Source organism: Brevundimonas intermedia (assembly GCF_027922165.1).
In the GTDB taxonomy this organism is placed as follows: Bacteria; Pseudomonadota; Alphaproteobacteria; order Caulobacterales; family Caulobacteraceae; genus Brevundimonas; species Brevundimonas intermedia.
On sequence record NZ_BSFD01000004.1, the window covers coordinates 1 to 56,322 of the forward strand.

A 56,322-nucleotide genomic window follows, 5' to 3' on the forward strand; every position below is an offset into this window, starting at 1 on the left:
CATCGTCCGCACCGCCTGGCGTTGGCATGCGGCCGAGCGGGACCGTCTTCCGACCTAAGTGCGTCTGCGCCTCACGCCGCATGGACGACGCCCTGGTCGGTCTGGGCTAGGTGGCAGATGGAGACGCCGAGCTTGGCGAGCTGGGGGCCGACGCGTTGGCGGAGCATGTCTGCGGCGAACCGCAGGCGGCAGACCACGGTGCGGTCCGAGGAGCGCCAGCCGCTGGGGTCGAGGTAGCTGTCTTCTCCTGCGTGACATTGCCGTCCAGATCATAGATCCACTGGGTCTGGACGTTGGTCCCGCTCGGACCGATCTCGGCCGTCTTGCGGCGCAGGGCGTCATAGCTGGTCGTCGTCGTGTGACCGCGCGGGTCGGTGACGCTGGTCACGTCCCCCGCCGCGTTGCAGCCGAAGTTGGTCGTCAGAGCCAGCCCGCCGAACTGCGACGATCCGATCGACTGTCTCAGGCAATAGGCCGGCAGCCCGCCCCCGCCCCAGACCTGGGTGGCGGCGACGCCCGTCGGGTCCTCGACCTTGGTCACGCGGCCATAGGCGTCGTACCAGGTCTTGGTCACCGCATGGGCGTAGGCGCCGGTCCTGGCGTTGTACACCAGGGGAGACGACTGCTCCGACACCAGGCCCTGGCTGTTGTAGCTCAAGGTCCAGGCCTGCGACGGCTGCCCCTCCACCGTCGCCGGCAGAGTAAGACTCGTCGGCCGGTTCCAGTAGGCGTCGTACGCAGCCGTCACCACGATGGTCTGACACCACCAGCCATCGGTTCCGCAGCCGTCTTTCGACGCGCGAGTGACCTTCGTCAGATTGCCGCGACTGTCGTATTCGAAAGCCTTGCGATCGCCCCAAGACGACTGCACCCCCTGGGACCGCCCCGAACCGTACCAGTATTGGTAAGATCGGCGCGACATGGGGTCGAGCGCAGCGATCAGACGGCCATCGCCGTCATAGGTCTGGCGAATGCGGGCGCCGGCCGGATCTTCAGCCCCCGACGATGTGCTGTTGGTCGAGAAGTAGGTCGTCTTTCGATTATAGACGTCATAGCTCTCGATCACGCGAGGCGCATATTCTCCCGCCAGCGCCGCCCAGACATACCGCGCGCGCGGCGTAGCGACGCCGGCGTCGGTGATGGTCTGCAGCAGGTTTTGATAGCCAAACAGGTAGGGCGCGGCCGCGGCCCCCGGAGCATCGTACGCATATTCACGATTGCGCCGACCGGTCTGGGTCGAGGCGGTCAGATAATAGGCGCAATAGCTGGTGTTGAGATGGCAGTCATCCAGATAGCCGAAGCCCACTGAGTTGGGGCCATTGGACACGCCGATCAGGCGACCGCCGGACTGGGCGGCCAAAGAACAGGCCTTCTTGTCGTCGGCCGATTGGATCGATCCAGCAGCCAGGGCAAGGCACTGGCTCGTCGCCTCCTGGGTCGGATTTGCGGTGTAGGTGAAGCTGAGATTGGCGCCGAGGTTGTTAGAAACCGTCTGCAGGTAGGGCGCGTTGGTCGGCGTCGCCGATGTATAGCTGACGGTGATCTGAACCCCGGTCGGGAAGGTCCAGGACGTCATGCCGACGCGCCCATGGGAGCGCGCGGTGATGTCATTGTAATAGGGCGATGAAGGCGTCGTAGAGAAACGCTCGAAATGAATCACCGACTTGTCGGCCAGGGTCCAGTCGAAAATCTGCGGATAGGCGAGCCCGGCCGACCCGCCACTGAAGACGATCTCCTCGGTTGGCGACGAGGCGTTGCGCCAACCGCCGTTGGCGAGACGCACGAAGCGGGCAGAGCGACCGCCGCCATTCAACTGCACGACATTGCTGACGCCTTCGTCCTGCCACCAGTTGAGGGCGACGCCACTGATGAGGGACGCTTCGATGGTGTCGGCGCGACCGGCCTGAATGGCGATCATGGCGGCCAACAAGGTCGGCGCGACGGAGACGACATCGGCGCCGTTGATCAGGGCGGTGACGTCGGAGCGTCGATAGGCGGATGATTCCCAATTATGGGTCCATCCGGCGCCCAGTTCTCCAAAGCTCGAGGCGGGGCCGGACGAGGCGTAACGGCGATTGAAGCTGAGACTATGGGGAAACTCGCCCTGCCCTATCGTGATCTCGTCGCCTTCGGAGAAGGATAGGGATCCCGAGCGGAGATCGACCGAGCCGATCTGGGTTCCAGCGACGTTGGCGGAGATGTTGGACTGCTCGGCAGACCCCAGAAAGTCCAGCGGCCGAGGCGCGTCAGTGGCGCCTTTGCGGAAATCGTTGCGCGGATCGACGTTATTGACAGAGGGCGTCTCCTTGGTCCCGTTGCCGATGATCCAGGCCAGCTCCGATCCTTCGGTTCGACGCGCAAAGAAGCCGCCGCTCGCCTGTTCCGGCACGATCACCGAAAAGCCTTGAGCGAGATAGAGATCGACCTGGGTGCGAACGGCGACCCCGACGCCGCTCGGCAGGGAGGACGAGGTTTGGCCGGGGTTGAGCCGCGTCAGCCCGGCTCCCGAAGCCATGACCCGGCCGCCATTCACGGCGCCGGCCGGCGTGCCGTCCTCGTCGGATCTGATCTGGGCTAGAGCGCCGGCTTCGGAAGCCGAGGCCAGAGCGGCCAGGGCCGAAAGGATATGATGCGGCTGGTCCGATCCCGTCGGCGCGACGCCTACGGCGGTGTCGACGTCCAGGACGGTCGAGCCGTAGCTGGGGTTCAGCGAGACGCCGATCGAATGCTGGTGAAAGACCCGGGCGCCGGAAAGGTCTTCGGTGATGCCGGTCGTGGCGTCAAACAACTCGGCCCAGAGGTTCACCACATTGTCCTTGTGGCTTTTCATCTCTGCGGCGACGACCATTCCGTTGATGAATTTGTCGTTGTTCTGAGTCCAGTAGTTCCAGTCCTCCGCACCAGTGTCGGTGGCGCATACGTCGCCTTCCCGCATCGGCTGACCGGGTCCCGGGCCGCCATACATCTTGCACTCATAGGGGCTGCCCTCGGCGACCACCCTCAGATCCATCAGTGGATCGATTGCCGCCGCGTGCAGGCCGCGGCGCACGCCGGTCCCACCAGCCGTGCGAATGACGATGTCGGCGAGCTTGCCGACCTCAATATATTTGAGGACCTCCTCGTCTGCGTAGGCCCCGCCGCCGGCCGCATAGGGGTGGTCGATCTTGATGTAGAGCTTGCGATCCCAGGCGGCGAAATTGGCGTCATCGACCGCGCCTACGATGGTATTCGCCGTCTCACAGGCCGTAGGGGTCGCGATCCGACCGCCGAAATAGGCCGTCGGCGCCGCGTTCAGGTGATCGCATTTGCGCACGGCCAGTATGAACTGGCGGCCCTTCTGCAAGCCCTGAATTCGATAGGCGTAGATCGACGGCAGATCGAGCGTGTTGAGGAAACCCCCGGTGTGAAACTGCACCTTCGCACGATAGGGCGCCGGGATATCGCCTTCCCAGGTCAGGACGGCCGATGCATTCGGCAGGCTGGTGTTGCGCGGCGTCGAAAAATCCCGGTTGATCGTCCAACCGCCGGTCAGTTCATGGATCGACTTGTTGCTGTGGCTGGCGATCAGGCTTGTCTGCAAATTGGCGGCGTAGGTCGCCATCTTGCCGGCGATCGCCGAGCCGCTCAGACCTGTCACATTCGCCTGCCCCACCGAGACGCCGGCGGACACATTGCTCCACGCAGAGGCCGGCGTCGTCCCAGCGGCGGCCCACAGGTCGATGCCGTTGACGCGGGCGCTGGTCTTGAGCGCAGGATCGAAGGCGTACCAGCTTCCCCCGATGTTGATCTCGGGCCAGATGTGCAGCATCTGCACCGACGACACCGCGCCCGACAGCGTCGCACAGGACGTGGACCCGTTCACCAGCGCGGGCGTGCCGCCGGCCGCCAGAAGCAGACAGGCCTGACGCGCCTCGCCGACCTTCAGGATTGAAGCCGCTTCGGCGCCTAGGCTGACCGTGCCCAGGCGATAGCGCGCGGAATAACCGGACGCCCGGACCAGTTGGACCATCAGCTGGGCTTGGTCGAAAGCGCCGCCTGAGCCGTCCAGAAAGGCCCCGTCGCCTCCCTTGTGAAGTCCGAACTGGGGCTCAAAGGCGATGGTGTTGCGGACGAACTGATAGATGCGGTCCGGATCATGCTCCAACCCCCGCGCCAAGGCCTCAATCCGCGGGCTCGCGGTGATATGAACGGGGGTGGTCGGCGCACCATAGAAGGCCAGCGCGTCAGACGGTGAAACGGTCGAGGCGGGCTGAACAAGGTGGAAGGAAGGAAGAGCCGAACGGGCCGAATAGGACGGCGTCGACTGGGCCCGCACCGACCCCTGACCCACAACCCCTGCAAGAGTCACGAGGACCGTCGCAGCGGTCAGTGCGACGCCGGCGCCGAGCCGGACGTTCCGACTCAAATGAGGATGCACAGCCGAAAATCCCCGAAATACGGCCTGAAACATCGCACCCCCCAGCACTCGCATGTGGGAGCAGCGAAGCACAGCCGTCTCCTATTGTGAAGCTGAAACTAAACCTGGCGTTGCATCTTGCGGACTCGCGGCGGCTCCGCTTAAGATTGTTTTGAGGGATCAGCCTGGGGGAGGCGTTGTGATCAACGGAATCGGCCTGCAGGACAGAATCGGCGCGCTCGGCGGCGGCGTCGTGGAGACCTTGTCCCACGCCGGACGATGGATCGTCTCTCAGACCGCCTCAACCATCGACCGGCCCCGCTGGCGCGCGGCCACGTCTATGCAGGAGCGCGCCAAGGCCGTGTCCTGGCCTCGGGCCGCCGCCCTTGTCGGGCTGTTTCTCGCCGCCGTAATGGCGATCTTGTTCGCGAGCGGCGTGTTCCGCCATCAGCCGGGGCCCGCCCCCCTGCCCACCGAGCGTGAACTCCGCATCCGGTCAGAAGCCTTGGCGAACTTCACCCCCTCTCCGCCGCGCGGTCTCGTCGAAGCCAACACCTCGGCTTCGACGCCGTCCTCCGCGGGTCGTGCGCGATGAGCCGAAGGGGCCGATTTCTTGTCCTTGCCGGCATGTTGGCGTCGGTCGCCGTTCCCGCTGAGGCGGGGACGCAATTTACCTACGACAGCTCTGGGCGGATCATCCAGGCCGCCTACTCCAACGGCGTGACCATCCACTATATTTACGACAGCGCCGGCAATCGGCGTCAGATCACCACCACCCGCGTCGCCAACCGCGCGCCTCTCGCCGTCGCCGACGGCGCCGGCGTCACAGCCTCGGCCTCTGTCGATATCCAGGTCCGCAGCAACGACAGCGACCCCGACGGAGACGCCCTCGCCGTGACGGCCGTCTCGCCCGTCACGGGCGGCGGGAGCGCCGCCGTTCTCGGCGGCGGGGCCTATGTGCGCTATACAGCGCCCGCGTCCGGCGGCGTCAAAACCTTCACCTACACCGTCAATGACGGGCGCGGCGGCGGGGCCTCCGCCGGCGTCACGGTCACGGTGACCGCAGTCAATCATGACCCCGTCGCCGCTGACGACACGGCCTCCACGACCGTCGGCGCCTCGACGCCGATCCCTGTCACCGCCAACGACAGCGATCCCGACGGCGACAGCCTCGCCGTCGTCGCCGTCAGCCCCGCCACCGGGGGCTCCGCCTCCGTCGGCCCCGGCGGCGCCTATGTCATTTACACCGCCCCCGACGGCGTCGGGCGGTACAGTTTCACCTACACCGTCTCCGACGGCCACGGAGGCTCGGCCTCCTCGAGCGTCACCATCGACGTCTCGAGCCTCGAACAGCCCCCCTGCGGTGGGACAACGGGGATCCTTTGCGGGGCTGATTGACGTCGCTGACGCGGGATCACCCCCTCCTCCCGCCGCCCGGTCTCAGCCCAGAAGAGCCGCGACGCCCAGCCAGGCGAGGACGGACAGCAGCAGGACGACGGGTATGGCGACCGCCGCGCGGCGGGTGCCGGGATGTCTGTGGCGAATGTTGGAGCCGGTGTGGATCATGATCGGTTCTCGCTTGGGTTCCCCCCCAAACGCTCAAGCCGCCGCGATGATCCCGTCCAGCCGCGCCTTCAGCTCAACCTCGTCCAGACCCTCCACCGCGATCATCTTCAGCCGCGACTGCCCGCCGCGCGCCAGATCGACCGACGATCTCGACACCCCCAGGGCCTTGGCGAGGAACCTGACCAGAGCGGCGTTGGCCTCGCCGTCCACCGGCCGGGCGCGCAGCCGCACCTTCAGCACGGGCCGGCCCTCGGCGTCGACGTCCCAGCCGTCGATCCGGTCGCTGGAGGCGCCGGGCTGTAGCTTGACGGGCAGTCGGGCCATTCGGTCCTGCGCAAACGCAGAAGGGCGCGACGTCCGGCGTCGCGCCCTTCCCTTATCGGATAACGACGCCGAGCCTCAGCCCAGGGCGGCCATCAGTTCCGGCACGACGGTCTTGTAGTCGCCGACCAGGCCATAGTCCGCGACCTGGAAGATCGGGGCGTCCGGGTCCTTGTTGATGGCGACGATGGTCTTGGAGTCCTTCATCCCCGCCAGGTGCTGGATGGCGCCCGAGATGCCGATGGCGATGTACAGGGCCGGGGCGACCACCTTGCCGGTCTGGCCGACCTGATAGTCGTTCGGCGCATAGCCGGCGTCGACCGCCGCGCGCGAGGCGCCGATGGCGGCGCCCAGCTTGTCGGCCAGGGGCTCCATCACGGCGTGGAACTCGTCCGCCGAGCCCAGGGCGCGACCGCCCGAGACGATGATCTTGGCGGCGCCCAGTTCGGGGCGGTCCGACTTGACCATTTCTTCGGAGACAAAGGCCGTCTTGGGCGCCTCGGCGCCGGCGACGCTCTCGACCGGGGCGGACCCGCCCTCAGCCGCGGCGGCGAAGGCCGTCGGACGCACGGTGATGACCTTCTTGGCGTCGGCCGACTGGACCGTCTCCAGGGCGTTGCCGGCGTAGATCGGCCGCACGAAGGTATCGGCCGACACCACCTCGATGATGTCCGAGATCGGGGCGACGTCCAGCTTGGCGGCGATCCGGGGCGCGAAATTCTTCCCGTCCGTCGAGGCGGGCGTCAGGATGGCGTCGTAGCCGGCGGCCAGGGGAACGACGGTGTCGGTGACCGCCTCGGCCAGGCCGTGGCCCAGGCCGCCACTCTCGGCCAGCAGCACCTTGCGGACGCCTGCGATTTTCGAAGCCGCATCAGCAGCGGCCTGCGCCCCCTGCCCGACGACCAGAACGTCCACGTCGGACGACAGGCCCAGGGCGGCGGTCACGGTCTTGTGGGTGGTGTCGCGAACGGTCGAACCGTCGTGATCGGCGATGACGAGGACAGCCATATTACAGCGCTCCCACGGACTTGAGCTTGGAAACCAGTTCGGCCGCATCGGCCACCTTGACGCCGGCCGACCGCTTGGGCGGCTCGGTGACCTTCAGGACCTTCAGACGGTCGGCGACATCGACGCCGTAGTCGGCGACCGCCTTGACGGCGATCTCCTTCTTCTTGGCCTTCATGATATTGGGCAGGGAGGCGTAGCGCGGCGTGTTCAGCCGCAGGTCCACCGTCACCACCGCCGGCAGTTCGGCGGCGATGGTCTGCAGGCCGCCGTCGACCTCGCGCGTCACCGTGGCCTTGCCGCCTTCGATCACCAGCTTGCCGGCGAAGGTCGCCTGGGGCCAGTCCAGCAGGGCGGCCAGCATCTGGCCCACGGCATTATTGTCGCCGTCGATCGACTGTTTGCCCATCAGCACCAGGTCGGGCTTTTCTTCCTCGACCACCGCCTTCAGCAGCTTGGCGACCGCCAGCGGCTCCAGGTCCGCATCCGACTGGATCAGGATGCCCCGATCCGCGCCCATGGCCAGGGCGGTGCGGAGGGTTTCCTGGGCCTGGGTCACGCCGATGGAGACCACGACGATCTCGGTCGCGGTGCCGGCGGCGTGGTGTTCCTTGCCTTCCTTCAGACGAACCGCCTCTTCGACGGCGATTTCGTCGAAGGGATTCATGCTCATCTTGACGTTGGCCAGGTCCACGCCGGACTGGTCAGCCTTGACGCGGGCCTTGACGTTATAGTCGATCACCCGTTTGACGGGGACGAGAACCTTCATGGGTCTATCCGTGAATTCGCCTGAATGTAGGGGCAGGACATGGAGCGGTCGCGAAGGCCTGTCAACGTAACGCGGGGTCAAGCTCCCGTGCAAAACCCGCCTAACGGATCCTGAGATGAAGCGTTTTCTGACCTTTCCCCGCCTGGCCATGATCTTCTTCGCCCTGTTCGGCGTCGCCGTGGCGGGGGTTTTCGCGGTCCAGGCCTATTGGGTCGCCCCGGGCGAACGCTGCGAGGCGGCGGGCAAATGGTACGACATGGAAAACCGCATCTGCGCCCAGCCCATCTCCATCGCCCAGATCACCGGCCGCCCCAACGGCGTCTCGCGCGCCCAGGCCTCCGACGAAAAGAACCGCGAACTGATCCGCATCGAGGACCAGCTCGCCGCCCAGGACCGCGCCCGCGCCGCCGAAATCACCCGCCAGAAGGCGGCGCTGGCGGCGGCCAGACCGGCGACTTAAGCGCCCCCCCTTTCCTTTCGTCATTCCGGGCGCAGCGAAGCGGAGACCCGGAACCAAGCGGCGCCGTCAGGCGAAATGGGTCCGCCGCACGATGTGGGAATAGCGAGTCCGCGACAGGTTCGCGCTCTCGCGCGCCGCTGGGTTCCGGGTCTACGGGCCAAGAGGCCCTTCGCCCGGAATGACGAAAGATGGAGGGCTGCGGGCCGCCTCTTTCGCAAGAAGAAACGAACCTGTTTCCTCTTCCTTTCGTCATTCCGGGCGCAGCGAAGCGGAGACCCGGAACCCAGCGGCGCCGTCAGGCGAAATGGGTCTGCCGCACGATGTGGGAATAGCGAGTCCCCGACAGGTTCGCGCTCTCGCGCGCCGCTGGGTTCCGGGTCTACGGGCCAAGCGGCCCTTCGCCCGGAATGACGAAAGAGGGGGGCGTCAATCCTCCTCCGGCGGCGTCCAGTTCGGATCGGTTGTTTCGTACCAGCTCGCCGCGAGATCCCGCCAATCGGGGTTCATCTCCTCGATCAGCTTCAGTTTCCAATCCCGTTTCCAGCCCTTGATCCGCTTCTCGCGCGTGATGGCGTCCACAACCCAAACATGTCGCTCGAACCAGACCAGGCGCCAGCCGTTCTCCTTGGCAAAGCCTTCGAACGTCCCGTTCCGATGCTTCCAGGCCCGCGCCACAAGGTTCGACGTCATCCCGACATACAGCGTCCGGTTCCGTCCGCTCGCCATGATGTAGGTGGCGACAAAGGTGCGATGGGTCGCCATGCGCACAACCTAGACAACATATCCCCTTTCGTCATCACCCTTCCCTTTCGTCATTCCGGGCGCAGCGCAGCGGAGACCCGGAAGCCAGCGGCGCCGTCAGGCGAAATGGGTCCGCCGCACGATGTGGAAATAGCGAGTCCGCGACAGGTTCGCGCTCACGCGCGCCGCTGGGTTCCGGGTCTGCGGGCCAAGCGGCCCTTCGCCCGGAATGACGAAAGATGGAGGGCTGCGGGCCGCCTCTTTCGCAAGAAGAAACGAACCTGTTTCCTCTTCCTTTCGTCATTCCGGGCGCAGCGCAGCGGAGACCCGGAACCCAGCGGCGCCGTCAGGCGAAATGGGTCCGCCGCACGATGTGGGAATAGCGAGTCCGCGACAGGTTCGCGCTCTCGCGCGCCGCTGGGTTCCGGGTCTGCGGGCCAAGCGGCCCTTCGCCCGGAATGACGAAAGGGAAGGACGAATGACGAAAGGGAAGGACGAATGACGAAAGGAGATTACGCCCCTACCGCGTCGCCCCCGGCTTCCACTTCACGTCATTGGCCCCGTTCGCATTCGCCCGGCGCCCCGCCACAAACAGATGGTCCGACAGCCGGTTCAGATACCGCACCGCCGCGCCATTGACCGCCTCGCCCGCCTCGACCAGCCGCACCGCCTCGCGCTCGGCCCGGCGACACACCGTCCGGGCCACGTGCAGATGGGTCGACAGGGGCGAACCGCCGGGCAGGATGAAACTGTCCAGCGGCTTCAGGCTCTCGTTCATCCAGTCGATCTCCTGCTCCAGCCGCTCGACCTGGCTGTCCAGGATCCGCAGCGCCTCCCAGGCCGGGGGCGGGTCCAGCGGCGTCGCCAGGTCGGCGCCCAGGTCGAACAGCTCGTTCTGGATCCGGGCCAGCATGGCGTCGATCCGGTCGTTCTGGCCGCTGTTCAGCCGGGCCACGCCCAGGACGGCGTTCAGTTCGTCCACCGCCCCGTAAGCCTCGACCCGGGGATTGGTCTTGGACACGGGCGCGCCCGAGGCCAGCCGCGTCTGCCCGTCGTCGCCGGTGCGGGTGTAGATCTTGTTCAGCGTCACCATGCTCAGCCCCCTTGCGTCGCCTTCCACACCATGCCGCCGACCAGGATCAGCACGGCCACGGCCTGAAGCCCGACCCGCCACCGCATCAGCTTGTTGGAATGGCTCAGGGCGTAGTCCCCGCCCCGGAACAGCGAATAGAGGCCCAGACCCAGCGTCACCGTGACGGCGGCGATGGCGGCGATGACCAGGATGTCGAACATCTGCATGACCCTGTTCTAGCCCCGGTCCGCGTCAGGCGCCAGCAACCTGGCCCGCAACCCTGACCGGCGCCTCGCCCCTTGCGACCCATGCGCACACCCCCCTTGGCCCTGACTGAGAATGATGTTGAGAGGCGCTCGCAAGATTAACCGGGGCAGGACCTGTGATGAGACTTTCGACCCGAAACCGCTTTCTGGCCGGCGCGGCCTGCGTGTTCAGCCTGACCTCAGGAACCGCCCTGGCCCAGGCTTCGGGGCAAAAGGCCGATCCCGCCGCGACCCTGGACGACATCGTCGTCACCGCCGCCGGCTTCGAACAGCGGATCGAACAGGCCCCGGCCTCCATCAGCGTCCTGTCTCGCTCCGACCTGGAGCGCGAACGCTATCAGAGCCTGGCCGAGGCCCTGGCCAATGTCGAAGGCGTGGATGTGGGCGCCACGGCGGGCAAGACCGGCGGTCTGAACATCTCCATTCGCGGCATGCCCTCGGACTATACCCTGGTCCTGATCGACGGCCGTCGCCAGAACGCCGCCGGCTCCATCACCCCCAACGGCTTCGGCGAGACCTCCACCAGCTTCATCCCGCCCATGTCGTCCATCGAGCGGATCGAGGTGGTGCGCGGCCCGGTCTCCACCCTCTATGGCTCCGACGCCATGGGCGGGGTGGTCAATATCATCACCCGCAAGGTCGGGACGGTCTGGACCGGTTCGGTCACCGCCGACGCCACGGTTCAGGGCGACGACCCGTTCGGCAACCTGTACGGCGCCAACCTCTATGCCTCGGGCCCGCTGATCCCCGGCCTGCTGGGCGCTGCGCTACGCGGCCGCTACCAGACCCGCGAAGCCTCCGAACTGACCTATGAGACCGACGCCGGCGGAAACGCCGTGGTCAGCACGCGCGGCCCCAGCCCGGTCGAGAACGAGATCTGGTCGCTGGGCGGCCGTCTGGCCCTGACGCCCCACCCCGACCACGACCTGATGCTGGACGTGGACGTGACCCGCCAGTGGTACGACAACTCGGCCGGCCAGCTGGGGACCCTGGGCATTCAGGGCTACGCCGCCGATATGGAGTTCAACCAGGAGGAATATGTCCTGGCCCACAACTGGCGCCTGCCCTTCGGCGAGCTGCAGTCCACCCTGTCGCGCGGCGAGCGCGAGACGGTCGGCCGCATCGTCCCGGCCGGGGTGCCCGGCGCCGGCGGTCCGCGCGAACTGACGGCGACCAACACGATTTTCGACACCAAGCTGTTCTCGTCCTGGCGCAACCACAGCTTCACCGTCGGCGGCCAGTACTGGGACGCCGAAATGATCGATGGGGTCGCCGTCGCCCCCTACGAACACCAGCAATGGGCCCTGTTCGCCGAGGACGAATGGCGGTTCACCGACACCCTGGCCCTGACCCTGGGCGCCCGTCATGACGACCACAGCCAGTTCGGCTCCCATTTCAGCCCGCGCGCCTATCTGGTGTGGAACGCCACGGCGAACTGGACCCTGAAGGGCGGCGTCAGCCAGGGCTTCAAGACCCCGCGCCTGGACCAGATCGTCGACGGCATCACCGGCTTCACCGGCCAGGGCACCCGTCCGACGGTTGGCACCCCGAGCCTTAAGCCCGAAACCAGCACCAGTTCGGAACTGGCTGTCTTCTACGACAACCGCTCGAACTTCCGCGCCAATCTGACCGTCTTCAACAATGAGTTCGAGGACAAGATCGCCACCGGCGTGCCGCTGAACAACTGTTCGTTCGGCCTGACCCAGACCCAGTACGCCGCCGGCGAACAGGCCCTGCCCGACTGCGCCGACTACGGCTTCTGGCCCCTGGTCGAGACCTTCAGCCAGACCGTCAATATTGACGAGGCGGTGACGCGCGGGGTCGAGGCCGCCTTCCGCTGGGGCTTCGCCCCCGACTGGTCGCTGACGGGAAACTACACCTACACCGACTCCGAGCAGAAGAGCGGCGCCGAGGCCGGTCGGCCGCTCAGCGACACGCCCGAGCATATGCTGAATGCGGCGGTCCGCTGGACCGTCACCGACAGGCTGAACCTGTGGCTGCGCGGCGAATATCGCAGCGACCGCTATCGCTCCGAGGATTCATCGACCAGCCGGGCCAAGGCGACCTGGGGCGACTATCGCGCCTACGAGGTCTTCCATCTGGGCGGCTCCTACGCCGTCAACGACCGCGTCACGATCAACGGCGCCGTCTACAATCTGCTGGACAAGGACTTCGTCAGCTACGGGTCCTACGTCAGCAATGTGAACACCGGCGCCGTCGCCTACACCAACCTCTACGCCAATAATCAGGAGCCCCGGCGCCTGTGGCTGTCGGTCACGGCCGCCTTCTGATCCTGGGAAGTCCAGGGGGCGGTTCGCCGACCCCCGGTCTTTTTACGGCGAAGCTAAGCCATTGGTCACCATTGTGGGGGCAAGGTGGCGCCATGACTGATCGTGTCGTCCGCAACCTCGAGCATCTCAGAAGCTCGGCCTCCACCGCCCGGGTGCTGAACCTGCTGCGCGTGTGGGAAGAGCATGGCGAGAGCCGTACCGACGGCGCGGTGCGCAATCCCGACTGGGCCGCCCGCCCGATATTCCGCACCTCCGCCCTGAACCGCAGCCTGATCATCAAGCACCGGCTGCGGCGCAACGAGATCGATCTCTTCCCCGGCCGCCGCCAGGTCGCCACCAAGATGGTCATCCCGATCGACGACGAGGATCTGAAGACCGGCGGCCGCTATGTCTTCGTCAACCAGATCGGCTTCGAGCGGATGATGGCCGAGGCCTTCGGCCTCTCCGCCGGCCACCCGGACCTGGAGACCCTGCGCCTGATCGACCGGCTGCCGTCGCTGGATCCCTTCCTGCTGCGCGAGCAGCTGCGGCGCGGCGGCCTGGACCCGGCGCCCTGCTATTTCTCCATCAGCGAAGGCGACCTGGCGCGGATGCAGAGCTTCGTCCACGCCGAGATCGAGCCCCTGGTCACCCTCAGCCTGGGTGAGGACACCATCGCCGTGGCCTCGGACTCGGCGGCGCGGATGGCGGCCAAGATCCTGTCCAACAGCCCCGGCGACCAGCTGGAGGCCCTGCGCCTGACCCTGCGCCTGGCCCCGGAGCAGTATCAGGAGGGGGTCTTCTGCTGGAAGGGCTTCCTCTACTACAAATGGACCCTGTCCACCCTGCTGGGCGAGGTCGCGGCCGTGGCCGAGGCCGTGCGCACCTTCAAGCCGACCGGCAAGATCGACCGCGTCGCCCGCGAGCATCTGGACCGCAGCCGCGCCGTCCTGCGCGGCCGCATCATCCGCACCTGCGACGAGGTCAGCCGCACCCTGCGCATCTATGACGACGCCTACGCCCGCCTGACCCAGGAGGGCCGCCCCACCGCCTTCCGCGACTTCCTGCTGGACGCCCCGTCCATGTTCGCCAAGCTGGGCGACCAACTGGGCGCCGTGCAGCATATCGTCAGCTACTGGCGCTTCCGCTTCCGCCCCGCCGCCCATCCCCCCGGCGTCGAGGAGCTGATGGACATCTTCATGGACTTCGAGACCGGCCTCCTGGGCCGCGGCGAGCTGCCCGACGACATCGCGGTGATGGCGGCCTAGAGCCCCCGCACCCGCGGCCCCTCGCCCCGGCCGTCCAGCATCAGGTCGGTGACCGCCCAGACCAGGGCGTCGGCCCGGTCCCAATGCCCCGCCTCCGCACCCCCGCTCTCGGCCTCCTCGCCGCCCAGTTCCATCAGCTCCTCCTCCAGCGCTGCGAACGCGCCCGCATGCCGCACCCGCCCCTGTTCATACAGGGCCGCCACCGGCTCGGCCCGCGCCGCCTTGCCGCGCGAGGCCCGCACCGCCGTAAAGCCGATGTTCTCCCCATCCGCCCCGCACCCGGCCGCCTTCAGCACCGCCTCGACCATGTCCCCGCCCTGATTGACCTCGCCGACGATGCGGACCGCCCCGAACAGCCGCGCCGTCTCCATCGCCCGCTCGGCCCATTTCTGCGGCGACAACCCCCGCATCGAGCGGTCGGCCAGCACCCAGGCCGTCTCCCCGCGCCGCCCCACCGCCACGATGCCGCAGGCGTCCCCGCCGCGCGAACAGGTCGGGTCCAGCCCCACCACCACCCGCTCATAGACCGGCCGCCCCTCAACCGAGACCGGCGCCTCCCCCCGCGCCGCCGCCATCATCTCGGCGGTGAACAGCCCGCCCTCGGGCTCGACCACCAGGCCATCCAGCTCCTGCGCCGCCCGCCGCGTCCCGCCGTACAGCCGCTCCAGCCCCTCCAGAAACCCCGGCGCCAGATGCGCCCCATTGTCCCGCGTCGTCGCATGGGTGAGCGAACATGACGCCTCGGCGCGGAGCGCCTTGAGCGCCCTGGTCGGGCGCGGCGTCGTCGTAACCACCAGCCGGGGGCTACCGCTCGCGACGCGGTCGCTCGCTCCTTGAGCCCCCACTCCCCCGTCCGACGCCGCGTGTGCATCGACGGCTGGGGAGTCCGGGGCTGGCAACCTCAACCTCAGCCCCATCCGCAGCAGGGCCAGCGTCTCCCCGCCGTTTCGCCAGGCGCAGAATTCGTCGGCCCAGGCGGCGGCGAACTGGGGGCCGCGCAGGCTGTCGGGGTCTTCGGCCGAGAAGACGAAGGCCTCGGCCCCGTTCGGAAACACCAGCCGCCGCCGCGACGGCTGATACTCCGGCCCCCGCCACTCGACCTCGCCATCCCCACCGATCTCCGTCCAGCGCGGCAGGCTCATCACCCCCGACGGCCCGGCGATCATCACCTCGCGCACATCGTGCAAAGTCGGCCCGATCAGCGCCAGCCGCCCGCCCGGCCCCAGCCGCTCGGCCATGTCCGCGATCCACGACGCCCCCGCCAGAGTCTTGCCCGCCCCCCGCCCGCCCAGAAACAACCAGGTCGACCAATCCCCCTCCGGCGGTTTCTGCGCGTCGCGCAGAACCAACCCCCCAGCGCCCTGGCCGCCCTCAGGCAAACCGGGGGTCTGGGGGCTCATGTAGCCCGCAGGGCGGTAGCCCCCAGGCATAATGGGGGTCTGGGGGCTCAAGTAGCCCGAAGGGCGATAGCCCCCACGAGAAGTAGCGTTTCTCTTCCAGAGCGCCCGCAGGTCCGCCGCGCTGACCCCCGCCATGATCCGCGTCCGTTGGGACCAGCGCCACAGCCGCGACGCCTCCGGCTCGTCCCCGTCGCCCAGCCGTTTCAGCACATCGGCGTGCAGTTCCCGCACCGTCCCCACCGGATCGCTCCAGTCGATCTCGATGGACAGGGCCGGCTCCCCCCGGCCATAGTTATAGGCCCCCGCCGCCGGTCCGCGCGGCTGATACACCGCCCCCGGCGTGTCCATCTTGCGCAGCCCATAGCGTTTCGCCGCCCAGCCGATGGCCCCTGTCGTCACCCCGTACTCGGCCTCCAGGACCGCGCTGGTCTCGCCCGCATTCCGCCGCGCCAACAGCTCGCGCCAGCGCGCGGGCGTCATGCCCGACCGGCTCTGAGGAAAGACATGATCCGCCGGCCAGCCCTCCGCCGGCCGCCGGCGATGATCCACCGCATCCGGCGCCTGCCCCTTCATCCGCCCGCGCTTCTTCGCCTGCCAGCAGAGGGTCGAGATCGACACCCCATGCTCCCGCGCCAGATCCGACCGCCGCTCGCCCCGCGCATCGCGGTCGAACAAGGCCTCCCATTCCTCATCACTCAGTTTGCTCGGCTTTCCCATGCGGAGAAGCCTAACCCCACCCGCTCCTCAGGCGCGCAAATCGCGGGTCGGCGGGGTTAGAGGGTTGTTCGGGAGGGGATTTGTTCGCAGAAATAGGCGCGCACGTTGCGTCTAGCGCCCCTAATCGCGGGGTACGGCACGTCTGCTAAGCGCCAGAAGGCGACATTGGAACGCGGCCCAAAAGTGGACGTCCTATTTTGCTTTAGACCTCATCCGACCAGAGACCCGTTGGGCGATTGCTCGCTCCTAAGGGGGCGGCATCAGGCCCCAAGAGACGCCTCACCGGGGTATACCTAAATAGGTCAGACCGTCACGCGCGCTGGCACTCGAGGCTGAACGGCAAGGCGGGATCGGACGGCGTCGTAAACCTCGATTTCGCCATCAGACTCAATTGTAACAGCAAGCCCGAAAGGAACAGCATCCGGCAGATCATCGGCATTGTCAGGGCGACGGGAAACAACGATCGGGACGGCGGCATTTTCCACCAGCGCTCGCGCAGTCGCGCCCTCCCAACACCGATGGAAGGTCGTCCCACGCGCTGCGGCAACTTTTGCGGTCTGACCAGACTGAGGGGTCACGCCGATTAGAGGGTTGAGGTCGGGCTCTTCGATCTGCAGCCGCACGGCCTTGTATGTTCTTCGACCGATGTCGATTGGTGTGAACCAAGCCAGAGTCGCCGTAACTCGCCTAACTGTCCGATTTCCGAATAGGGCAGCCGGGATAGGAAGCACGAAGGAACGTCCCTCATCGACGCCGAGCGTGCCATGCCCCCATAGCGTTGCACGCGAGGCCAAACACGCCGTCGCTTCTGACCAATCAGGGAAACCATAACCGAATAGCCTGCGGACGTTCGCGCTTCGTCTTTGATGTAGGCGGGCATCTGCGGGGCCGAAGACCTGATGGATCAACTCGCGCGACTCCGGCGGAACTGTCGCGCGATGGACCAAGAGCGCCTTAAGTATCAGCGCCTGCCGAGCGCGATGCAGGTTCGTGAAGACCTCTCCGTATGCATCGACGAGGGCATCGTAGATCTGGTGGGAGGCTCGAGCCGTCAGAGCCGTCGCGCCACTCGTGAAGCCTGACCATGCCGACATCTCTGGCTCTGAACCCGCGACCTTCAAGCCGCCTAATGAGTTTGCGTTCGAGTATCGCAAGACGGTTGGACTATCGATTGGGCTCGACCTTCCTCGTAACCGCCCACCAGGCGCCAGCAGATCTGGCTTCACGGCGTTCCGAAATCCTGGGCCGTGCCGACTTGCCGGCGAAGGAAATCGCCCGCTAGGCAAAGCGTCGTGACTGTTCGCAACTGTCTCGGCGATTTCGAGAGCATCATGGTGCGCCGCGCCCACCGTGAGGGCGTTCGTGGCTTCAGCTGGAGAAATAATGCGACGATGCGGCAAGGCGTCCCGCATCGCGGCCAGACTGGTGCTTGTGCGAGCATCGCCGACGAGCGCTCGGAAATGGTCTTCGCTCTCAACGTCCGGAAAATGGAGGTCACGGACGTTTCCAGCGCTAACCAAGAACAAGACCCCATACTCAAAAGATAGCCAATCAATGGCTCGTGCCCAAGGCGACATTCGTCCGGCGAAGGGGCGGGTCGCATCCCCCATTGATATGCTGACCACGAGAACACTTGGCGCAGCGGCGACCTCTGGCGGTCTAGCCACAAACATCTCCCGCACCGCGCGGACGACATCGTCCACGACCAATCGGTCATCAGGGAAGCGCTCATCGTCATGTTCAACGGAGGCATACATGACTGGCCTGAAGAAGATCGGGCGTTCGAGCGGCGGCTCGCCTGCTTGGAGATCTCCCCAAATCACCAGCGACGACATTGCCGTCCCGTGCTCCCGACGCCCCACAGACATGGCGGACAGATCGTCAGGATCGAAGACAGTCAGGCGCCCTCGCAACAATGGGTGGTTTGAGAGTGGGACTGCATCGAGAATGGCGACGATGGGCTCCCCGCGCGGATCGGGCGCAACTCTCGCATCCGGATCGGCATCGGACACATGAAGGTTATCGGCGAAACTCTGTGGCCTGATGGCAAACACGTCAGGCTGTTCAGCCAAGCTGCCCGCTTCCCTCAGAGCCACGGAACGGACAGCTGGCGCGGGTAACCGAGCTAGTATCGCCTCATATCCGATCTCGGGAATTGACGCGGTCCTGACGACCTGGCCTCCCAATCCCTGCACAATCGCACCGACCGTTTGCGCCGTCGTGTTGCGCGCAGCAGCAGATCCCCGACTTACGAGCTCGATTTCGATGCGTATATCCTCTCCGTCGATCAGATCGAGGAGAAGAGCCGCAGCTTCGTCCGTCACACGGTCCCTTGGTCCCCACCGGCGCAGGTCATGGAGACATCTAAAAACGGACGCCCAAGAGGCATGGTTCGGTCCAAGAGGGCGATCTGCCTTGTGCAGGTCCCACAGACGTAGGATTTCGTGCAGCGCCTGCGCGTCTGGGACCGTTAGGTATAGAGCACCGTTCGCTTCGTCTTCATCCGGATCATCGAACTCACCTTCCTCCTCGCTCAGAAGCTGGAGGCCCGGAACCTGCCGGAGTGCTCTCGAGAAATCAGCAGTCGTGCCTGTCAGCTCGAAAACGATGATTGTTTCAGGTGCCAAAGCAGCAGGGTCGTCTCGCAAAGACAGGCCGTTTTGCTCTCTCGCGAGCACGTTCCGCAGGCGGTCGAACTTAGGGCCGACTCGAGCGTCCTGATTTGCTGGCTGAGCCGGTTGAGGAGGAGGAACGAACGCTGGTGCCCCCCTTCTTCTTTCCGCCATCTGTGGCGGGTCGAACGTCAGTAGTGGCTTCGACGGATCGCTCGCCATCACCAGGAACCCTCATGCGGGAAGCCCACACTCGGGACCGCTCTCGGATTGCATCGTTCAACGAAATCCCGCCGTCGGCAAGGATTAAGCGTCGCCTTATTTCGCGAACAAAGTCACCGGCTTCTGCAAAGCTGGACAACGCTAGTTTTGCAACCGCTGCGACAGCGTCACGAGACAGCACTCCCTCTGTAGCGAGGGCGTTCTTCACGTAGTCCAGCACCATTGGCTGTGAGGGCCTCGCCATGGAGAGACGCATCTCGAACCGTCGCCACGCGGCCCGGTCTAACAGTTCCTCATGGTTGGTAGCCGCTATGAGGACCACGTATGTCGGCAAAGCGTCGATTTGCAGCAGCAGGCTAGAAACTACTCTCTTGATCTCCCCGGTCTCATGAACGTCCCCGCGTTCCTTTCCGAGAGCATCGAACTCATCGAACAAGATTACGCAGGGCGTCGTGCGGACGTAGTCGAACAGTCTTTTGAGACGCTGATTTGTCTCGCCGAGGTAGCTGCCTATGAGAGCATCATAACGGACCACAAAGAACGGGACCGAAAGAGCCTCAGCGATAGCTTCCGCCAGCGAGGTCTTCCCGTTGCCTGGTGGCCCAGCCAACAAGATCCGGTGGCGGGGCTGCACCCCGTATGATCTCAGCAAATCGCCTCGGTGGTGTTCAGTGACCAGCTCCTCGACTTGCTGGCGGACTGACGCATCGAGCACTAAGTCATTTAGGGTGCGTCGCGGCTGGCTCTCGAGAATGAAGTCTCGGCCAGAGGCTATCGAAGGAGACGGCGACGCAAACGAAGCAGCTGAAGCTGGGGCGGCTAGGCTAGCTGACAACGCCTTTGACAACCTATCGGCGTATACGTCGTGGCGCTTCGACCTTTCCTCCGCAATCATGGCCTCAACAGTGCTCTTCATTAGAGCCTTGTCGCTACCAGCTGCTGCTCGAACGAGGGATATGATCAGGTCAGCTCGTGCCATCGCTTCGGAAACAGCCGAACCTTTCTGGAGTATGATGCTTCATCCTATCCAGCTATCGGCACGACGCAAAGATGACGATGTCATTTTTGGCCCAACTAACCGCATGCCGAGATTGGCCCGACCTCGCTCCAGGTCGTCCAAGCAGTTTACAGAACGTTGGGTGCTACTTGGCGCAGCTGCCCCGGCTTGAAATCAGTTTACAGTTAAGCGGTTGAAATCCAGTCGCTCGAACCAGCTTGGGAAGCTGGTTATCTTCGTGTTCCAGTGACGAGGTCATCGGCCAAAAGCAGACCTTCCCAACAGCCGCATAGAGTCACTTCCCGCCTTTCAAGACGCACCACCCCAACCGCCGAGCCTCGGGTCAAATCCCCGCGGCGGGTTCGCCGCTAGTGCGCGGCGTCCCAGTTGGGGGCGGCGCGGGCGTCGACGACCAGGGGGACGGTCAGGGCGACGGCGGGGTCTGAGGCGGTTTCCATGACGCGTTTGATGACGGTGATGGCGCGGTCGGCCTCGGCCTCGGGGGTTTCGAAGACCAGTTCATCGTGGACCTGCAGCAGCATGCGGGTTTTCAGCCCGGCCTCGGCCAGGGCTGTGGGCATGCGGATCATGGCGCGGCGGATGATGTCGGCGGCGGCGCCCTGGATCGGGGCGTTGATGGCGGCGCGCTCGCCGAACTGGCGTTCGGCGCCTGATTTCGAGTGGATGGCGGGGATGTGGATGCGGCGGCCGAAGACGGTGGAGACGAAGCCGGCCTGGCGGACCTCGGCCTTGGTCTTGTCCATATAGGTTCGGATGCCGGGGAAGCGGTCGAAATAGGTCTTGATATAGGCGCCGGCCTCGCCCTGATCGATGCCCAGCTGGGCGGCTAAACCAAAGGCGCTGATGCCGTAGACGATGCCGAAATTGATGGCCTTGGCGCGGCGGCGGGTCTCGGACGGCATGCCCTCGACGGGGACGCCGAACATTTCGCTGGCGGTGGCGGCGTGGATGTCGAGCCCGGCCTTGAAGGCGCGTTTCAGCTCGGGGATGTCGCCGATATGGGCCAGGAGGCGCAGTTCGATCTGGCTGTAGTCGGCGCTGATCAGCAGATGGCCGGGGGCGGCGATGAAGGCCTGGCGGATTTCGCGGCCGGTCTCGGTGCGGATCGGGATGTTCTGGAGGTTGGGGTCCGAGCTGGCCAGGCGGCCGGTCGAGGCGGCGGCCAGTTGGTAGCTGGTGTGGACGCGGTCGGTGGCGGGGTCGGCGGCGGCGGTCAGGGCGTCGGTATAGGTGCCCTTCAGTTTGGACAGCTGGCGCCAGTCCAGCAGGACGCGGGGCAGGGCGTGGGTGTGGGCCAGGTCTTCCAGCACGCTGGCGTCGGTGCCCCATTGGCCGGACGCGGTCTTCTTGCCGCCGGGCAGGTTCAGCTCGCCGAACAGGATTTCGCCGATCTGGCGGGGGGAGCCGATGTTGAAGGGGCGGCCGGCGATCTCGTGGGCCTGGGCCTCCAGCTCGGCCATGCGCAGGCCGAACTCGCTGGACAGGCGTTTGAGGCGGTCGGGGTCGATGCGGACGCCGGCGGTCTCCATCTCGGCCAGGACGGCGGGCAGGGGGCGTTCCAGGGTCTCATAGACGGTGGACAGGCCCTCGCGCGCCAGCCGGGGCTTGAGGAGGCGCCACAGACGCAGGGTGACGTCGGCGTCTTCGGCGGCGTACTGGGTGGCGGGTTTCAGGGCGACGTGTTTGAACGACTTCTGGCTCTTGCCCGTTCCGGCCACGCTCTTGAACGGGACGGGGTCGTGCCCCAGATGAAGGCGCGCCAGCTCGTCCATCCCGTGCCCGTGGAGCCCGCCCTCCAGCACATAGGAGATCAGCATGGTGTCGTCATAGGGGGCCACGCGGATCCCCCGCCGCGCCATGACCGCCAGATCGTATTTCGCGTTCTGCAAAACCTTCAGAACCGACGGGTTTTCTAATAAAAATTTGAGCTTCGCCAAGGCCTTGGCCTTGTCCAGCTGCTGGATCGGCTCGCGCGCCTCCCCCGGCTCCCCGAACAGCCCCCCCTCGCCCGCCTGCGGCTCATGCTCATGCGTCAGCGGGACGTAACAGGCCTCATTCGGCCCCACCGCGAGCGACACCCCGCACAGCCCCGCATGCGTCGCCGACAGCGACGAGGTTTCTGTATCGAAGCCGACAGTCCCCGCCTCGATCGCCCTAGCGATCCAGCGATCCAGCGCCTCTTCGGTCTGGACGCACTCGTAGGCCTCGAGGTCGAAGCTCTGGGCCTCGGCCGGGCCTTCCACCACCTGGCCGTAGCGAGGCGTGGCGACGGGGGCGTTCAGGTTCGGCGCGCGCTTGGGGGCGAAGGCCGAGATCTCGCTGGGGCCCGCCTTGCCGTCGCCGACGCGGCGCTGCAGCGACCGGAACTCCATCTTGTCGAGGAAGGCCGACAAGGTCTCGGGATCGGGATCACGCACGGCGAAATCGTCGATCAACTCGGCCGCCGGGGCGTCGCAGGTCAGGCGGACGAGCTCGCGCGAAAGGCGGATCTGGTCCGCGAAATTGATCAGGGTCTCGCGGCGTTTGGGCTGTTTGATCTCGCCGGCCCGGGCAAGCAGGGTGTCGAGATCGCCGTATTCGTCCAGCAACTGCGCCGCCGTCTTGGGACCAATGCCGGGGGCGCCCGGCACATTGTCGACGCTGTCGCCGATCAGGGCTTGAAGATCGACCATCTTCTCCGGGCCAACGCCGAACTTCTCGAACACCTCGGGCTCAGCCAGACGCCGGTCCTTCATGGGGTCCCACATGACCACGCCGCCGCCGATCAGCTGCATTAGGTCCTTGTCGGAACTGACGATCACCGCTTCGCCGCCGGCGTCGCGCGCCTTGCAGGCATAGGTGGCGATCAGGTCGTCGGCCTCATAGCCGGACAGTTCGACGCAATGGACGCCGAAGGCGGCGGTCGCCTCGCGCACCAGAGGGAATTGCGGAACCAGGTCTTCCGGCGCCGGCGGACGATGCGCCTTGTACTGGTCGTACAGGGTGTTGCGGAAGGTCTTGTCCGAATGGTCGAAGATGGCGACCAGATGGGTCGGACCGTCGGCGCCCTTCATGTCCTTCAGCAGCTTCCACAACATGTTGCAGTAGCCCTGGACCGCGCCGACCGGCAGGCCGTCGGACTTTCGCGTTAGCGGCGGCAGGGCGTGATAGGCGCGGAAGATGTAGGCCGAAGCGTCGATCATCCACAGCCGAATGGCTGAGCCGTCCTGGGTAAGGGGACGATCCTGTTCTGGGGCGGTCTCGGAAGCGGCGGCGTCGGTCATGGCCGGAACATAGGCGGCCGAGCCCGCCGCGTCAGCCGTTAGAATTCGGTCCAGCTGGATCCCGGATTGCGCTGGCCGGGTTGCGCCTGCTGCTGCCCCCAAGTGACGATCATCATAAGCTTGTGGCTACGTATCCGATATTGTCCGATCATCGGCAGAACGGCGCCCAGGGGCGCGCCGGTCTTGGTCTCGTAAAGAAAGCCGGAAAATTCGGCGACGCCGACGCGGTCGCGGTTGCTGTAGATCGACAGTTCCGGCACCGAGACGACATTGAAGGTCTCGTTGATCGGAATGCGCATTTCCGGAATGCCGAAGACGCGACGCATCTGCTCAAGCGACAAGGCGCCCGTGCGGATTTCGAACACCGCGTCAGCGTCGTCCCGATTGCGGGTGAGTCGATAGCCGGCGTCGGACAAGGCGCCCCGGATCGCGCTGATGGCGTAGCGCGAATTATCGCTCTGGAAATAGGTCTCATCGACGAAGATGGAAGCCGCCGTCGGCAAGGGAAGAGACAGGCCTTCGACCGCCCTGTCCGCCGCACGTGCAAGCAACAGCTGTTCGGTCGCCGTACGGCCGATATTTGATTCTGTCGTGGAGGCGCAGCCGCAGACCGACAACGCTGCGGCGATAAGGCCAAGGAGGCAGCTCAGACGAATAGAACCCGGCAGCGCCATATCACCAGCTTCCCGTATTGGGCATGGAGGCCCAGGGCTCAGCCGGCGCCAGGGGCGCGCCTTCCTGCAGCAGCTCGATCGAAATCCCGTCCGGCGACCGGACAAAGGCCATATTGCCGTCGCGCGGGGGCCGATTGATCACCACGCCGCCATCCATCAGCGTCTGGCAGGCGGCGTAGATGTCGTCGACCTTGTAGGCCAGGTGGCCGAAGTTGCGGCCACCCTGATAGGCTTCAGGATCCCAGTTGAAGGTCAGTTCGACCTCGGGGCAACGCTCCGCCGCCGACTGTTCCAGGTTCTTGGGCGCGGCCAGGAAGACCAGCGTGAACCGCCCGGCCTCGTTGTCCACACGGCGCACCTCCTGCAGACCCAGCAGGTCGCAATAGAAGTGGAGAGAGGCGTCGAGATCCTGAACCCGGACCATGGTGTGCAGATAGCGCAAGAGTGTCTGTCTCCGTCCGGGGAGTGGCGGGTCAGCGCCTTCTATAGCCGCCTGACGTCCAAACCGCGACTCGGCTTGGCCGCAGATTCAGTGGGCCTCAGGCGCGCGGGCTGCGGGGCTCAGATATTCGCTCTCGTCATGCGGATGGGCCGACAGGACGAAACGACGGTCGCAATAGCCGCATTCGATGAAGTCGTCCTCGCCCATATCCATATAGACCAGCGGATGGCCCAGGGCGCCGCCGCCGCCGTCGCAGGCGACGCGTTTGGTCGAGACAATGACCTCTTCGGGCGGAGGAATGATCGCGTCGGGATGGCGGGGCGGCATTGTTCAACTCGTGGACTTGGCGAGGAGGCGTCGGGCGCATACCTATGCGGCCCGTCCGGCGGCGTCAAACCGCCGCTCGACCCGATGTCTCGACCAAAGCGCCCCAAATGACCGATGCGACGATCCTGCCTGACAACGCCATCGAGGTGCGCGGGCTGAAGAAGACCTATGCCGGGTCCAAGAAGGCTGCGCCCAAGACGGCCCTGCGCGGGGTCGATCTGGTCATTCCGCGCGGTTCGGTGTTCGGGCTCCTGGGCCCCAACGGCGCCGGAAAATCGACCCTGATCAACATCCTGGCCGGCGTGGTCAAGAAGTCGGAAGGCACGGTGACCATCTGGGGCCGCGACATCGACAAGGAGCCGCGCGACGCCGCCGCCGCCTTGGGCGTCGTGCCGCAAGAGATCGTCGCCGACGTCTTCTTCACCCCGCGCGAGTCGCTGGAGGTCCAGGCCGGCTTTTATGGCGTGCCGAAGAACGAGCGTCGCTCGGACGAACTGCTGGCGGCCCTGGGCCTGTCGGACAAGGCCAACGCCTATGTCCGCGCCCTTTCCGGCGGCATGAAGCGCCGCCTGATGGTGGCCAAGGCCCTGGTCCATAATCCGCCCATCCTGATCCTCGACGAGCCGACGGCGGGGGTGGACGTCGAACTGCGTCGCCAGCTGTGGGCCTATGTCCGCCAGATCAATGCGGAGGGCGTGACCATCGTCCTGACCACCCACTATCTGGAAGAGGCGCAGGAGCTCTGCGACACCATCGCCATCGTCAACCGGGGCCAGGTGGTGGCCTGCGAGCCGACGCCGCAACTGCTGCGCCGCCTGGACAGCCGCAATGTGGTCGTCACGCCCGACGTCCCGCTGGACACCGCGCCCGCCCTGCCCGGCTTCGTCGTCACCGCCCGTCCGAACGGCGCCTTCGCCGTGGCCTACAAGAAGGGGCAGTCGTCGGTCGAACAGGTCATTGCCGCCGTCCGCAAGGCCGGGATCACCATCGCAGACATCACCACCGAGGACCCGGACCTGGAGGACGTCTTCCTGGCCTTGACCTATGGGGACGCGAACCAGATCGATCCGACCAAGGATTAATCGAGGTCCGCCAGGAATTCGAAGATCGCAGCCTTGGCCTCGGGCTCGTCCAGCATGGGGGCGTGACCGACGCCTGGCACCTCGACATAGGCCATGGCCGGCGCGGCCTTACGCATCTTTTCGGCGATGGCGGCGCTCAACAGATCAGACACCCCTCCCCGCACCAGCAGGGTCGGCTTGGTTTTCGCCAGCCGCCGGAACATAGGCCACAGATTGGGAACCAGGGCCTTGGCCCCCGCCGCCCGGATCGGCACAGAAATGTCCGGATCATAGTCCAGCCCGATCTCGCCATCCGGCTGCTGGCGGAAGATGCGGCGGGCGAAGGCGTCCCAGTCGGCGTCTGAATAGTCGGGAAAGGCGACGGCGTTGATCCGTTTGGCATAGGCCGCCGCGTCGGCCCAGGAGCCGATCTCGACCGGCTGACCGCTGTAGGCGGCGATGCGCGCCAGACCTTCCGGCGCCACCTCGGGCCCGATGTCGTTCAGGATGGCGGCCACAACGGCCTTAGGCCGCAGCGCCGTCAGGGCCATGGTGATCAGGCCTCCCATCGAGGTGCCGACGAAGACGGCCCGGTCAATGGCCGCCTGCTCCATCAGCGCCAGAACGTCGGCGGCATAGACGTCAGGGCGATAGGTCATCGGATCAGGCGCGTGATCCGACAGGCCGCGGCCGCGCACATCGACCGCCAGCACGCGCCGCCCGCTCTGGGACAGAAGCGGCGCAAGGGCCCCGAAGTCGGCGCTGTTACGGGTCAATCCATGAATGGCGATGACCGGGGGACGGGCGACGCCGGAGCCCGGCGCATAGTCGCGCGCGAACAGGTCCAGCCCGTCCGATGACTTCCAGCGACGTTCGGCATAGGCGGCGACAGGGTTCACGGAGACGCTCCTTCAACCAGGAAGGACCAGACTAATTCACCGCGCAAGGAATTGCGATGGCGTCAGACGCCGATCAGCTCGCGCACGAAGACATCCAGATTGCCGCCCTGGAACAGAAAACCTGACACCCCGGCGCGTTGCGCCGCCTCGATATCGCGCGGCTGGTCGCCGATCATGAAAGATCTGGCCGGGTCGATCTCGTGATCCGCGATGGCCCGTAAAAGCATGCCCGGATTGGGCTTTCGGTCCGGATGGTCGGGATGGCGATAACGCTCATCCTGCGCCTCTGGATGGAAGGGGCAGGCGTAGACCGCATTGATGACCGCCCCCTCCTGCGCCAGCCGTTTGACCAGCAGACCGTTGAAGGCGTGCATCTGATCCTCGCCGAACATGCCGCGCGCCACGCCAGACTGGTTGGTGACGATCACTGTCAGATAACCCAGCAGGTTCAATCGCCGCACCGCCGCGCCCACACCGGCAAGCAGCTTCAGATGCTCGGGCAGGTGGGGATAGCCGGAATCCTCGATCAAGACCCCGTCACGGTCCAGGAAGACAGCGGGCAGGCCGGTCATGCGTCGCGTCTCAGCAACTCGGTGAAGGCGGTCATCAGGTGATAGAGGCTCGAGGCGGGCACCGCCTTGTCGGGCGAAACCCCGTCGGCGTCATAGGAATCGACCCACAGGCCGGGAACAGCGGTGGCCAGATGGGTGTCGAAGGTCGCCGCGATCAGATCGACGGCCTGAGCGTCGCCGAACACCAGGGCCGAACGGATCGCTTCGGTTTGACACCACAGGCGGCGACCGGCGTCGATCGGCGCGCCCTGCGCATCGACTTCTCGAATCATGAAACCGCCCTTCAGTCCCTCGGCGGCGCCGCGACGGTGCAGGGCTTCGGCGGCCTCGGCGGCATCCAACCCAGCGGCCTTGGCCTGACGCAGCAGCCACGACCACTCCTCCAGATGGCCCGGCTCGACGATGTGGCCGGTCTGCGGATCGGGGGCCCAGTCCTCGGTGAAATACTCACGAATGGCGCCGTCGATCAGGAAACGGGTCCGGCACAGGTCCAGCGAGACCCGCGCCGCCGCCTCGAACGCCGGATCGGGCGCCGTCGCCTGCCAGGCCAGCATGGCCTCGAGCAGGTGCATATGCGGGTTCTGGCGTCGCGGAAGACGCGGCGGCAGGGCCTCGTGCCAGCCGCCGTGCGGCGCTGTCATTCGCGCATTAATCTGGGCCAGGGTCTCCAGCGCCAGCGGCCGGGCGCGATCGTCGCCCAGCACCCGGTGCGCCGCCGCCAGGGAGAACGTGACGAAGGCCAGGTCATACAGATCCGGCGTCTCGTCCAGCACGCCGCCGGCGTCATCGGTGGCCGCAACCCACAGACCGTCTTCGCGGCGGCAGGTGGCGATCATGCCGTCCAGGCCGGCCCGCGCGATCGCCCGCCCGGCGTCCCAGCCCAGGTCGGCGGCTTCACAGAAGACATAGATCTGGCGCGCCTGAACCCGCGTGCGGCGACGCGCGCCCGCCACAGGCCGTCCTTCGAAATCCAGCAATTCGAAGAAGCGCCCGTCGGCGTCCACCCCGCGTGCGGCCCACAAGGGAAGGGCATGATCGAACAGCCAGGTCGAGACCCGGTTCTTTGCATCTGAAAGCGTCATCATAGCGCTGGCTTAAGGCGCATCCCGCGCGGCGCCAAGCGGCGACGGTTGCAAAGGGCAACGCGAAGTGACGCCGACCCCGTTTGGCCCTCGCGCCCGATCTTGCTAGGAGGGCGGCCACCCTTGCGGTCCGACCCAGCGGTCCGCCGCCCCGATCTCTGCGTGGAGAGCGCCCCTCATGATCCCCTTCATCGACCTTCAGGCCCAGCGCCTGCGTCTCGCCGGCAAGATCGAGGCGGCTGTTCAGGACGCCGTCGTCGGCGGCGCCTGGGTCATGGGGCCCCAGGTCCGCCAGTTCGAATCCGACCTCGCCGCCTTCGGCCAAGCCCAGCACGCTTTGGGCTGCGCCAACGGCACCGACGCCCTGATCCTGCCGCTGATCGCCTGGGGCATCCGCACCGGAGACGCCGTCTTCTGCCCCAGCTTCACCTTCACCGCGACGGCCGAGGTCGTGCCCTGGCTGGGCGCCTCGCCGGTCTTCGTGGACGTGGACGCGCGCACCTACAACATGGACCCCGTCCGCCTGGAGGCCGCCATCGAGGCGGTCAAGGCCGAGGGGCGCCTGACGCCCAAGGTGGTCATCGCCGTCGATCTGTTCGGACAGCCGGCCGACTATCCCGCCATCCGGGCCATCTGCGACCGCCATGGACTGAAACTGATCTCGGATTCGGCGCAGGGCTTCGGCTGCACCCTGGACGGCCATCATCCGCTGAAGTGGGCCGATGTCACGACGACCAGCTTCTTCCCGGCCAAGCCGCTGGGCTGCTACGGCGACGGCGGTGCGGTGCTGACGAACGACGAGGATCTGGCCCAGGAGATGGACTCCCTGCGCGTCCATGGGAAGGTGGTGGCCAAGGATCTCAAGGCCGGCGCGACCGCCTTCACCCATGATCCGAAATACCTGGCCATGCGCATCGGTATGAACAGCCGGCTGGACACCATCCAGGCCGCCATCCTGATCGAGAAGCTGAAGGTGTTCGGCCAGGAGATCGAATGGCGCAACCGGATCGCCGCCCGCTACAATGAACATCTGGCGCCCCATGTGGGGGCCGTGCCCCACGTCATCGACGGCGGCGTTTCCATCTGGGCCCAGTACACGATCGAGCACGCGGACCGCGACGGCCTGATCACCCACCTCAAGGACCAGGGCGTGCCCACCGCCGTCTATTATCCCGTGCCCATGCACCTGCAGCCGGCCTATGGACGCTTCCCGCACGGCGCCGGAGGCCTGCCTATCACCGAGCGGCTGAAGGACGTGGTCCTCAGCCTGCCGATGCACGCCGACCTGGACGAGGCGACCCAGGACAAGGTCATCGCCGCCGTCGCCAGCTACAAGGGATAAGCCTGATGCCGAACACCCCCGTCCTCAAGTTCGGCGTCGCCGGCGTCGGCGTCATGGGCCGCAACCATGCGCGCGTCGCCTCTGAAATGCGCGAGTTCGACCTGACCACCGTCTTCGACCCCGATAGCGTCGTCGCCGAAGGCGTCGCCTCCGCCTACGAGGCGACCCCGGTCACCACGGCCCAGGCCTTTATCGACGCCGGCCTGAACGCCGCCGTCGTCGCCACGCCGAACCGGTTCCACGCCGAGATCGGCGTCGCACTGCTGGAAAAGGGCGTCCACGTCCTGGTCGAAAAGCCGATCGCCGCCACCGTCGCCGACGCCCAGCGCATGATCGACGCCGCCAAGGCCAACGACCGCGTCCTGATGGTCGGCCAGGTCGAACGGTTCAATCCGGCGGTCGAGACGGTCAAGCGCGCCGTCGCCGACGACGAGATCATCTCCATCCAGGTCACCCGCGTCGGCCCCTTCCCGCCCCGCATGGGCGACGTCGGCGTCGTGATCGACCTGGCGGTCCATGACATCGACATCATCCGCCACCTGACCGGTTCCGAAATCGTCGAAGTCCAGCCGCAACTGGCCCGCACCCGCGCCGAGCGCGAGGACACGGCCCTGCTTCAGTTCCGGCTCGACAATGGGGTGATCGCCCACATCACCACCAACTGGGTCACCCCCTACAAGACCCGGACCCTGCAGGTCGCCACCAAGACCAAGTTCATCGTCGCCGACCTGATCACCCGTCAGGTCACCGAATATTTCGGGCAGCAGCCCGACGGCTCCTATTCGACCCGGATGCTGAACAGCTGGCCGGCCGAACCGCTGAGGAAAGAGCTGGAAGCCTTCGCCCGCGCCATCCAAACCGGCGAAACCCCGGCGGTGACGGGAGAAGACGGGCTGCGCAACCTCGAGGTCGCCCTGCGCTGCCTGGGGGAACACTGATCGGGGCGAGGCCTAAAGTCGCCGCAATGGCCGGGAAAGGAAGAGACATGCGCTCGTCCCTCGCCCCCGTTCTCATTGCCTTGCTGACCGTGTCGGCGGCTGCGCCCGCGCACGCCGACACCCGCTATTTTTCGTACAACGCCACGGACCGGATCACCCAGGCCCTGACCAAGGGGATCACGCTTCAGGTTCGACGCGGCCTGTTCGGGACGATCAGCGTCGAGCGGCTGTTCTCGACCACGGCGCGCGGCTCGGCCGATTTCACGCGCGGGGGACCGGACGCCGCGCGGCGAGTTCTGCCCGAGGGCGCGCGCGAGACGGACCTTTACGGCATCGAACAGGTCGGCGATGGGCGGGGTCTGGCCCGCGCCCTGTGCCCCGGTGCGGATGAGGTCTGGCTGGTGATGAGCCGTATCCGCGCGCCCCGGCCGCTGACGATGCAGGCTGTCGGCCGCTGGAGCGACGGCGCCTACCGCCACTGCGTGACCCTGAGCTACGAGTGGCGCGGCGAATGGCAGACCGCGCCCGTTTCGCCGTTCGAGGACGCCGGGTCCTAGCGCCCGTCAAGCTTGGTCGTTTATCCTCTCGGCTGGAGAGGCGTTCGGAGAGACGGCGATGCGTTGGGCCCTGCCCTTGGCGGCTCTGATCGGGGCGGTTCTGATCGGCGTCGTCGCCGCCCTGTTGACCTGGACCCGGCCGGGCGCGCTCGCCCCGCCGGCCGTCGGCGCGCCGGTTGCGGTCTATCTGCTGGACAACGGCTTCCACACAGATCTGGCCGTACCCCGAGCCGCCCTGGAGCGACGCGGCGGGCCGTTTGGACAGGCCGTCGCGACCCTGGCGCCGGGCGAGTGGATCCTGATCGGCTGGGGTGACGCGACCTTCTACGTCGATCAAAGCCCGATCTCAGACCGGCTGCCCGACGGCGCCCGCGCCTTCTTCAGGCCCGGCAATCCGTCCGTCCTGATGCTGGACCCGGAGGCCCAGGATCCCCGCGACCGCTACACCGCAAACCGCCGCGCGACCCTGAGCCTGACACCCGCCGCCTTCGACCGGATGGCGGGGCGGATCGAGGCCTCGCTGGACCTGTCTCACGGCGCGCCGCGTGTGGCCGCCGCCCGTCCCGGCGACGACGCCCGCTTCTTCGCCGGTCGAGACACCTTCTCGATTCTGCACCTGTGCAACCACTGGACGGCCGGGGTGCTGAACGCCGGCGGGGTGACGGTCCGCCCGGCCCGCTCGATTTTTTCGGCCGAGGTGATGCGGTCCGCCCGAGCGGCGGAACTGGACAGGACGGCTCCACGCGCCTAGACCGCCCGACTTTCGCTTATCCGGCCGGGTCCGAGCCCCGGCGGGCGAACAAGAAGGAGCGGCCGATGGCCCACAAACAGCATACCCGCAATTCCTCCGGCCCGGCCGGCCCGAGCCAGCGCCAGCTGCGCGCCGGCGAACTGATCCGCCACGCCCTGGTCGACATCCTGCGCGAGGAGGACATCCACGACGAAGCTCTGGCCGGGGTCTCCGTCACCGTGACCGAGGTGCGTCTGTCGCCGGATCTGAAACACGCCACCTGTTTCGTCGAACCCCTGGGCGCCGGCGTCGAGGCCGCCCCGACCACGGGCCACGAGAGCGAGATCATCAAGGCGCTGAACGTCCACTCGAAATTCCTGCGCGGCCAGCTGGGTCGCCGGCTGGACATGAAGTTCACCCCCGACCTGCGCTTCCGCCACGACGAAAGCTTCGACGCCGCCAGCCATATTGACCGTCTGTTCGACGATCCCCGCGTCCGCGCCGACCTGGAACGCCGCAACGACGAGAGCGAGGACGACGCCTAATGACCCGGCCTCAAGTAGCGCGAGGCGCGGTAGGCCAAGCATCGTGGCCTCAAGCAGCGCGAAGCGCGATAGGCCAAGCATAATGGCCCGCAAGAAGAAGGGCGACGTCGTCGACGGGTGGGTCTGCCTAGACAAGCCGTTTGAGATGGGATCGACCGAGGCGGTCAGCCGCATCCGCCGCCTGTTCAACGCCCAGAAGGCCGGTCACGCCGGGACGCTGGATCCGTTGGCCAGCGGCATCCTGCCCATTGCGCTCGGCGAGGCGACCAAGACGGTGCCGATGATGATGGAGGCGCAGAAGGTCTATCGCTTCACCATCAACTGGGGCGTCTCGACAGACAGCGTGGACCGCGAGGGCGAGATCATCGGCCGCTCGGACGTGCGGCCTTCGGTGGATCAGGTGAGGGCCGCCCTTCCCGCCTTCGTCGGAGAGATCGACCAGACCCCGCCCCGATTCTCGGCCATCAAGGTGGACGGCGCCCGCGCCTATGACCTAGCCCGCGACGGAGTCGAGTTCGAGCTTCAGGCCCGCCGCGTCACCATCCATTCGGCCGAGGTCACGGACGTCCCGGACGCCGATCACCTCGAACTGACCATCCGCACCGGCAAGGGCGTCTATGTCCGCTCGCTGGCGCGCGACCTGGCGGCCCTCCTGGGCGCCGAGGGGCATGTTTCGGCCCTGCGGCGCGAGCGGGTGGGACCGTTTCATACCGAAAACGCCGTGACGCTGGATTTTCTCGAGGATTTGGTGCATAGGGGCGCCGCCTCGGAAGGCTTGCTTCCCGTTGCGACCGCCCTGGACGACATCCCGGAGCTGGCCGTGACGGACCAGGACGCCTTCTCGCTTCGGCAGGGACGCCCGATCGTTCTGCTCCCCCGTCAGGTGGAAACCCTCAAGGATCGCCTTTCCGGCGGTTCGCGAACGGTTTCAGCCTTTCAGGGCCAGACCCTCGTCGCCCTCTGTCAGTTGCGGGCCGGCCGGTTAGAACCCGACCGCGTTTTCAACCTCTAGGCCCGCGCCATCCGGCAAGGGCCGAGACCCCACGGCCTCAAGTAGCGCGAAGCGCGATAGGCCAAGAAAGGACTCTTACGATGTCGGTTACTGCTGAACGCAAGCACGAGATCATCGCCGATAACGCCCGCACCGCAGGCGACACCGGCTCGGCCGAGGTTCAGGTCGCGATCCTGTCGGAACGCATCGCCAACCTGACCGAACACTTCAAGACCCACAAGAAGGACAACCACTCGCGCCGTGGCCTTCTGAAGATGGTGTCGCAACGTCGCCGCCTGCTCGACCACCTCAACAAGGTCGACGCCGGTCGCTACCAGGCGCTCATCTCCAAGCTGGGCCTGCGCCGCTAAGGCGTCGGATCAGTGTAAGACTGTATTTCGAGGCGCGGGCGGTCACGTCCGCGCCTCGTTGTGCGATTAGAACGGACCTGCGCGCCGCAGGAATTGACGGCGCAGACGCGAGGGCCATGCCGGTCCTCAACCCGGGTCTTTCGCGATGGCGCGGCGACCCCTGGATCGAAGGACTGAACGCCCGACGCATCCGCCCCCAATGATGGGACCCCGCACGGAATACGCCGTCCGGGATACGAAAGACGAAATATGTTCGATATCAAACGCAAGACGATCGAGTGGGCCGGACGCCCGCTGACCCTGGAAACGGGCCGCATCGCCCGCCAAGCCGACGGCGCCGTGCTGGCGACCTATGGCGAGACCGTGGTTCTGGCCACCGTCGTCTACGGCCGTTCGCCCAAGCCGGGCCTGGATTTCTTCCCCCTGACCGTCAACTACCAGGAAAAGACCTTCGCCGCTGGCAAGATCCCTGGCGGCTACTTCAAGCGTGAAGGCCGTCCCAGCGAGAAGGAAACCCTGGTTTCCCGCCTGATCGACCGTCCGATCCGCCCCCTGTTCGTCAAGGGCTTCAAGAACGAGACTCAGGTCGTCATCACCGTGCTGCAGCACGACATGGAAAACGATCCGGACGTCCTGGGCATGGTCGCCGCCTCGGCCGCCCTGACCATCTCAGGCGTGCCCTTCATGGGCCCGATCGGCGCCGCGCGCGTCGGCCTGATCGACGGCGAACTGGTTCTGAACCCGACCGTCGACCAGATCCCGGGCTCTGACCTGGACCTGGTGGTCGCTGGCACGCAAGACGCCCTGATGATGGTCGAATCCGAAGCCAAGGAGCTGTCGGAAGAGAAGATGCTCGAGGCGCTGATGTTCGCCCACGCCGGCATGCAGCCGGTGATCGACGCCATCATCGATCTGGCCGAACACGCCGCCAAGGAGCCGTTCGACTTCCAGGCCGAAGACCACTCCGACGTCGTCGCCTCGATCAAGAAGCTGGTCGGCGAAGATATCAAGTCCGCCTACACCCACCCCGGCAAGTACGAGCGTCGCTCGGGCGTCGATGCGGCCAAGAAGACCGCCGCCGCCGCCCTGGTGAAGACCGACGAGAACCCCGAGGGCGTCGACAGCTCCAAGTTCTCGGCCGCCTTCAAGGAATGCGAAGCCGACGTCCTGCGTCGCGACATCATCGAGAACGCCCACCGCGTCGACGGCCGCGCCCTGGACAAGGTCCGCGCCATCGTGTCGGAAGTCGGCGTCCTGCCGCGCACCCACGGTTCGGCCCTGTTCACGCGTGGGGAAACCCAGGCCCTGGTCGTCGCCACCCTGGGCACCGGCGAAGACGAGCAGTACATCGACAGCCTGCAGGGCACCTACAAGGAAAGCTTCCTGCTGCACTACAACTTCCCCCCCTATTCGGTGGGTGAAGCAGGCCGCATGGGCTCGCCCGGCCGTCGCGAAATCGGTCACGGCAAGCTGGCCTGGCGCGCGATCCGTCCGATGCTACCGTCGAAGGAAGACTTCCCCTACACCATCCGCCTGGTCTCCGAGATCACCGAGTCGAACGGCTCGTCCTCGATGGCCACGGTCTGCGGTTCGTCGCTGGCCCTGATGGACGCCGGCGTGCCGCTGATCCGTCCGGTCTCGGGCATCGCCATGGGCCTGATCCTGGAGCCGTCCGGCGAGTTCGCCATCCTGTCGGACATCCTGGGTGACGAAGACCATCTGGGCGACATGGACTTCAAGGTCGCCGGCACGTCGGAAGGCATCACCAGCCTTCAGATGGACATCAAGGTCGCCGGCATCACCAAGGAGATCATGAAACAGGCTCTGACCCAGGCCTCGGCCGGCCGCCTCCACATCCTGGACGAGATGTCCAAGGCCATGGATGCGCCGCGCGCCGAACTGGGCGAGCATGCGCCGAAGATCGAAACCATCAAGATCGCGGTCGACAAGATCCGTGAAGTGATCGGTTCGGGCGGCAAGGTCATCCGCGAGATCGTCGAAAAGACCGGCGCCAAGATCGACATCGGCGACGACGGCACCATCAAGGTCGCCGCCAACGACCAGGAAAAGATCGACGCCGCCAAGGCCTGGATCCAGTCCATCGCCTCGGAGCCGGAAGTCGGAACCATCTACTCCGGCAAGGTCGTGAAGGTCGTCGACTTCGGCGCCTTCGTGAACTTCTTCGGCGCCAAGGACGGCCTGGTCCACGTGTCCCAGATCGCCCTGGAACGCGTCGCCAACCCGGCCGACGTCCTGTCGGAAGGCCAAGAAGTGAAGGTCAAGTTCCTGGGCTTCGACGATCGCGGCAAGACCAAGCTGTCGATGAAGGTCGTCGATCAGTCGACGGGTGAAGACCTGACCGACAAGATCAACGCCGAGCGCGCTGAGCGCGGCGAAGAGCCCCTGTCGGAAGACACCGGCGGTCGTCCCAAGCGCGAAGGCGGCGGTGATCGCGGTGGCGACCGCGGCCGTCGTCGTCGCGACTAAGCCTTAGGCTGGTCTGACAACAAGAAGGCCCCGCCGGCGACGGCGGGGCCTTTTTCGTTCCAGAGCGGCTCGGAAAGTCTTTCAGAGCGCCATGACGGTCCCGAGCAGCACCCGGGCGCCGGGTCGGCCCAGGGTGGCGTTGGTTGCGGTTTGCAGTTCGGCGACCAGCTGATCGATATTGGGCACGGCGCCGGGGCGCAGGCCGTTGGCGAACCTCTGGGCGGCGATATTATAGGCGGCGCGAAGCCGCGGCGCAGACTGCTGGGCGCGAGTGCGCAGCGCGGCGTCGGGGACGTCCACCCCGGCTTCGACTGAAAACACGCCCCGCCGGCCGTCCGCACGAAGAATTGAGGCCGTGATCACCGGCAGTCGGAAATAGGTATCCGCCGACGGGGCGGCGGCTCCACCCGAAGAGGCGCGGGCGGGGGTCGAGGCGGCGGCCGTCGCGACAAGGGCGAGACCGAGAAGGGCGCGGCGTTCCATGTCTTCGTCCTAACCGAACGGGCTTAAGAAACTGCTGAGCCCGCCATCAGGCATAGCGCATATAAGGATATCCTTATGTGTTTATTGCTCCTTCATCGTCTGCGGGCTAGAAGGGCTGAAAATCCCCTGCGGCCAGGAGCCCTCCCATGACCGACTACATCATCCGCGACATCTCTCTGGCCGACTGGGGCAAGAAGGAAATCGACATCGCCGAGACGGAAATGCCGGGCCTGATGGCTCTGCGCGCCGAGTTCGGCGCGGCCCAGCCGCTAAAGGGCGCCCGGATCGCCGGCAGCCTGCACATGACCATCCAGACGGCGGTTCTGATCCAGACGCTGGAAGCCCTGGGCGCCGAAGTGCGCTGGGCGTCGTGCAACATCTTCTCGACTCAGGATCACGCCGCGGCCGCCATCGCCGCCTCGGGCACCCCGGTCTTCGCCGTCAAGGGCGAAACCCTGGAAGAATACTGGGACTACGCGCACAAGATCTTCGAATGGGCCGACGGCGGCTATCCGAACCTGATCCTAGACGACGGCGGCGACGCCACCCTGCTATGCGTGCTCGGCCCCAAGGCCGAGAAGGACATCTCGGTTCTGGCCAATCCCCAGAACGAGGAAGAAGAAGCCCTGTTCAAGGTGATGAAGCGCTACATCGCCGAAAAGCCCGGCTTCTATTCGGCCATCCGCGACGCCATCGGCGGCGTGTCTGAAGAAACCACCACGGGCGTGCACCGCCTGTATCAGATGTCGGAACGCGGCGAGCTGCCCTTCCCCGCCATCAACGTCAACGACAGCGTCACCAAGTCGAAGTTCGACAATCTGTATGGCTGCCGTGAGTCCCTGGTCGACGCCATCCGTCGCGGCACTGACGTCATGCTGTCGGGCAAGGTCGCCGTGGTCTGCGGCTACGGCGACGTGGGCAAGGGCTCGGCCGCCTCGTTGCGCCAGGGCGGCGCCCGCGTGATCGTGACCGAAATCGACCCGATCTGCGCCCTGCAGGCCGCCATGGAAGGCTATGACGTCCAGACCCTGGACGACGTCGCCGACAAGGCCGACATTTTCGTCACCGCCACCGGCAACAAGGATGTGATCACCGTCGATCACATGCGCCGGATGCGTCACAACGCCATCGTCTGCAACATCGGCCACTTCGACTCCGAGATTCAGGTCGCGGGCCTGAAGAACTTCAAGTGGGACGAGATCAAGCCCCAGGTCCACCACATCGAATTCCCCGGCGGCAACAAGATCATCCTGCTGTCGGAAGGCCGTCTGGTGAACCTGGGCAACGCCACGGGCCACCCGTCATTCGTGATGAGCGCCTCCTTCACCAACCAGACCCTGGCGCAGCTGGAGCTCTGGACCAACAAGTCGGCCTATGAGACCAAGGTCTACACCCTGCCCAAGCATCTGGACGAGAAGGTCGCCGCGCTGCACCTCGGCAAGCTGGGCGCCAAGCTGACCGTGCTGAACAAGGAACAGGCCGATTATATCTCCGTGCCGCAAGAAGGCCCGTTCAAGCCCGAGCACTATCGCTACTAAGACCCAAGTCCCGGAGCCGGTCTCGTGAGCCGGGCGTCCTTCGACGTCCTGGTGGTCGGGGCCGGCGCCGCCGGCATGATGTGCGCCGCCGAGGCCGGGCGGCGCGGCCGTCGGGTGCTGGTCGTCGATCACGCGGCCAACCCCGGCGAGAAGATCCGCATCTCCGGCGGCGGCCGGTGCAATTTCACCAATCTGGGCTGCGGGCCGGTGAACTTCCTGGGCGAGAATCCCCGGTTCGCCACCTCGGCCCTGCGCCGTTTCACCCAGCACGACTTCATCAAGCGCTTGGACCGGGCCGGGATCGCTTGGCACGAGAAGACCCTTGGCCAGCTGTTCTGCGACGACAGCGCCAAACAGATCGTCCGCATGCTGACCGACGACATGGCGGCGGCCGGTGTGACTCTGAAGATGAAGACGGGCGTCGAGCGCCTTTCCAAATCCGGCGAAGGCTGGATCATTAACCTGTCGGACGGAACCCAGGTCACGGCGGCGGCCCTGGTCGTAGCGACCGGCGGCAAGTCGATCCCCAAGATGGGCGCGACCGGCTGGGCCTATGAGGTTGCACGCCAGTTCGACATTCGCGTCACCGACACCCGCCCCGCCCTGGTCCCCCTGACCTTCGAGGCCGGCCTGCTGGAAACCCTGACGCCGCTGGCAGGCGTGGCCGTGGACGCCCGCGTCGCCTCAGCGCCAGACACAAAGGCGCGCAAGGCGGCCTTTGACGAGGCCATGCTGTTCACCCACCGCGGCCTCAGCGGCCCGGCCATATTGCAGATCAGCTCCTACTGGCGCGAGGGCGAGGCCATCGTCGCGGCCATGGCGCCGGGCCGCGACGTCTTCGCCGAGCTGAAGGCGGCCAAGACCGCCAACGGCCGACAGGCGGTGCACACCGCCCTCGGCCATGTGGTGCCGCGACGGCTGGCGGAAAGCCTGTGCGCGCGCGAGGGCGCAGCGGGCAATCTGGCCGATCTGTCCGACGCGACGCTGCGGCGGCTGGATCAGGCGGTCAACGCCTGGAGCGTGAAACCGGTCGGGTCCGAAGGCTATCGTACCGCCGAAGTGACCCTGGGCGGGATCGACACCGCCGCCCTGGACCAGCAGACCCTGGCCGCCAAAGCGGTTCCCGGTTTGTATTTCATCGGCGAGGCGGTCGATGTCACCGGCTGGCTGGGCGGCTATAATTTTCAATGGGCCTGGTCGTCCGGATGGGCCGCCGGCCAGGTCTGCTAGGTTCCAGGGCGTGGCTTATCAGCGGACTTCGCCCCGGTCGGGAACGGCTGCCCCGCGCGCCCGTTATCCCGCCTCTGTCTTCCTAAGCTTCAGTATTGCGATGAACAGGGCTTCATCGGAGCGCCGGAATATGGTCAGGCTCGCGTCATTCCGACGCCAAGCCGGCCGGGCAAGACAGCAGGACCGCTGACCATTCCCGACTGGGAGACTGACTTCATGATCGAACGCACCCACTTCAAGACCCAGGCCGCCGTCGCCGCAGCTGCGGACCTTGACCGGCGCCGGCTGCTGCTGGGCGCGGGCCTCTTGACCGGGATTGCGGCCCTCGGCCTGTTTGACGCGGCTGAGGCGCAATCCACCCTTTCGGCAGAAGATCGCGCTGTGGTGCAACAGGCCCAGGCCTATCTGCAGGCCCTGACGTCTGCCCAGGGCAATTTCATCGAGACAGGGCCGGGCGGCCAGCGTCGCGAAGGGCGATTCTATCTGCAGCGCCCCGGCAAGATGCGGTTCGAATACACCAATCCGGCCGGGCTGCTGGTCGTGTCGGACGGCTACAACGTCAAACGCTATGATCCGCGCCTCAACAATTTCCAGCAGGTCCCGCTGGGGCGGACGCCGCTGTCGACATTCCTGGCGCGCAATGTCCGTCTGGACCAGGGCGTGCGGATCGATCGCGTCACCCGCATGAATGCGGGCGCCTTTACGATCACCGCGCGGGATTCGGGGCGGCCCAATGACGGGTCTGTGGTCCTGGCCTTCGCCGGCAGCCCGATCCGCCTGACCGAGTGGACCATCACCGACGCCCAGGGGGCCCGCACCCGGACGCAGCTGACCAACTTGAGGCCGGCGTCCGGCCTGGCGGCTAGCCTGTTCCAGCTGCGCGATCCGACGCGACGTCCCGGCCGCAACTGACGCGTTTTTTCGCCGATCAAGGGTATCTATCCGTTGCCGGATGATCACGGCCAAACGTCAAATATGACAATTTGACCTTTTCTGTCGGGCGTGACATCAAGAGCACAGAGCGGCGGCGGCCGTTCTACCGCCTCGGATGCATCCCCCTCCCGGCGGCGAGAGAGACGATCACCTTCATGAGCCCGGCCCGTAGCGGCCGGGCCTTTTTTATCCAGCGAGGCCTGCTACAGCGGGGCATGACTCTTCGCCTCGCCACTTGGAACATCAACTCCGTCCGCCTGCGCATCGATCAGGTCGCCCGGTTCGTCGCTGAACGCGCGCCCGACGTCCTGGTGTTGCAGGAGATCAAATGCACGACGGACCAGTTTCCGCGCGGCGCCTTCGAGGAGATGGGCCTGCCGCACCTGCGGGTGGCGGGCCAGAAGGGCTGGCACGGCGTGGCCATCGCCTCGCGCCTGCCGCTTGAGGACAGCGACACCTTCCAGGTCTGCAAACTAGGCCACGCCCGGTGCGTCTCCGCGCGTGTCGCAGGGATCGACGTCCAGAACTTCTACATCCCCGCCGGCGGCGACGTGCCGGATCGGGCACTGAACCCGAAGTTCGATCACAAGATGGACTTCTACGAGCAGCTGACCGCCATCGTCGCCAAGCAGGACAAGGCGCGCCCCCTGGTCATGGCCGGCGATTTCAACATCGCCCCGGGCGAGGGCGACGTCTTCAACCATCGCTACATGTCCAAGATCGTCAGCCACACGCCGATCGAGGTCGAGACCCTGAACCGGCTCCAGGCTACGGGCGGTTTCGCCGACGTGCTGCGCGACCGCTTCCCCGAACCGCAGAAGCTGGCCAGTTGGTGGAGCTATCGCGCGGCGGACTTCCGCAAGTCCAACCGAGGCCTGCGCCTGGACCATATCTGGACGTCGCCGGGTCTGACGTCGGCCGTGGTCAAGGACACAGCCCGGATTCACGACGACGTCCGCGAATGGGACCGCCCTTCTGACCATGCGCCCGTGACGGTCGATCTGGACGTCTGATTTAATAGACGGCGACCGACTTGCTCGCGCCGAGCGCTTTCGATTTGCGGCTGCCGAGCGTCTTCACCGCTTTCGCCAACCGGTCTAAAGCCTCGTCCAGTTCGCTCTCGGGAAGAGTGTAGGGCAGGCGCAGCCGGCGTTCGAAGGCGCCGTCCACGCCGAAGCGCGGGCCGGCCGCTAGGATCAGGCCCTGCGCCGCCGCCTGGACCGTCAGGCTCGAACTGATCGCCCCCGGCAGCTTCACCCAAAGCGATAGGCCCCCGGCCGGCCGGGGGCAGGACCAGTCGGGCAGTCGGTCGCCCAGGCGGGCGCGAAGATGATCACGTCGCGCCCGCAGTAGGGGCCGGCGCGCCGCGAGGGCCGCGCCGCCGTCATTCAACAGTTCCACGGCCGCCAGTTGCTCCAGAATCGGCACGCCCAGATCGAAGCTGGCGCGGCTCTGGGCCAGACGCTGGATCACCGCACGATCGGCGCGAATCCAGCCGATGCGGAGACCGCCCCAGACGCTCTTGGACATGGAGCCCAGCCGCACCACACGCGGGGCGTCCACAGCCGAGGCGGTGAGCGCCGGCGGGCCGCTGAGCGTCAGCTCGACCAGGGTCTCGTCCAGCACCAGCAGGGTCTCCGAGCCCTTCAACCCGGCCAGAAGTCGGGCGCGATCCGGGGCGCGCATCATCCGTCCCGTCGGATTGTTGTGGTCCAGCACCAGATAGGCCATGGGCGCGCTGCTGCTGCGACACGTCGATATCAGGCCGTCCACGTCCCAGCCATCCTCGCCTGCGTCGTCAGGCAAGGGGACCGGCGTCGGCCGGCCGCCTGCCGCGAGGATGGCGTCGATCGCCTGGGGGTAGGTGGGGTGATCGAACACCACCGGGACGCCGGGCCGAACGGTCAGACGCAACAGGTGGACCAGACCATTGTGGGCGCCGTGGGTGATCAGAATCTGGCCGGGCGAGGTCGGTAGGCCGCGTCGTCGATAGCCCTGAGCCACGGCTTCACGCAGTTCCTCCAGGCCCGCCGGCTCATAGCCGTGGCCGGGCAGGTTCGCCGGGAGTCGCTCCAGCGCCCGCACATAGGCGGCGTGGACATTGGGGTCGGCCGGGAGAACGGCGGCTGTCAGATCGATCAGTCCATCCGCCGCAGATGGCGTCGCCGCCGCCTCACGGGGAGTAGGACCGGCAGGCAGACGGGTCCGCGCGCCTTCTCCCTGACCGCCGACCAAGAACCCGTCATCCCTCAGTCGTCCATAGGCTGCCGAGACGGTCGTACGGCTCAAACCCAAGGCCTGCGCCACTTCGCGCTCGCCCGGCAGTCGAACCGCCAGCGGCAGGCGTCCGTCGAGGATCAGAAGTCGTACCGCCGCAGCTAGCTGGCGATAGGTCGCGCCGGCGCCGGGAGTGCGCCAGGAGCCCAGGTGGCGGACAAGCGAGGAGAGACCTATTGAGCGGGGCGGCATGGGGCCAGAATGGCAGAACTGGCTATTTTTTATAAGTCCAGTATTGCGCAAATCATTCGAAATGACCCGTCGCCTTTCCCAGCTTTTTGCTGGCCTTGTCCTTTATGGCCTGTCCATTGCCCTGATCGTCCGCGCCGATTTGGGGCTGGATCCGTGGGACGTACTGAACCAAGGGCTGTTCGAGCGTTTCGGGGGGCCGGCCGGGATCAGCTTCGGCTTGGTGGTCAATCTGATCGGTATGGCCGTCCTGCTGCTGTGGATTCCCCTGCGCCAGCGGCCAGGGATCGGTACTGTCGCCAATGTTCTGGTGATCGGCACGGTGGCGAATTTCGGTCTAGACTGGATCCCGTCCGACCTGGACCTACCGGTGCGGGCCGGCCTGTTGGGCGCGGGCGTGGTGCTGAACGGCGTGGCCAGCGGGGCTTATATCGGCGCAGGCCTCGGCCCCGGTCCTCGCGACGGTCTGATGACCGGCATCGTCGCCCGCACGGGCTGGCCGGTGAAATGGGTTCGCACCGCCATCGAGCTGAGCGTCATCGCTCTGGGCTGGCTGTTGGGCGGCTCCGTCGGCGTGGGCACGGTGATCTACGCCTTGGTCATCGGCCCGCTGGTCCATCTGTTCCTACCGATGTTCACGATCCGCCGGATCTCGACGGCCTGACTGTCAGGACGTCCGCTCGCAGGCCGGGGCATCGAAGATAAACATCTGTCCCGGCTTGGTGAAAACTGGCGTGTGGCTTCGCCACCAGTCTGCGGCTTCGGGTCTTGTCTCGCCCAGAATCCGGATCGCCTCACTCGACTCGACCAAATAGCCGGTGACGACCTCGTACTGGCGAGTGACGCAACGCCACCAAGTCATAACCCGCCCCTTCGGTAGGGTCCGGACGCCAAATCCGGCCGTCGTGACCGCGTCATCTCGCGCCAGGGGAAGGACCAGACCGATCCAGGCGTCTCGCACCCATTCCGGCGCCTCCCCATCAGGGCGACGCACGATCCTAACAGTCTGCCGACGCGCGTCCCAGGGCCCCAAGACGATCCTCGCTGTTCAGGGCTGCAGTCGATACCCGCCGGCGTCGGTCAGCAGCAGGCGGGCTTGGCCGGGTTCGGGCTCGATCTTCTGGCGCAGGCGATAGATGTGGGTTTCCAGCGTGTGGGTGGTGACGCCGGCGTTGTAGCCCCAGACCTCGGTCAGCAGTTCCTCGCGCGACACAGGCTTGGCCCCGGCGCGGTAGAGGTATTTCAGGATATTGGTTTCCTTCTCGGTCAGCCGCACCTTCTTGCCCTTGGCGTCCATCAGGACCTTGGCGGCTGGACGGAACTCATAGGGACCGATGGAGAAGACGGCGTCTTCCGACTGTTCGTGGCTGCGCAGATGGGCGCGGATGCGGGCCAGCAGGACGGCGAAGCGGAAGGGCTTGGTGACATAGTCGTTGGCGCCTGCGTCCAGGCCCAGGATGGCGTCGGCGTCGGCGGACTGGGCCGTCAGCATGATGACCGGGGTAGAGACTCCGTCCTTGCGCAACAGGCGACAGGCCTCGCGACCGTCCATATCGGGGAGATCGACGTCCAGCAGGATCAGGTCCGCGCGGATTTCGCGCCCCATGCGGACGCCATCCGTGGCGGTGGACGCCTGTTGCGTCTTGAACTCCTCGTGGAGATTCAACTGCTCGGCCAAGGCCTCGCGCAGGTCGTCGTCGTCGTCGATGATCAGAATGGTCTTGGGCGTGGGCATGTGCAGACAATGGCGAGGCTTGGGCCCCGCGCCAAGGCTTGGGGGTGCGAATTCACGTCAGGTTACGGCCTAGAGGCGGTTTAAAGACGATTTCGTTCCCCGAACAACGCCGTTCCCACCCGAACATGGGTGGCGCCGCAGCGGATGGCGGTCTCGTAGTCGCCGCTCATGCCCATCGAGAGCACCGAAAGTTCATTTCTGTCAGCAATCTGTTTCAACAGGACGAAATGGGGCGTCGCGTCCTCGTCCGCCGGCGGGATACACATCAGGCCATCGACCTTCAGGCCGTATGTGTCGCGCGCGACCTGGATCAAGGCGTCGGCTTCGTCGGCCAGGACGCCCGCCTTCTGGGGCTCCGCGCCGGTGTTGACCTGGATCAGGACGCGGGGCGTGCGGTCGAGCTTCTGTCCCGCCTCGGCCAGGGCTCGCGCCAGCTTTTCGCGGTCCAGGGTCTCGATCACGTCGAACAAGGCCACCGCGTCCTCGGCCTTATTGGTCTGCAAGGGGCCGATCAAGCGCAGCTCCAGGTCGCTCAAGCCAGGGAGCCGCTTGGTCCAGCGGCCCTGGGCCTCCTGCACCCGGTTTTCGCCGAACACCCGCTGGCCCGCAGCCAGTATGGCGTCGATGGCCTCGGGCAGTTGGGTCTTGGACACGGCGGTCAGGGTGACGGCGACCGGATTTCGTCCGGCGGCGCGGCTGGCGGCGTCGATTCGCGCCCGAACCTCGACCAGGTTTTCGGCGATGGACGCGGGCGAGGAAGCAGGGGAAGTAGGGGTCATGATCCTGTCGGCCGATTACAGCGATGAGGCGCGCGCGCTCTGGGATGCGGCGACCGCTCTAAACCGCGCCGCGGCGGCTGTCAGCCCGAAGGCCGCCGGTTTGCCGCCGCTGTTGTTCTTCACCGACCCGGAACGCACGCTTCGCCCTTGGGAGACGGCGGCCCGGCTGCCGGCAGGATCGGCGGTGGTCTATCGCGCCTTCGGGGCGAGCGATGCGCTTGAGACGGGTTGGAGACTGCGCCGGGCCACGCGGGATGCGGGTGTGAAACTGCTGGTGGGGCTGGACCAGGACTTGGCCGAGGCTGTCGAGGCCGACGGTGTGCACCTGCCGGAACGCGAGGCTGGGCGCGGGGAAGCGATTCGCCGGGCCTATCCCGGCTGGTTGCTGACGGCTGCCTGGCACGGCGGAGACCCTCGCAGCGTCGGCCTGGACGCCCTGGTGCTGTCGCCGATCTTTCCCGCAGGCGGAGCTTCGGCGGTCAAGACGCCACTAGGCGTAGACGGGTTTCGCCGATGCGCGAACGCAGCGGGCCTGCCTGTCTATGCGCTGGGGGGCGTCCATGCGGGGACGACTTCAGACCTGATCGGCTCAGGGGCGTGCGGCCTGGCGGGCGTCGGCGCGATCCAGTCCGCGTTTCGATAAGGCATCTTGCTTGGATCTGATCCGAGCGAGCGAGGTCAGAACTTGAAAATGGTCTCGAGCCGGACGCGAGGCTGGGTGCGGCCGGTCGTCTGGGGCGCGCGGGCCGGGTCGGCCTCGGGGGAGGCCACAGCGGCGGCGGCGCCGACGCGCAGGCGGTCGTTAAGGCGATAGTAGGCGCCCGCCTCGACGTCGCCCCAGTCGGTTTCACGACCCACCGGCTGGTTCAGATTGAAGTCGAGGCCCCAGCGGCCGTTGTCGTTCAGACGCAGACCGCGGCGTTGTTGAGCCGGGGCGTTGCGCTGTGCGGCCTGAGCTTCGGCCAGAGAAACCGTGGACGCGCGCGAAGGCGCGGTCTGGGCAAGCGCGGGGGCGCCGACGGCGAACGCCATCGCTGCAACCACCACCACGGAAAAATCGCCGAGACGCATCCTGAACCCTTTAGACGCCGTCGATTGAAGACGTCTTAACCTTGGACCGACCTTATGTGGTCGTGAACGGCGCGATTAGACACCGGGGGTCCTTCCGGTCAACGCAACGTGGTCCAGATCGCCCGGTTCCTCGCATTGTTGCGGTGCGATGTGGCTCAAGCGTCACGGGAATTGGCAAAAAACGACCCTCGCTGTCAGCAGTCTGTCACAGAACGCGGAAAGCCGTATCGCCTTCGTCAGCCGGTTCGCCTTGTCATCGCCCCTTTTGCCCGTGTTATAGAGCCACGCAGCGTCGCCCCCCGAAGGCGAAATGTCGTTCGCGCGTGTGGGCGAGGGCCCCCACGTCCCTGAGTTTACGGAGACTTCCTTGATGAGCCTCAACAAGGCCCTGGTTCGCGGCGTCGCTGTCGCCCTGGTCTCGGGCGTGGCCCTGAGCGCCTGCTCGAGCATTCCCTTCGTCGGCGGCGGCGACAAAACGCCCAAGACCGACGTGCAGCAGGGCATCGGCGTCAACGGCTATCTGTGGCGCGCCTCGCTGGACACCCTCAGCTTCATGCCCCTGCTGACCGCCGACCCGTGGGGCGGGGTCATCAACTATGACTGGTACACCAACCCGCAAACGCCGAACGAGCGCTTCAAGGCGACCGTCTTCATCCTGGACACCCGTCTGCGCGCCGACGCGCTGAACGTCACGGTGACCAAGGAAGTGAAGGGCGCCGATGGTCAGTGGACCGCCGCCCCGGTCGCCGCCCAGACTGAGGCCGATCTGGAAAACGCCATCCTGACCAAGGCGCGCCAGCTGAACCTGTCTAATGCGGGCTGAAGGCCCGCATTAGTTCCTTTTTAGGCGCTACCGCCCTTCGGGCTGCTTGAGCGCGACGCGCTCAGGAGTTTGTGGGACGCATTATTTCTTGGGCGCTGTCGTCCTTCGGGCTAGTGAGCCGGGAGGGCGGCAGCGCCCTTTTGACTTCAGGACGACCGTGGCCCGTTACGAACCCAAGACCGCCGAACCCCGCCAGCAGGCTCGCTGGGCGGACGCCTCCGCCTTCGTGACGAAGGACACCGGCAGGCCGAAATACTATGTGCTTGAAATGTTTCCCTATCCGTCAGGGAACATCCACATGGGCCACGCCCGCAACTATGTGATGGGCGACGTGGTGGCGCGGTCCAAGCGCGCGCAAGGGTTTGACGTCCTGCACCCGATGGGCTGGGACGCCTTCGGCATGCCGGCCGAGAATGCGGCCATGGAGCGCGGCATCCATCCCAAGGGCTGGACCTACGACAATATCGCCCAGATGCGCGACCAGCTGAAACTGCTGGGCCTGTCGCTGGACTGGTCGCGCGAGTTCGCGACCTGCGACCCGGAATATTACGGCAAGCAGCAGGCCTGGTTCCTGGCCCTGTATCGGCGCGGTCTGGTCTATCGCAAGGACGGGGTGGTCAACTGGGATCCGGTCGACAATACCGTCCTGGCCAATGAGCAAGTGATCGACGGGCGCGGCTGGCGTTCGGGCGCCGTGGTCGAGAAGCGCAAGCTGAACCAGTGGTTCCTGCGCATCACCGACTATGCCGACGACCTGATCGACGGTCTGAAGACCCTGGACCGCTGGCCCGAGAAGGTCCGGCTGATGCAGGAAAACTGGATCGGCCGGTCCAAGGGTCTGCAGATGACCTGGGCCTTCGCCGGCCAGGCGCCTGCGGGCTATGAATCCGGCGTCGAAATCTACACCACCCGGCCCGACACCCTGTTCGGGGCCAGCTTCCTGGGTCTGGCGCCGGATCACCCGATCTCGAAACAGCTGGCCGAGGCCGATCCGGCGGTGGCCGACTTCGTCGCCAAATGCCGTGCGGGCGGCACGTCCCAGGCCGACATCGACCAGGCCGAGAAGATCGGCTGGAACACGGGCCTGAAGGCCATTCATCCCTTCACCGGCGCCGAGGTTCCGGTCTGGATCGCCAACTTCATCCTGTCGGAATACGGCACGGGCGCTATCTTCGCCTGCCCGGCCCATGACCAGCGCGACCTGGACTTCGCCCGTAAGTACGGCCTGCCGGTGATCCCGGTGGTGCGCCCCGAGGGCGCGGGCGACGACTTCGCTGTGGGCGACGAGGCCTATACCGGCCCCGGCTCCATCTTCCATTCCGACTTCCTGGACGGCCTGGACATTGAGACGGCCAAGGCCGAGGCCGTGCGTCGCGTCGAGGCGGCCGGCACGGGCCAGGGCGCCACCATCTATCGGCTGCGCGATTGGGGCGTTTCGCGCCAGCGCTACTGGGGTTGCCCGATCCCCATCATCCACTGCCCGTCCTGCGGGCCGGTGGAGGTTTCGGCCGACCAGCTGCCGGTCGTCCTGCCTGACGACGTGACGTTTGACGTGCCCGGCAATCCGCTGGATCGCCATCCGACCTGGAAACACGTCAAATGCCCGTCCTGCGGCCAGGACGCGACGCGCGAGACCGACACGCTGGACACCTTCGTCGACTCCAGCTGGTATTTCGCCCGTTTCACCGACCCGACGGCGGCCGAGCCGATCAATAGCGAGGCGGCGAACCGATGGCTGGCGGTGGATCAGTATATCGGCGGGGTCGAGCACGCAGTGCTGCACCTGCTGTACGCCCGCTTCATTACCCGCGCCCTGTCTGACGCCGGCATGCTGTCGGTGAAGGAGCCGTTCGCCGGCCTGTTCACGCAAGGCATGGTGGTTCACGAGACCTATCGCCGTGAGAACGGCCAGTGGGTCGAGCCCACCGACGTGGATCTGACCAATGCTGACGGCGTGCGGTCCGCCCGCCAGCTGTCGACCGGCGAGACCCTGATCATCGGCGACATCGAGAAGATGTCCAAGTCCAAGAAGAACGTCGTCGCGCCCCAGGAAATCCTGGAAAGCCACGGCGTGGACGCCGGCCGTCTGTTCGTCCTGTCCGACAGTCCGCCCGAACGGGACGTGCAGTGGACCCCCGGCGGGGTCGAGGGCGCCAGCCGGTTCGTGCAACGCGCCTGGACCCTGTTCGACGCCTATGACCCGGACTTCGCCGGCGAGGACAAGGCCAACGCCGAACTGCTGCGCGAGACGCACAAGGCGATCAAAGCCGTGTCCGAAGGGGTCGAGGGTTTCCGCTTCAACTCGGCCATCGCCAAACTGTACGCCTTTGTCGCCACCGTCCGGGACAGCGCTCAGGCCGGCGGCGACGCCAAGCGTCAGGCCCTGTCGGCTCTGGCGCGACTGATCGCTCCCTTCACTCCGCACCTGGCCGAGGAATGCTGGACGCAGCTGGGCGAAGACGGGATGGTTCTGGACGCGCCGTGGCCGGTGTGGGACGCTGCGCTCGCGGCCGACGACGAGGTGGTCCTGCCCATCCAGATCAACGGCAAGCGTCGCGCGGAAATCCGCGTGCCGCGCGGCATGGAGCCCGCCGAGGTCGAGGCCCTGGTTCTGGCCGACGAGACCGTGCAGGCGCGTCTGGAGGGTCTGAGCGTGAAGAAGATCGTCGTGGTCAAGGACCGGATCGTCAATCTGGTGGCCGGCTGATGCGCGGTGCAGCGGTTTTCGCGGTGCTGGGCGCGCTGGCGGTCTCCGCCTGCGGCTTCACCCCCATGTACGCCGAGCCGGGCGTGGGCTCGCCTCTGCGTCGGATCGCCGTCTCGGCCCAGGACGACCGACTGGGCTATCGGTTGCGCGAGCAGCTGGAGGACGCCTTGGGCTGGGACCGGTCCGCTGCGCCCCTGTATCGCCTGACCACCCAGGTGGAACAGGAACGGCGCTCGCTGGGCCGCCGGATCGACGATACCGCCACGCGTTACGAATTGACGGTCAAGGCGACCTGGACCCTGACCCCCGTGGCCGGCGGAGCGCCCGTCACGGGCGCGGAGACGGTGACCACCACCTACGCCTCGGCCGACCAGCCCTATGCCGCCATCGCCGCCCAGCAGGACGGCGAGGAACGCGCCGCGTCCGAACTGGCGCGCCGGATCCGGCTGGACCTGATGCAGGCGCTGTCGAACCGGTGATCCTCGCCAAACGCCCAGAGATCGATCGCTTTCTGAAGGCGCCCGATCCGGCCATCCGGGCGGCGGTGATCCACGGCAAGGACCGATCGGGCGTCGCCGAACGGGCAGAGGTTCTTTGCCGTACCGTCACCCCGGACCTGAACGACCCGTTCAATGTCACCGTCCTGACCGACAGCGACATCGACAGCGATGAATCCAAGCTGGAGGAGGCCCTGACGGCCATGTCCCTGATGGGCGGGCGTCGTCTGGTGCGGATCCGACTGTCGGCGCTGAAGCCCGGCGTGGACAAGGCCGTCGCCGCCGCCGTGAAGATCCATGCCGAGGGCGGCTATAATCCCGACGCCATGCTGGTGGTCGAGGCCGACCAGCTGGGCCGCGACTCCGCCCTGCGCAAGACGGCCGAGAAGGAAAACGGGGCCGTCGGCATCGTCTGCTATGAAGACGAGACCGGCGACGTCGCCCGCATGACGCGCGAGGCCCTGGCCGTCGACAAGGTGGGCCTGACCGCCGACGCCCTGGACCGGTTCGTCGGCCGCCTGCCGCGCGAGCGGGGCCTGATGCGTCAGGAGATCGAGAGGCTGGCCCTGTTCATCGGCCCCGGCTCGGGCCGGACCATCGATGTCGAAGAGCTGGAGCAGCATCTGGGCGTCGAACCGGACGCCTCCCTGTCCGATGCGGCGCTTCAGGCCTTCGGCGCCCGACCCGGTCCCGCCCAGTCGGGTTTGAGGCGGGCGTTCGCTGAAGGCGAATCCTCGGTCCTGGCCGTGCGATCCGCGGCCCTCCACCTGGGACGGCTGCGCCGGATCAATATCCTGCAAGCCAATGGGGCGGGAGCCAAAGAGGCGGCCAAGGCGGCCGGCGTCTTCTGGAAACAGGAGGCGGAGATGCTGCGTCAGGCCCGCGCCTGGCGTCTGGAGGCGCTGGACGAGGTGCTGGACAGCATCAACACCGCCGATGTCGCCACCAAGACGACCGGCATGCCCGATCAGCTCATCGCCGAACGCCTGCTGCTGGAGATCGCCGGGCGGGCCCGTCGCCTGGGGCTGTAAGCCCGTCCGTCAGACCATCGGCGGCGGACCGGCCAGGACGTCGCGTTTGCCGGCGTGGTTGGCAGGGCTGACCACGCCTTCCTGCTCCATCCGCTCGATCAACGAGGCGGCGCGGTTGTAGCCGATCTGTAGCCGGCGCTGGACGTAACTGGTCGAGGCCTTGCGGTCGCGGGTGACCACGGCCACGGCGCGGTCGTACAGATCATCGCCGGAACCGCCGCCGCCCTCGTCGAAGCCGTTGTCCGCATCGCCGTCCGGCTCGTCGGTGATCAGGTCCAGATAGTCGGGCTCGGCCTGGGCCTTCAGGTGTTTGCAGACGTCCTCGACTTCCTTGTCGTCCACGAATGGGCCGTGCAGGCGCGTGATCCGCCCGCCGCCGGCCATATAGAGCATGTCGCCCTGACCCAGCAGTTGCTCGCCGCCCTGTTCGCCCAGGATGGTGCGGCTATCGATCTTGGAGGTGACCTGGAAGCTGATCCGGGTCGGGAAGTTCGCCTTGATGGTGCCGGTGATGACATCGACCGACGGGCGTTGCGTCGCCATGATAAGGTGGATGCCGGCGGCGCGCGCCATCTGGGCCAGGCGCTGGACGGCGCCCTCGACGTCCTTGCCGGCGACCAGCATCAGGTCGGCCATTTCGTCCATGACCACGACCAGGAAGGGCAGGGGCTCGGGCCGGATCTTCTCGGACTCATAGACCGGGCGGCCCTGGTCGTCGAAACCGGTCTGGACCGTGCGTTCGAAATGCTCGCCTTTCGCTTGGGCCTCGCGGGCGCGCTCGTTGTAGGAGGCGATGTTGCGCACGCCCAGCTTGGACATGCGGCGGTAGCGGTCCTCCATCTCGCGCACCGTCCATTTCAGGGCGACGACGGCCTTCTTCGGATCGGTCACGACCGGCGCCAGCAGGTGCGGGATGCCGTCATAGACCGACAGCTCCAGCATCTTGGGGTCGATCATGATGAAGCGGCATTCGGCCGGGCTGTGGCGATACAGGATCGACAGGATCATGGCGTTGACCCCCACAGACTTGCCCGAGCCTGTGGTGCCCGCGATCAGCAGGTGGGGCATGCGGGCCAGGTCGGCGACATAAGGCTCGCCGCCGATGGTCTCGCCCAGGGCCAGGGGCAGCAGGTGGCCCTTCTTGTCGTATTCGGCGCTGGACAGCAGGTCGCGTAGATAGACGGTCTCGCGCTTGGCGTTGGGCAGTTCGATACCGATGGCGTTACGGCCCTGGACCACCGAGATGCGGCAGGCGCGGGCGGACATGGACCGGGCGATGTCGTCGGCCAAGGCGACGACGCGGCCGTGTTTCACCCCGGGGGCGGGCACCAGTTCGTACAGGGTGACGACGGGGCCGGGACGGATTTGGTCGATCACGCCGCGCACGCCGAACTCCTGAAGCACGCCCTCCAGCATCTTGGCGTTCTGCTTCAGGGAGTCCTCGTCCACCGAACCGACGCGCTGGGCCGGCTTGGTCAATATGCCGAGCGGCGGCAGGTCGAAGGCGCCTTCCGGACGATCAAAGACGAAGGCCTGTTGGTCGGCGTCTTCCTTGCGGGGCTTGGGCGCCTTGACCGCAGCGACGCGCGGTTCGACCGAACGAGGCGCGGCGCGGGCGGCGGGGACGGGCTCCTCCTCCCACGGCGGCAGGTCGTCATAGGCCGTCTGGGGACCATCGGGGTCCTGATCCGGCGCGAAGGCGGCGTCCATAACGGGCGCGGGCGTGCGAACCTCGGGCTTAGGCTTCGGCGCCGCCTTGGCGCGCGGTTTGCGAGCAGCCGGCGGGGGCGGCGCGGCGGGCGCGCGCAAGGACCTGCTCCAGTGGAGCGTATCGACGAAGTCCTTCGCGCGAAGGCCGATAGCGAAACCGGTCAGCCACAGGCCGCCGCCCAGAAAGACCAGGCCCGCGATGATCCGTCCGCCGGGAATGCGCAAGGCGCCCAGCCCTTGGGCGGTCAGGCCGGTGAAGGCGTCGCCCCACAGGCCGCCCAGACCGGCGGCCAGGGGCCAGGCGGCCGGCGCGGCCAAGGCGGCGAGGGCTGCGGACAACAACAGGGTTCCAGCCGTGGCGGCCAGGGCCTTGATCGGGCTGGGCTTCAATCTCTGCTGGATGGCGTCGCCGACCGCACGGGCCAGGCCGAAGGCGACCAGCAAAAGGGCGGCGGGCCAGGCGGCGAGACCCAGCGACTGCATGAACAAGTCCGCGAACAGGGCGCCGTTCGCGCCCAGCCAGTTGGTGGTCGGCAGGCTGGAGGCGGCGTTCAGACTGGCGTCCGCCGGGTTCCAAGAGACCAGGGCGACCAGCAGCAGGGTCGCCAGCAGGGCCTGAAGCACCCCGCGGAATCGCACGACGAAGGGCGCCTCCCACAGGATGCGGGCGCTGATCCAGGCCTGACGGCCGACGGCGAGGGCGGTGGACATGAAAGGCGTGACCTTCCGGGCGGGTGACGTTCGACCGTCCTTGTCGCACCTTCAGGGTTAAGAGGTTGTTTACCAGCCCTGTCCGGATCCTCAGATGATCACCGAATCGACAGACCGACGCGGGGACAGAGGCAGGGTCGGGCCATAGCCGAGTCGGAGCACCAGATTCGGGCGCTTGCCGCCTTCTCCGACCAGGGCGGCCAACTCGGGGCGCAGCACCGCGACTTCGACCGGTTGATTGACGAAGGCGTGGCGCAGGCCCAGGCCCGTCGCGGCCAGCATCAACCGTTGGCAGGCCCGGCCGACGGCGATCCAGTGGGCCGGGTCGGACCGTTCCGCCACGAAGACGGCCACGGCGGCGGATGAGGCGATCTGGGCCTGATAGCGGGCGTTCTCGCTTGCGGCGGTAAAGAATTGATCGAAGGCGAGCCCGCCTAGGGCGTCGGGCAGGACGGGGCTGCCGCTGGCCGCCGAAAACAGGCCGTCGCCGTGGCGAAGCGCCGCGCGCGGATTGAACCGCAGCCACTGTTTCAGCTCGGCCATGAAGGCCGGATCGGCCATCTGGGCGCTGTTGCCGGCGACGACCAGGTCGCGGACGCGGTCCAGGCTGGGCCGGTCGATCAGAAGATGGACGGCGACCCCCGGCGCTGAAGCCGCCTGGCGCAGTCTCGCCAGCGCGTTCGCGGGTATGGGGCGGCCGTCATAGAGGGTGCGGCTGGAGCGTCGGGCCGGTATGGCGGCAAACAGGGGATCAGGCTGTGCGGCGCCGGAGGTGAAGCTGTAGCGCAGGCTGGGTCCGTCGGCGCCCACGGTCAGTTCGCCGGGGCGGCCTGTCGCGGCGGCGGCGATCCGCAGGTTTTCGGCTGCGCAGCCCAGGCTGACGAAGAGATGGTGGTCATCCGGATCGACCGCCGGCGTCCTGCGCGACAGGTCAGGCAGGATGTCGATGGCGCCGTCGGAGAGGCGAAACCGCCAGGGCTGGGTGTTGTGACCGCTGGCCGCCAGGGCCGCATAGCGGATCAGTTCGGTCAGCGGCGGCGCGTCTGTCAGGGGGGCGCGGAACCCGGCCGTCAGACGGTCATAGTCGCCGCGTGATCCGGTCGAGGCTCGCCAACCGACGCCGCCGACCGCGCCCAAGGCGAGCGTAGCGCCCGCGCCGATCAGAATCCGTCGCCTGTTCACCGTCAGTCTCCTGCTCCCGACAGTCTTGCGGCCGTCGTCCGGTGAAAGCCTTGACCTCAGTCAAGGGCCCGCGGGGCTGTGACGATTTCCAGTCTGGACCTTTACGTCATCGAGCGCGACAAGCCTGTCATGGCAGACACTGACCGCTACGACATCATCATCGCCGGCGCCGGTTTGGCCGGGGCGGCCTTCGCCCTGGCGGCGACGCAGGGCGGGCTGAAGGTGGTGCTGGTCGATCCGCAGCCGTTCAGCGCCCAGCTGGCGCCGACCTTCGACGGCCGTTCGACGGCCGTCGCCTTTTCGACCTTCCGCATGCTGGACGCCCTGGGACTGGGCGAGACGCTGCGGCCGCACGCCTGCCGGATGGATCACATCCTGGTGACGGACGGCCGCCGACCGGGGGCAGCCAGCCGTGCGGCGTCGCCGGCCTTCCTGCGGTTTGACGCCGAGGAGATCGGCGGGCGCACCGGCGGCGAGCCGCTGGGCTATATGGTCGAGAACCGGCGGATTCGCGCGGCCCTGGCCGAGGCGGTGACTGCGGCGGGAATCGAGGTGCGGGCCCCGGCCTCGGTCGCTTCGGTCGAGACCGACACGGGCAAGGCGACCGTGACCCTGGCCGACGGGTCGGTCCTGACCGCCGCCCTGGTGGTGGGGGCGGAAGGGCGCGGCTCGACAGTGCGCCGCGCCGCCGGGATCGAGACCGTCGGCTGGGGCTATGGCCAGAGCGGGGTGGTGGCCACGGTTCGGCTGGGTCGCAACCACGGCAATGTCGCCCATGAATATTTCCTGCCCAGCGGGCCCTTCGCCATCCTACCCCTGACGGATCAGCGCGCCAGCCTGGTCTGGACCGAGACGACGCGACGGGCCGAGGCGCTGCGTGACGCTTCGGACGCGGCCTTCCAATCCCATCTGATGCGGCGCTTCGGGGAGTTTCTGGAGGGGGTTTCGGTCGAGGGGCCGCGCTTCGTCTATCCGTTGTCGCTTAGCCTGGCCGAAAAACTGATCGCCCCGCGCATCGCCCTGATCGGCGACGCAGCCCACG

At 66.6% G+C, this 56,322-nt stretch carries 51 protein-coding genes (1 of these 51 only partly in view); 25 read left to right on the forward strand and 26 right to left on the reverse strand.

Going from position 1 to position 56,322, the window contains the following annotated elements; all coding sequences use genetic code 11:
- Positions 1-106: 106 nt before the first annotated feature.
- Positions 107-4,405, reverse strand: a complete 4,299-nt coding sequence (locus PKE72_RS08190) for a transglutaminase domain-containing protein (RefSeq protein ID WP_271164891.1) — start codon at positions 4,403-4,405, stop codon at positions 107-109.
- Between the two features lie 190 nt (positions 4,406-4,595).
- Here PKE72_RS08190 and PKE72_RS08195 point away from each other — a divergent pair, with 190 nt between their 5' ends.
- Positions 4,596-4,991, forward strand: coding sequence for a hypothetical protein (locus tag PKE72_RS08195; protein ID WP_271164892.1), 396 nt, complete (start codon positions 4,596-4,598; stop codon positions 4,989-4,991).
- Between the two features lie 32 nt (positions 4,992-5,023).
- Positions 5,024-5,794 (forward strand): RHS repeat domain-containing protein, encoded by a 771-nt coding sequence (locus PKE72_RS08200; RefSeq protein ID WP_271164893.1) that lies wholly within the window; start codon positions 5,024-5,026, stop codon positions 5,792-5,794.
- Positions 5,795-5,836: 42 nt separating this feature from the next.
- Here the strand turns inward: PKE72_RS08200 and PKE72_RS08205 are convergent, their stop codons facing one another.
- From PKE72_RS08205 to PKE72_RS08220, 4 genes are all read right to left on the reverse strand, one after another.
- On the reverse strand, positions 5,837-5,962 hold the full coding sequence (locus PKE72_RS08205) for a hypothetical protein (RefSeq protein WP_271164894.1): 126 nt from the start codon (positions 5,960-5,962) through the stop codon (positions 5,837-5,839).
- A 33-nt stretch (positions 5,963-5,995) separates the two neighbouring features.
- Complete coding sequence (locus PKE72_RS08210; RefSeq protein WP_271164895.1) at positions 5,996-6,286, reverse strand: DUF167 domain-containing protein; 291 nt, start codon at positions 6,284-6,286, stop codon at positions 5,996-5,998.
- Positions 6,287-6,361: 75 nt separating this feature from the next.
- On the reverse strand, positions 6,362-7,291 hold the full coding sequence (locus PKE72_RS08215) for an electron transfer flavoprotein subunit alpha/FixB family protein (RefSeq protein WP_271164896.1): 930 nt from the start codon (positions 7,289-7,291) through the stop codon (positions 6,362-6,364).
- A 1-nt stretch (position 7,292) separates the two neighbouring features.
- The gene (locus tag PKE72_RS08220) at positions 7,293-8,057 is read right to left on the reverse strand and encodes an electron transfer flavoprotein subunit beta/FixA family protein (RefSeq protein ID WP_271164897.1); all 765 of its coding nucleotides are present in this window, start codon (positions 8,055-8,057) and stop codon (positions 7,293-7,295) included.
- Positions 8,058-8,172: 115 nt separating this feature from the next.
- On the opposite strand from PKE72_RS08220, the gene PKE72_RS08225 reads away from it, so the two are divergent.
- Entirely contained in the window at positions 8,173-8,517 is a 345-nt protein-coding gene (locus PKE72_RS08225) for a hypothetical protein (RefSeq protein ID WP_271164898.1), read from the forward strand.
- A 426-nt stretch (positions 8,518-8,943) separates the two neighbouring features.
- Here PKE72_RS08225 and PKE72_RS08230 read toward each other — a convergent pair whose 3' ends face one another.
- The 3 genes from PKE72_RS08230 to PKE72_RS08240 all read right to left on the reverse strand — a co-directional run bounded on the left by PKE72_RS08230 (position 8,944) and on the right by PKE72_RS08240 (position 10,557).
- A complete protein-coding gene (locus PKE72_RS08230; protein ID WP_271164899.1) occupies positions 8,944-9,279 on the reverse strand; it encodes a GIY-YIG nuclease family protein in 336 nt (111 codons plus the stop codon).
- A gap of 499 nt (positions 9,280-9,778) precedes the next feature.
- On the reverse strand, positions 9,779-10,351 hold the full coding sequence (locus PKE72_RS08235) for a cob(I)yrinic acid a,c-diamide adenosyltransferase (RefSeq protein ID WP_035311081.1): 573 nt from the start codon (positions 10,349-10,351) through the stop codon (positions 9,779-9,781).
- A gap of 2 nt (positions 10,352-10,353) precedes the next feature.
- A complete protein-coding gene (locus PKE72_RS08240) occupies positions 10,354-10,557 on the reverse strand; it encodes a twin transmembrane helix small protein (protein WP_271164900.1) in 204 nt (67 codons plus the stop codon).
- Between the two features lie 158 nt (positions 10,558-10,715).
- Between PKE72_RS08240 and PKE72_RS08245 the strand changes: the two genes are divergently transcribed.
- Positions 10,716-12,887 carry a TonB-dependent receptor domain-containing protein gene (locus PKE72_RS08245; protein WP_271164901.1) on the forward strand — a complete coding sequence of 724 codons (2,172 nt, stop codon included), beginning with the start codon at positions 10,716-10,718 and terminating at the stop codon, positions 12,885-12,887.
- Positions 12,888-12,979: 92 nt separating this feature from the next.
- Complete coding sequence (locus PKE72_RS08250; RefSeq protein WP_271164902.1) at positions 12,980-14,134, forward strand: hypothetical protein; 1,155 nt, start codon at positions 12,980-12,982, stop codon at positions 14,132-14,134.
- Here the strand turns inward: PKE72_RS08250 and PKE72_RS08255 are convergent.
- The 7 genes from PKE72_RS08255 to PKE72_RS08285 form a co-directional block, all read right to left on the reverse strand.
- Positions 14,131-16,251, reverse strand: a complete 2,121-nt coding sequence (locus PKE72_RS08255; RefSeq protein WP_271164903.1) for a phage terminase large subunit family protein — start codon at positions 16,249-16,251, stop codon at positions 14,131-14,133. The genes PKE72_RS08250 and PKE72_RS08255 overlap by 4 nt on opposite strands.
- A 302-nt stretch (positions 16,252-16,553) precedes the next feature.
- On the reverse strand, positions 16,554-18,929 hold the full coding sequence (locus tag PKE72_RS08260; RefSeq protein WP_271164904.1) for a S8 family peptidase: 2,376 nt from the start codon (positions 18,927-18,929) through the stop codon (positions 16,554-16,556).
- 19 nt (positions 18,930-18,948) lie between these two features.
- Positions 18,949-20,001 (reverse strand): AAA family ATPase, encoded by a 1,053-nt coding sequence (locus PKE72_RS08265; RefSeq protein ID WP_271164905.1) that lies wholly within the window; start codon positions 19,999-20,001, stop codon positions 18,949-18,951.
- A gap of 449 nt (positions 20,002-20,450) precedes the next feature.
- Complete coding sequence (gene polA / locus PKE72_RS08270) at positions 20,451-23,366, reverse strand: DNA polymerase I (RefSeq protein ID WP_271164906.1); 2,916 nt, start codon at positions 23,364-23,366, stop codon at positions 20,451-20,453.
- Positions 23,367-23,404: 38 nt separating this feature from the next.
- Complete coding sequence (locus tag PKE72_RS08275) at positions 23,405-24,040, reverse strand: DUF6655 family protein (protein WP_271164907.1); 636 nt, start codon at positions 24,038-24,040, stop codon at positions 23,405-23,407.
- A 1-nt stretch (position 24,041) separates the two neighbouring features.
- On the reverse strand, positions 24,042-24,482 hold the full coding sequence (locus PKE72_RS08280; RefSeq protein ID WP_271164908.1) for a VOC family protein: 441 nt from the start codon (positions 24,480-24,482) through the stop codon (positions 24,042-24,044).
- An 87-nt stretch (positions 24,483-24,569) separates the two neighbouring features.
- On the reverse strand, positions 24,570-24,809 hold the full coding sequence (locus PKE72_RS08285) for a zinc-finger domain-containing protein (protein ID WP_271164909.1): 240 nt from the start codon (positions 24,807-24,809) through the stop codon (positions 24,570-24,572).
- Positions 24,810-24,916: 107 nt separating this feature from the next.
- On the opposite strand from PKE72_RS08285, the gene PKE72_RS08290 reads away from it, so the two are divergent.
- A complete protein-coding gene (locus PKE72_RS08290; protein WP_271164910.1) occupies positions 24,917-25,891 on the forward strand; it encodes an ABC transporter ATP-binding protein in 975 nt (324 codons plus the stop codon).
- Here PKE72_RS08290 and PKE72_RS08295 read toward each other — a convergent pair.
- The 3 genes from PKE72_RS08295 to PKE72_RS08305 form a co-directional block, all read right to left on the reverse strand.
- Positions 25,888-26,769, reverse strand: coding sequence for an alpha/beta fold hydrolase (locus PKE72_RS08295; RefSeq protein ID WP_271164911.1), 882 nt, complete (start codon positions 26,767-26,769; stop codon positions 25,888-25,890). The two genes, PKE72_RS08290 and PKE72_RS08295, sit on opposite strands and share 4 nt — an antisense overlap.
- A gap of 62 nt (positions 26,770-26,831) precedes the next feature.
- Entirely contained in the window at positions 26,832-27,341 is a 510-nt protein-coding gene (locus PKE72_RS08300; protein WP_271164912.1) for a D-glycero-alpha-D-manno-heptose-1,7-bisphosphate 7-phosphatase, read from the reverse strand.
- Positions 27,338-28,426, reverse strand: coding sequence for an AGE family epimerase/isomerase (locus tag PKE72_RS08305; protein WP_271164913.1), 1,089 nt, complete (start codon positions 28,424-28,426; stop codon positions 27,338-27,340). The genes PKE72_RS08300 and PKE72_RS08305 overlap by 4 nt, the downstream gene beginning before the upstream one ends.
- Positions 28,427-28,601: 175 nt before the next feature.
- On the opposite strand from PKE72_RS08305, the gene PKE72_RS08310 reads away from it, so the two are divergent.
- From PKE72_RS08310 to pnp, 8 genes are all read left to right on the forward strand, one after another.
- Positions 28,602-29,765, forward strand: coding sequence for a DegT/DnrJ/EryC1/StrS family aminotransferase (locus PKE72_RS08310; protein WP_271164914.1), 1,164 nt, complete (start codon positions 28,602-28,604; stop codon positions 29,763-29,765).
- Between the two features lie 5 nt (positions 29,766-29,770).
- On the forward strand, positions 29,771-30,703 hold the full coding sequence (locus PKE72_RS08315; protein WP_271164915.1) for a Gfo/Idh/MocA family protein: 933 nt from the start codon (positions 29,771-29,773) through the stop codon (positions 30,701-30,703).
- A gap of 47 nt (positions 30,704-30,750) precedes the next feature.
- A complete protein-coding gene (locus PKE72_RS08320) occupies positions 30,751-31,260 on the forward strand; it encodes a hypothetical protein (protein ID WP_271164916.1) in 510 nt (169 codons plus the stop codon).
- 58 nt (positions 31,261-31,318) lie between these two features.
- Entirely contained in the window at positions 31,319-32,011 is a 693-nt protein-coding gene (locus tag PKE72_RS08325) for a DUF2459 domain-containing protein (protein WP_271164917.1), read from the forward strand.
- Between the two features lie 65 nt (positions 32,012-32,076).
- Positions 32,077-32,535, forward strand: coding sequence for a 30S ribosome-binding factor RbfA (gene rbfA / locus PKE72_RS08330; protein WP_271164918.1), 459 nt, complete (start codon positions 32,077-32,079; stop codon positions 32,533-32,535).
- Positions 32,536-32,617: 82 nt separating this feature from the next.
- A complete protein-coding gene (gene truB, locus PKE72_RS08335; protein ID WP_271164919.1) occupies positions 32,618-33,547 on the forward strand; it encodes a tRNA pseudouridine(55) synthase TruB in 930 nt (309 codons plus the stop codon).
- Between the two features lie 80 nt (positions 33,548-33,627).
- The gene (gene rpsO, locus PKE72_RS08340; RefSeq protein WP_267514908.1) at positions 33,628-33,897 is read left to right on the forward strand and encodes a 30S ribosomal protein S15; all 270 of its coding nucleotides are present in this window, start codon (positions 33,628-33,630) and stop codon (positions 33,895-33,897) included.
- 249 nt (positions 33,898-34,146) lie between these two features.
- A complete protein-coding gene (gene pnp / locus PKE72_RS08345) occupies positions 34,147-36,384 on the forward strand; it encodes a polyribonucleotide nucleotidyltransferase (RefSeq protein ID WP_271164920.1) in 2,238 nt (745 codons plus the stop codon).
- An 81-nt stretch (positions 36,385-36,465) separates the two neighbouring features.
- Here the strand turns inward: pnp and PKE72_RS08350 are convergent, their stop codons facing one another.
- Positions 36,466-36,867 (reverse strand): Tat pathway signal protein, encoded by a 402-nt coding sequence (locus PKE72_RS08350; protein WP_271164921.1) that lies wholly within the window; start codon positions 36,865-36,867, stop codon positions 36,466-36,468.
- A gap of 146 nt (positions 36,868-37,013) precedes the next feature.
- Between PKE72_RS08350 and ahcY the strand changes: the two genes are divergently transcribed.
- The 4 genes from ahcY to PKE72_RS08370 all read left to right on the forward strand — a co-directional run bounded on the left by ahcY (position 37,014) and on the right by PKE72_RS08370 (position 41,581).
- A complete protein-coding gene (gene ahcY / locus PKE72_RS08355; protein ID WP_271164922.1) occupies positions 37,014-38,405 on the forward strand; it encodes an adenosylhomocysteinase in 1,392 nt (463 codons plus the stop codon).
- Positions 38,406-38,429: 24 nt separating this feature from the next.
- Positions 38,430-39,635, forward strand: coding sequence for a BaiN/RdsA family NAD(P)/FAD-dependent oxidoreductase (locus PKE72_RS08360; RefSeq protein ID WP_271164923.1), 1,206 nt, complete (start codon positions 38,430-38,432; stop codon positions 39,633-39,635).
- Positions 39,636-39,851: 216 nt separating this feature from the next.
- A complete protein-coding gene (locus PKE72_RS08365) occupies positions 39,852-40,547 on the forward strand; it encodes a LolA family protein (RefSeq protein WP_271164924.1) in 696 nt (231 codons plus the stop codon).
- 236 nt (positions 40,548-40,783) lie between these two features.
- Positions 40,784-41,581: an exodeoxyribonuclease III gene (locus PKE72_RS08370; protein ID WP_271164925.1), complete on the forward strand. Its 798-nt coding sequence runs from the start codon at positions 40,784-40,786 to the stop codon at positions 41,579-41,581.
- A gap of 1 nt (position 41,582) precedes the next feature.
- Here the strand turns inward: PKE72_RS08370 and yczR are convergent, their stop codons facing one another.
- Positions 41,583-43,037 carry a MocR-like transcription factor YczR gene (gene yczR, locus PKE72_RS08375; RefSeq protein WP_271164926.1) on the reverse strand — a complete coding sequence of 485 codons (1,455 nt, stop codon included), beginning with the start codon at positions 43,035-43,037 and terminating at the stop codon, positions 41,583-41,585.
- A 61-nt stretch (positions 43,038-43,098) separates the two neighbouring features.
- Here yczR and yczE point away from each other — a divergent pair, with 61 nt between their 5' ends.
- Positions 43,099-43,698, forward strand: a complete 600-nt coding sequence (gene yczE / locus PKE72_RS08380) for a membrane protein YczE (RefSeq protein WP_271164927.1) — start codon at positions 43,099-43,101, stop codon at positions 43,696-43,698.
- A 3-nt stretch (positions 43,699-43,701) separates the two neighbouring features.
- Here the strand turns inward: yczE and PKE72_RS08385 are convergent, their stop codons facing one another.
- The 3 genes from PKE72_RS08385 to PKE72_RS08395 form a co-directional block, all read right to left on the reverse strand.
- Positions 43,702-44,028: a hypothetical protein gene (locus tag PKE72_RS08385; RefSeq protein ID WP_271164928.1), complete on the reverse strand. Its 327-nt coding sequence runs from the start codon at positions 44,026-44,028 to the stop codon at positions 43,702-43,704.
- A gap of 54 nt (positions 44,029-44,082) precedes the next feature.
- Complete coding sequence (locus PKE72_RS08390) at positions 44,083-44,769, reverse strand: response regulator transcription factor (RefSeq protein WP_267514919.1); 687 nt, start codon at positions 44,767-44,769, stop codon at positions 44,083-44,085.
- 80 nt (positions 44,770-44,849) lie between these two features.
- Entirely contained in the window at positions 44,850-45,548 is a 699-nt protein-coding gene (locus PKE72_RS08395; protein ID WP_271164929.1) for a YggS family pyridoxal phosphate-dependent enzyme, read from the reverse strand.
- Here PKE72_RS08395 and PKE72_RS08400 point away from each other — a divergent pair.
- Positions 45,547-46,191 carry a thiamine phosphate synthase gene (locus PKE72_RS08400; RefSeq protein WP_271164930.1) on the forward strand — a complete coding sequence of 215 codons (645 nt, stop codon included), beginning with the start codon at positions 45,547-45,549 and terminating at the stop codon, positions 46,189-46,191. The two genes, PKE72_RS08395 and PKE72_RS08400, sit on opposite strands and share 2 nt — an antisense overlap.
- Before the next feature lie 35 nt (positions 46,192-46,226).
- Here the strand turns inward: PKE72_RS08400 and PKE72_RS08405 are convergent, their stop codons facing one another.
- Entirely contained in the window at positions 46,227-46,619 is a 393-nt protein-coding gene (locus PKE72_RS08405) for an NtrZ family periplasmic regulatory protein (RefSeq protein WP_271164931.1), read from the reverse strand.
- Positions 46,620-46,989: 370 nt separating this feature from the next.
- Here PKE72_RS08405 and PKE72_RS08410 point away from each other — a divergent pair, with 370 nt between their 5' ends.
- From PKE72_RS08410 to holA, 4 genes are all read left to right on the forward strand, one after another.
- Positions 46,990-47,442 carry a DUF3576 domain-containing protein gene (locus PKE72_RS08410; protein WP_271164932.1) on the forward strand — a complete coding sequence of 151 codons (453 nt, stop codon included), beginning with the start codon at positions 46,990-46,992 and terminating at the stop codon, positions 47,440-47,442.
- 157 nt (positions 47,443-47,599) lie between these two features.
- Entirely contained in the window at positions 47,600-50,149 is a 2,550-nt protein-coding gene (gene leuS / locus PKE72_RS08415) for a leucine--tRNA ligase (protein ID WP_271164933.1), read from the forward strand.
- Complete coding sequence (lptE, locus tag PKE72_RS08420) at positions 50,149-50,628, forward strand: LPS assembly lipoprotein LptE (RefSeq protein WP_271164934.1); 480 nt, start codon at positions 50,149-50,151, stop codon at positions 50,626-50,628. Before leuS ends, lptE begins: the two co-directional genes overlap by 1 nt.
- On the forward strand, positions 50,625-51,677 hold the full coding sequence (gene holA, locus PKE72_RS08425) for a DNA polymerase III subunit delta (RefSeq protein ID WP_271164935.1): 1,053 nt from the start codon (positions 50,625-50,627) through the stop codon (positions 51,675-51,677). Before lptE ends, holA begins: the two co-directional genes overlap by 4 nt.
- A gap of 9 nt (positions 51,678-51,686) precedes the next feature.
- On the opposite strand, the gene PKE72_RS08430 is transcribed toward holA, so the two are convergent.
- Both PKE72_RS08430 and PKE72_RS08435 read right to left on the reverse strand, forming a co-directional pair.
- Positions 51,687-54,098: a DNA translocase FtsK gene (locus PKE72_RS08430; protein ID WP_271164936.1), complete on the reverse strand. Its 2,412-nt coding sequence runs from the start codon at positions 54,096-54,098 to the stop codon at positions 51,687-51,689.
- A 90-nt stretch (positions 54,099-54,188) separates the two neighbouring features.
- On the reverse strand, positions 54,189-55,280 hold the full coding sequence (locus tag PKE72_RS08435) for an Acg family FMN-binding oxidoreductase (protein ID WP_271164937.1): 1,092 nt from the start codon (positions 55,278-55,280) through the stop codon (positions 54,189-54,191).
- A gap of 129 nt (positions 55,281-55,409) precedes the next feature.
- On the opposite strand from PKE72_RS08435, the gene PKE72_RS08440 reads away from it, so the two are divergent.
- On the forward strand, positions 55,410-56,322 hold the 5' portion of the coding sequence (locus tag PKE72_RS08440; protein ID WP_271165088.1) for a UbiH/UbiF/VisC/COQ6 family ubiquinone biosynthesis hydroxylase. It continues 341 nt past the right edge of the window; the window shows 913 of its 1,254 coding nt (coding positions 1-913); it begins with the start codon at positions 55,410-55,412; its stop codon lies off the right edge, out of view.

Excerpts from the sequence above, each read along its gene's own strand:
- PKE72_RS08200 (WP_271164893.1), top strand. The coding sequence starts at position 5,024 with ATGTTGGCGTCGGTCGCCGTTCCCGCTGAGGCGGGGACGCAATTTACC.
- PKE72_RS08205 (WP_271164894.1), bottom strand. The coding sequence starts at position 5,962 with ATGATCCACACCGGCTCCAACATTCGCCACAGACATCCCGGCACCCGC.
- PKE72_RS08210 (WP_271164895.1), bottom strand. The coding sequence starts at position 6,286 with ATGGCCCGACTGCCCGTCAAGCTACAGCCCGGCGCCTCCAGCGACCGG.
- PKE72_RS08215 (WP_271164896.1), bottom strand. The coding sequence starts at position 7,291 with ATGGCTGTCCTCGTCATCGCCGATCACGACGGTTCGACCGTTCGCGAC.
- PKE72_RS08220 (WP_271164897.1), bottom strand. The coding sequence starts at position 8,057 with ATGAAGGTTCTCGTCCCCGTCAAACGGGTGATCGACTATAACGTCAAG.
- PKE72_RS08225 (WP_271164898.1), top strand. The coding sequence starts at position 8,173 with ATGAAGCGTTTTCTGACCTTTCCCCGCCTGGCCATGATCTTCTTCGCC.
- PKE72_RS08230 (WP_271164899.1), bottom strand. The coding sequence starts at position 9,279 with ATGGCGACCCATCGCACCTTTGTCGCCACCTACATCATGGCGAGCGGA.
- PKE72_RS08235 (WP_035311081.1), bottom strand. The coding sequence starts at position 10,351 with ATGGTGACGCTGAACAAGATCTACACCCGCACCGGCGACGACGGGCAG.
- PKE72_RS08240 (WP_271164900.1), bottom strand. The coding sequence starts at position 10,557 with ATGCAGATGTTCGACATCCTGGTCATCGCCGCCATCGCCGCCGTCACG.
- PKE72_RS08245 (WP_271164901.1), top strand. The coding sequence starts at position 10,716 with ATGAGACTTTCGACCCGAAACCGCTTTCTGGCCGGCGCGGCCTGCGTG.
- PKE72_RS08250 (WP_271164902.1), top strand. The coding sequence starts at position 12,980 with ATGACTGATCGTGTCGTCCGCAACCTCGAGCATCTCAGAAGCTCGGCC.
- PKE72_RS08255 (WP_271164903.1), bottom strand. The coding sequence starts at position 16,251 with ATGGGAAAGCCGAGCAAACTGAGTGATGAGGAATGGGAGGCCTTGTTC.
- PKE72_RS08265 (WP_271164905.1), bottom strand. The coding sequence starts at position 20,001 with ATGAAGAGCACTGTTGAGGCCATGATTGCGGAGGAAAGGTCGAAGCGC.
- polA (WP_271164906.1), bottom strand. The coding sequence starts at position 23,366 with ATGACCGACGCCGCCGCTTCCGAGACCGCCCCAGAACAGGATCGTCCC.
- PKE72_RS08275 (WP_271164907.1), bottom strand. The coding sequence starts at position 24,040 with ATGGCGCTGCCGGGTTCTATTCGTCTGAGCTGCCTCCTTGGCCTTATC.
- PKE72_RS08285 (WP_271164909.1), bottom strand. The coding sequence starts at position 24,809 with ATGCCGCCCCGCCATCCCGACGCGATCATTCCTCCGCCCGAAGAGGTC.
- PKE72_RS08290 (WP_271164910.1), top strand. The coding sequence starts at position 24,917 with ATGACCGATGCGACGATCCTGCCTGACAACGCCATCGAGGTGCGCGGG.
- PKE72_RS08300 (WP_271164912.1), bottom strand. The coding sequence starts at position 27,341 with ATGACCGGCCTGCCCGCTGTCTTCCTGGACCGTGACGGGGTCTTGATC.
- PKE72_RS08305 (WP_271164913.1), bottom strand. The coding sequence starts at position 28,426 with ATGATGACGCTTTCAGATGCAAAGAACCGGGTCTCGACCTGGCTGTTC.
- PKE72_RS08310 (WP_271164914.1), top strand. The coding sequence starts at position 28,602 with ATGATCCCCTTCATCGACCTTCAGGCCCAGCGCCTGCGTCTCGCCGGC.
- PKE72_RS08315 (WP_271164915.1), top strand. The coding sequence starts at position 29,771 with ATGCCGAACACCCCCGTCCTCAAGTTCGGCGTCGCCGGCGTCGGCGTC.
- PKE72_RS08320 (WP_271164916.1), top strand. The coding sequence starts at position 30,751 with ATGCGCTCGTCCCTCGCCCCCGTTCTCATTGCCTTGCTGACCGTGTCG.
- PKE72_RS08325 (WP_271164917.1), top strand. The coding sequence starts at position 31,319 with ATGCGTTGGGCCCTGCCCTTGGCGGCTCTGATCGGGGCGGTTCTGATC.
- rbfA (WP_271164918.1), top strand. The coding sequence starts at position 32,077 with ATGGCCCACAAACAGCATACCCGCAATTCCTCCGGCCCGGCCGGCCCG.
- truB (WP_271164919.1), top strand. The coding sequence starts at position 32,618 with ATGGCCCGCAAGAAGAAGGGCGACGTCGTCGACGGGTGGGTCTGCCTA.
- rpsO (WP_267514908.1), top strand. The coding sequence starts at position 33,628 with ATGTCGGTTACTGCTGAACGCAAGCACGAGATCATCGCCGATAACGCC.
- pnp (WP_271164920.1), top strand. The coding sequence starts at position 34,147 with ATGTTCGATATCAAACGCAAGACGATCGAGTGGGCCGGACGCCCGCTG.
- PKE72_RS08350 (WP_271164921.1), bottom strand. The coding sequence starts at position 36,867 with ATGGAACGCCGCGCCCTTCTCGGTCTCGCCCTTGTCGCGACGGCCGCC.
- ahcY (WP_271164922.1), top strand. The coding sequence starts at position 37,014 with ATGACCGACTACATCATCCGCGACATCTCTCTGGCCGACTGGGGCAAG.
- PKE72_RS08365 (WP_271164924.1), top strand. The coding sequence starts at position 39,852 with ATGATCGAACGCACCCACTTCAAGACCCAGGCCGCCGTCGCCGCAGCT.
- PKE72_RS08370 (WP_271164925.1), top strand. The coding sequence starts at position 40,784 with ATGACTCTTCGCCTCGCCACTTGGAACATCAACTCCGTCCGCCTGCGC.
- yczR (WP_271164926.1), bottom strand. The coding sequence starts at position 43,037 with ATGCCGCCCCGCTCAATAGGTCTCTCCTCGCTTGTCCGCCACCTGGGC.
- yczE (WP_271164927.1), top strand. The coding sequence starts at position 43,099 with ATGACCCGTCGCCTTTCCCAGCTTTTTGCTGGCCTTGTCCTTTATGGC.
- PKE72_RS08390 (WP_267514919.1), bottom strand. The coding sequence starts at position 44,769 with ATGCCCACGCCCAAGACCATTCTGATCATCGACGACGACGACGACCTG.
- PKE72_RS08400 (WP_271164930.1), top strand. The coding sequence starts at position 45,547 with ATGATCCTGTCGGCCGATTACAGCGATGAGGCGCGCGCGCTCTGGGAT.
- PKE72_RS08395 (WP_271164929.1), bottom strand. The coding sequence starts at position 45,548 with ATGACCCCTACTTCCCCTGCTTCCTCGCCCGCGTCCATCGCCGAAAAC.
- PKE72_RS08405 (WP_271164931.1), bottom strand. The coding sequence starts at position 46,619 with ATGCGTCTCGGCGATTTTTCCGTGGTGGTGGTTGCAGCGATGGCGTTC.
- PKE72_RS08410 (WP_271164932.1), top strand. The coding sequence starts at position 46,990 with ATGAGCCTCAACAAGGCCCTGGTTCGCGGCGTCGCTGTCGCCCTGGTC.
- lptE (WP_271164934.1), top strand. The coding sequence starts at position 50,149 with ATGCGCGGTGCAGCGGTTTTCGCGGTGCTGGGCGCGCTGGCGGTCTCC.
- PKE72_RS08430 (WP_271164936.1), bottom strand. The coding sequence starts at position 54,098 with ATGTCCACCGCCCTCGCCGTCGGCCGTCAGGCCTGGATCAGCGCCCGC.